Genomic DNA, 57,671 nt, shown 5'->3' with positions numbered 1-57,671 from the left:
GTGCGACGGCCCCGAGGACGGACTGCCGCAACCGGCTACGTACAGCGGTGACGAGGGTGGGGGCGACTCGCCGAACGAGCCGTAACCGATCGATCCGAATCAGCGCGCCCGGGAACCCCGTTCCGGGCGCGCTGATTCAGCTGCCGGAGGGTGGTTGGTGCAGACCGAATGCGGACCCCTGGTCGTCGTGGCACAGCTTGAATCGTCCGAATTTCGCCGCCGATTCCGGATCCTCGCCGAGATCCACCGCATCGATTGTGCCGCCGAGTGCCAGCACGTGCTCGACCGCGGCGTCCAGGTCCGGCACCCGGAAGAAGACGTAGGGGCCGGCGCCCTCGTCGCCGCCGTGGATCCCGCCCGGGACGTTCGGGGTGGTGATCGAATAACCCGATCCGCCGGGTCCGGATTCGAATTCCCAGCCGAACAACGCCGAGTAGAACTTTCGGCCCTGCTCCGTGTTGGCCACACCCAGTTCGAAGAACGACAGTTCGCCCGACATGAGCACTCCTCCGTCGACAATGTTTACGTGACGCTACGCCGACCTGCCGACACGTAGAAGCCTTGCAAGTTGGAGCGGTAATGATCTAACCTTGGAGCAAATTCGATTCAAGGGGGATTTGTGGAGCTGACCGAACGTCAGACCGACCGGGCCGCAGGCGTATTGATCGCCACTGCTGCGGGCGACGCACTCGGGGCGGGATACGAGTTCACCACCCCGGCGGTCGATGCGGTGATCGACATGGTCGGCGGCGGCATGTTCGACTGGGCGCCGGGGGAGTGGACCGACGACACGTCGATGGCCGTCGTCGTCGCGGAGGTGGCAGCGTCGGGAGTGGACATCGGCCGGGGTGATGGGCTGGATGCCGTTGCTGCGCAGTTCGTTCGGTGGATCGATTCGAATCCGCCCGACGTCGGCAATCAGACGCGCGCCGTGCTGTCGGCCCGCGACCGCTCGGCCGCGGCCATGCAGGAGCGGGCGCGCAGCATCACGGGGAGGAAGGGCGGTAACGGTTCGCTGATGCGGACGGCGCCGGTCGCGCTGGCGTATCTCGACGACGCCGAGGCGTGCGCCGAGGCCGCGTTCCAGATCGGCGCCCTCACTCACGACGATCAGCGCGCCGGAGAGGCGTGCCGGCTGTGGTCCCACGCGATCCGGCACGCGGTGCTGTTCGGGACGTTCGACGGGGTCCGGGGATACCTGCAGGTGGCGCCGGCCGAGGTCGGCGAGTACTGGGGACCGCTGCTCGACCGGGCGGAACGCGGCACACCCGCCGACTTCCCGAAGAACGGCTGGGTGGTCCACGCCCTGCAGACGGCGTGGTGGGCGATCAGCGGCGCCGACGATTCAGGGCCGCATCACCTTCGGCTGGCCCTCGAGCGGGCCGTCCGGGCGGGCAACGACACCGACACCACCGCGGCGATCGCGGGTGGGTTGCTCGGTGCCCGGTGGGGTGCGTCGGCGGTCCCGGACCGGTGGCGCCGGATCCTGCACGGCTGGCCGGGATACTCCGCGGACGATCTCGAGCGGCTGGCGATGGCTGCCGTGCGGAGGGGCGAACCGGCCGATCGGCGCTGAGCATGAACGCGATTCGTACGTGAGCGGCACGGTGTGCCGGGGAGCGCGGCGCCACTCACTTATCGGGGTACTGCGTCAGGCCGCCAACTCGTCGGCGATCTCGATGTCGATTTCCTGTTCGGTCATTCCGCCGAAGAGATGGTTGGTGAACATGTCAGCTCGGTTCTCGTCGTGTGTGGTCGTTCCCGGCACGATCGGATCGACTCGTCCGATCTATGGTGTGTATCGCCCCCGGCGGCGCTGCCGTTTCACTCCCACAGGTGAGTGGCAAAGTGTCCTCGGACGCGCATTCCCGCTCACGTAGCGCTTAGGCTCGACTCGACCCGTTCGTGTCCCGGAACAGGAGATGAGTCGAGATGCCCGCAACCTTCGTTCTGCTGCCCGGCGCCGGCTCCGACTCGTGGTACTGGCACCGCGTCGCGCCGATCCTGGAGGGGAGCGGGCACTCGGTGATCGCCGTCGACCTGCCGTACGGGGACGACGACGCGGGCCAGTACGAGTTCGCCGACGTCGTCGTCGATGCGGTCGAGGACGTCGAGGGGGCAATCGTGCTGGTCGCGCAGTCCATGTCCGCGTTCACCGCGGCGATCGTCTGTCAGCGCGGCGAGGTCGACGTCGACCTGCTCGTGCTGGTGGCGCCGATGCTGCCCGCGCCGGGGGAGGCGCCGGGGCGGTGGTGGGAGACCACCGGTCAGCCGGAGGCGAAGCGGGCGTTCGACCTCCTGGAGGGTCGCGACCCGGACGCGCCCGACGACCTGCGGGCGCTGTTCTTCCACGACGTGCCCGACGACGTCACGGAGGAGGCGTTCAGCCACGAAGAGCCGGTCATGTCCGATACTCCGTTCGGGACGGTGTGGCAGGCGGAGGCGTGGCCGTTCGTGAAGACGCGGGTCGTGGCAGGCAGCCGTGATCGGCTGTTCCCGCTCGACTTCATGCAGCGGATCGTCCGGGAGCGGCTGGGCATCGCACCGGAGGTCATCGACTCGGGACATCTCGCGGCACTCGCGCGCCCCGGGGAACTTGCTGCCATGCTGGAGCGCTACGCGTCCGAACTGTAGGTCAGGTGAGTGGCAAAGCGTGCTGGAGGACCCAATGCCACTCACGTAGGCGCACCCGGAAACGAGGAGACTAACTAGATGGCGTTGTCGGTATCAGGCGAGTTCGAGATCGCGGCGAGCCCCGAACAGGTCATGGCCGCGCTGGTGGATGTCGAACGCATCCCCGAGTGGTCGGCGGTGCACAAGAAGGTGGTCGTCGAGTCCCGGTTCGACGACGGACGCCCCCGCACCGTGCGGATGACGCTCGCCGTTCTCGGTGTCTCGGACACTCAGCTCGCCGAGCACAAGTGGATCGGCGACGAGCACATGTCGTGGACGCTTCTCGAGAGCGAGAAGCAGAAGTGCCAGGAAGGGGAGTACCGACTGGTCCCCACCCCGCGCGGGACGTCGGTTCAGCTCACGATGGCGGTGGAACCGAAGGTGTGGGTGCCGAAGTCCGTGCTGCGCCAGGGGCAGAAGCAGGCCGTGCGCCTGATCCGCAAGGGATTTACACAGTTCGTTCTCGAGAACTACGTCTGACTCGGTGTCCGCCCGTGATGCGCGGACACCGACTCGGATGCTCCCTTTACGCGAACAACGTCTCCAAGGCTCTGTTCACCCGGTCTCGATCGAACGATGTCGGATCGAGTTGCTGACCTGGGCGAAGGCCGAGCCACTCCCGGATCTCCGAGTGTTCCTCGTGACGCGGGTCAGCGCTGGCTTCGATCTTGTGAGCCCAGCCCCACGGCCCGCCGGAATCTTCGTAGGGCGCCATGTTGTGTCCATCGAGGCAGAGCGCGGCAGGGGAGTCGGGTGCAGGGTCGTCGACCGATTCGACCTCGATGTGGTGGATCCAGTCGTCACCGAAGTCGTACAGGTAGGTGAGACAGTCGCCGACCGAGCTGAGCAACAAACCGACCGCGACCTCCTCCTCCGGGACGGCAGTACCCACGACATCACGGTGCGCGATGTCGGCGGCGGGAATGAACACTTTGCCGCCCGAGTACGCCGGTCCGGCGGAGAACTCGTGGAGATGAGAGTTTTCCCACCCGAACGCCGACTGGACGATGTCATGGAGAGCGGCGAGCGGAAGTGTGGCGTCGAGTCGAATGCGACGCCAGATTGGAATGTGTGTGCCTTCCAATGAGATCCGCACGGTAACTTGTGAATCCACGACTTCGGAAGATGCAAACTCGGTTTCTGAACTCGCGAGTTGGACGGCATGAAGGACGGCAGGCCGCAGCGCGGCCGGAACTCGGTATGCGCCATCCTTGGTGAGCAACTTCTGTTCCACCAGCGTGTCCAAACGGTCGTAGACGAAGTCATCCATCAGCGATTGCTCGTCGTCGAACGGAACGTCTTCCGGGCTGGCAGTCGGCTCTGCTGTCATCGCCGCCAAGATCACCTGAATCACCACGATATCGGTGAGATGAGTGGGGTCGAGTGGATGACGTTGACCCGTGACGAGTTGCCTGCGGACGTATTCGGTGACAGCCGCCCGAACCAGCGGCAGCGCGCGGGTTGAGCGTTCGGTGATCAGCTCCGCGTTCGGTCCGGGGACCGCCCGCGTGGAGTTGACGGTGATCAGGCCGATCTCTTCCGCGGTTTCCCAATACTCCAGCATTTCGGGTACGTCGCGCATCGAACGGATTTTCCGCGCACGCGGAAACCCGTCGGAGTCGACGGCGAGATCGATACCCAATGCGTGAGCGAGATCCGGAAGTGAGACGGGTTTGGGCACCTTGGTGGAGGTGACGGGCGCGCCCGTGCCGACCCACCCGACCAGTGCGGCAAGGGTCGTGATCACCGGAAGCGAGGCGAGTGCGCGAAGCTCGTCATCTTCGTCCACGGCGGGAAGCGCGATGTCTTCGGGAAGGAGGATGGGTGGTTGCGGCTCGAGGAATTCGACGAGGTCCTCGATGCAATGGATGAGATTGTCCTCGGTGCCGGTCCACAGCTGGTTTTCGTCGAGATAGTTGAGGAAGGTCAGGGCCGAGGCGACGATCGCCATGGCGACGTCCTCGACGTCGTCAGTGGCTTCTGCCGCTACTTGATCGGCGACATCGAGCAGGGTGTGCGCGTCCGCGGGGAGCCAGCCGGTGGCGCGGAATCCGCGGCGGCCGCGTGCGAGGTTGGTGAGTGTCGACTCCACGAGGTGCCCGAAGAGATCCGTATCCACCGGAAGATCGCCCGTGTGCAGCCACTGGACGAAGTTGTCGATGAGCGCCGGGTCGACGGCGGGAGTGGGAAACATCGGCACAGGTGTCGAGCGGTTCCTCCGCTGGCGTGCCTGCTGTTTTGCCGCGCGCTTCTGGCCTGGATTCCTACCCCGCTTCGATCCCATGGCGGGATGATATCGCGGCCGGATCGGGGTTCTCCGGACAGCTGGGCGCCTCGAGCGTCACGGCATTAGGCTGGCCAGCGGTCGAGAAGGTGAGGGAGGACCAGATGACGGTCGAGCAGAGCAGCCCCACCACACTTCGCCGACTGTCGGCGCGGTTGGCCCTGATCCGCGACGACACCGACGACGACAAGTTGTCGGCCGGCTTCCTCCTCGTCGCCACGATCCTCGCGTTGGTGTGGGCCAACATCGGTGATTCGTACGAGTCGTTCTGGCACACCCCGGTGACCATCCAGATCGGCGACTACAGCATCGGTCTCGACCTGAAGCACTGGGTCAACGACGGGTTGATGACGCTGTTCTTCTTCGTCGTCGGGCTGGAGGTGAAACGCGAGCTGACGATCGGCGAGCTCACCGACCGCGCCCGCGCCGCCGTGCCGCTGCTCGCCGCGATCGCGGGGCTCGCGTTGCCCGCCGTCCTGTTCCTGCTCCTCAACCCCACCGGGGCCGAGGCCAGTGCGTGGGGCGTCGTCGTCTCCACCGACACGGCGTTCGTGCTCGGCGCACTCGCCCTCGTCGGACCCCGATGCCCCGCCCGGCTGCGCGTGTTCATCCTGACGCTGGCGGTGGCCGACGACATCGGCGCCCTGGCCATCATCGCCTTCTTCTACACCGACAACCTGCGGCTCGGACCGCTGCTCCTCGGGTGCGTCGGGCTGCTGCTGATCCTCAAGCTGCGCAAGCTCGAGGTGTGGCGGGGCGTGGTCTACTTCGTCGTCGCGGCCGGCACGTGGGTCGCGTTCTACGAGTCGGGCGTCCACCCCACCCTTGCCGGTGTGCTGATCGCGCTGATCCTGCCCGTGTATCCGCCGCGGCGCAGCGAGGTGGAGCGGGCAGGTGAGCTCACAAGGGCGTTCCGGCAGTCACCGAACTCCGACTACGCCCGCGCCGCACAGCTCGGGGTGCTGCGGGCGGTGTCCGTCAACGAACGGCTGCTGCGCTTCTACCAGCCCTACACCGCGTTCCTCGTCGTCCCGATCTTCGCGCTCGCCAATGCCGGCGTGGTCATCACCGGGCAGACATTGACGGACGCGGCCCGGTCTCCGCTGGCGTGGGGCATCGTGCTCGGCCTGGTGGTCGGCAAGCTCGTCGGCATCACCGCGGCCACCGCGTTGTTCTCGAAGCTGCGGCCCGGCAGTCTGCCGCCCGGGCTGAGTCTGTCGCAGATCGCCGGCGGCAGCGCGCTGGCCGGCATCGGTTTCACGATCTCGCTGTTCATCGTCGACCTGGCCATCGACTCGCCCGAACTGGCCAACGACGCCCGGGTAGGCGTCCTGACGGCGGCCGTCATCGCCACCGTCCTCGGGTGGGCGCTGTTCCGGATCTCGGATTGGGTGCACCCGCCGACGGAGGCGGCCGGACTCACCCTGCTCCGGTCCGTCGCCACCGGCCGCGATCACGTGCGCGGGCCGGTGGATGCGCCGCTCACCCTCGTCGAGTACGGCGATTTCGAATGCCCGTTCTGCAGCAAGGCCACCGGCAGCATCCGGGACGTGCGGGCCCATTTCGGGGACGAACTCCGCTACGTCTTCCGGCATCTCCCGCTCGACGCCGTCCATCCGCACGCCCGGTTCGCCGCCCAGGCAAGTGAGGCGGCGGCCGCCCAGGGCCGGTTCTGGGAGATGCACGACCACCTGTTCGCGAACAGCGACGCCCTCGCCGAGGACGAGATCTTCGGTTACGCGACCGAGTTGGGGCTCGACATGGACCGGTTCGAGGACGACATCCGCAAAGGCACGTACGGTCACCGCGTCGACGACGACGAACTCGACGCCGAGTCGAGCGATTTCCGGGGGACCCCCACGTTCTACCTCGGTTCGACGGGCGCCGACCTCACCCGGCACAGCGGGCCGTACGACGCCGCGACCCTCATCCGGCAGCTCGAGGAGGCGCGCGGCGCCGACGGCGCACCCTGATCAGCGCTGCCGGTGCCGCACCGCCTCGATCGCGTCCGGGGTGACCGGGTCGACGTCGACGGCGAAGTCGTCGTGCTTCTCGAGGTAGCGGGCGACGAACGGGCAGATCGGCACGATCCGCTTGCCGCCCCCGACGGTCTCCGTCAGCGCGCTGCGGATCAGGATGCTGGCCAGGCCACGGCCCGCGAACTGATCGCCGATCTCGGTGTGGAAGAAGATCCGCTGATTCTCGTGGTCCAGGTATTCGGTGAACCCGGCCAGCTCGTCACCGACACGGATTTCGAAGCGGTGGTGTTCGGGCGCGTCCCGGACGTCGGGTGCGGGAGCGTCTTTCGTGTCGTCTGTCATGAACCCACTATGCCGCGCGACGAACCGGATGTTCCCAGCGGCCACGGTGTTGGATGATCGAAGGGGAACACAGCGATCCGAGAAGGGACGCCACCATGACCGACTACGGCAGGACCCCGCAGTTCGGGGTGTTCGTCACCCCGACGGTGGAGTTGCTGGCCAACACGTTCGAACTCGCCGCGCTCGCCGACGACACCGGACTCGACCTGATCGGCGTTCAAGATCACCCGTACCAGGCGAGATTCCTCGACTGCTGGTCGCTGATGGGCATGCTGCTGGCGCGGACCGAGCGGGTGCGGGTGTTTCCCGACGTCGCGTGCCTGCCCCTTCGACCGCCGTCGGTGATGGCGAAGGCCGCGGCCAGCCTGGATGTCATGTCGGGAGGCCGGTTCGAACTGGCGTTGGGTGCGGGCGCGTTCTGGGAGGCGATCGGGGCGATGGGTGGTGACGTCCGCACGCCAGGGCAGGCCGCGACCGCACTGCGGGAGGCCGTGCAGGTCATCCGCCTGATGTGGTCGGGTGAGCGGGCCGTCCGATCGGAGGGCACGCACTACCGCCTCGACGGCGTGCATCCCGGGCCCGCCCCGGCACACCCGATGGGCATCTGGCTCGGCGTTGGCGGCCCACGGTTGCTGCATGCGCTGGGGCGCTCCGCCGACGGGTGGGTGCCGTCGAGTTCCTATTTCCCGCCGGAGGTTCTGCCGGGCATGCACGCGAAGATCGACGCGGGTGCCGCGGACGCCGGCCGCGACCCGGCGTCGATCGTGCGCGTCTACAACGTGTTCGGGCGGGTGAGCGACACACGGTCGGACACGCTGTTCCACGGCACCGCCGAGCAATGGGTGAGTCAACTGACGGACCTCGTGGTGGAGACGGGAATGGACACATTCGTCTTCGGCACCGACGGCGACGACCTCGACCAGGTCAGGAAGTTCGCGACCGGCGTCGCGCCCGCGGTCCGGGCCGCGGTGGACGAGCGTCGCGGCTCCTGATGGGCGCACGCCCCGACCGCGGCAACGCCGATCAGGTCAGTTGCCGTCCTTGTCTTTGTCCTTGTCCTTGGTCTTGCCGTTCCCGTTGTTGCCGTTGCTGTTTCCCGGGCCGGTCTTCGGGGCGTCGGCCGGAGGGGCCGGTGCGACGGGTTCGACGTCGACGGTTGTGCCGCTCGGGGGAGACACCGGCGCCGGGGGCGGGGCGACGGCGGTGGTGCTCGGGCCGGGACCGACGGTGCCGTTCTGATTCTGCGACGCGATGGCCAGTGCCGCCACGGCGGCGGCCACCAGCAGAGCGACGACGGCGGCGATGATCACGCCGGTCCTCCCGGGTCGCCGACGCTCGGGTGCCGGCGGAGGAACGGATGTGGTGGGCGTGTATGCCCTCGTCGGCGGCGGGTGTGCGACGGGCGTTCCGAGAACGGCGGCCCGCATCGACCGGGCGTCGGCGTGCCGCTGCCGCGGATCGCGGGACATCGCCCGTTCGATCGTGTGCACGAGGTTCGGATCGGCGTCCGGACGCACCACCTGGAGGGGTCGGGCCGCCCCGTCGGTGATGGCCCGGGCGAGCGACAGGATGTTGTCGCCGGCGAACGGCCGGTGCCCGGCGAGGGCCTCGTAGCCGACGACGCCGACCGCGTAGAGATCGTCGGCGGTCGTGGCGGGTGTGCCGAGGATGCGGTCCGGGCTGAGATAGGCCACGGTGCCCAGCACCTGTCCCGTCGCCGTGTGGTCGGACGCCGCGCTCTTCGCGATGCCGAAGTCGGTGACCTTCACCGTGCCCGACGCGGTGAACAGCACGTTCCCCGGTTTGATGTCGCGGTGCAGGATCCCGGCACCGTGCGCGGCGCCGACGGCGGCGAGCACGTCGGCGAGGATCGACCGCACCCGCGCGTCGGGTACGGGTCCGGCGGCGATCTCGTCGGCGAGGGTTCGCCCGGGCAGGCGTTCCATCACGATGTAGGCCACTCCCGCGTCCTCGCCGCAGTCGTGCACCGCGACCACGTTCGGGTGGTTCAACGTCGCGGCCAGCCGGGCCTCGGCCTCGAACCGCCGGCGGGTGTCGGGGACGGACGCGAGTTCGGGGCGCAGCACCTTGATCGCGACCGGGCGCTTGAGGCGCAGGTCCCACCCGTCGTGGACGTCGGCCATCCCGCCCCGGCCCAGCACTCCCCGCAGTTGGTATCGACCTGCGAGAAGTGGGGACACGGACATGCCTTCACGCTATCGTCACCACTTGTGCCGGACACTTCTGCCTCCCGCCTACCATGACGCCATGACCGCTTCGGGTAAACGCCGACACCTGTCCGTCGTTCCTGACGTGCCGGTGATCGTCCGGCCGTCCGAACGGCGGGGCCGACACCGTGTCGCGGGCTACCACCTGCGTATCGAACTCGACGAGGTGTCGCCGCCGATCTGGCGCCAGTTCGTGGTGCCGTCGAACCTGCGCCTGCACGAGTTGCATCCGATCGTGCAGACGATCATGGGCTGGCAGGACAGCCACCTGCATTCGTGGGTCGGCGGTGAGCCGCCCGCGTCGGAGCGCTACGACATGCGCGAGAGCATCGACGAGGGTTTCGCCGACGAAGACGACGAGTTGTGCGAGGACGCGGTGCGGCTCGATCAGGTGCTCGCCGAACCGGGGGAGCAGCTGTCCTATCTGTACGACTTCGGCGACGGCTGGGAGCACACGATCGTGCTCGAACGGATCGACGCCGACGCCTCGGAGCCGACCGTCACCTGCCTCGCCGGCGCCCGCGCCTGCCCGCCCGAGGATTGCGGCGGGCCGGGCGGATACGACGACCTGCTGAAGGTCCTGGCGACGCCGTCGCACCCCGGTCATCACGACGCCGGGGCGTGGGTGGGGCCGGGTTTCGCACCCGAATCGTTCGGCGTCGACACCGTGAACCGGGGCCTGCGGCTCGAAGCCGTCATTCGTGATCACCCGCCGGTGTCGGATTCGAAGTTCGCCGCACTGCTGCGCCGGATCCCCCATCAGGCTGCCCCGCACGTCTTTTCGCTTCTCGAGCGCGCGCACCTCACCGACCGGCTGGGCGACATCCGTGAAGCGCAGGAAGCGGCGACGTTCCACCTGCGGTGGTTCCTGAACCGCATCGGTCCCGACGGCATCACCCTGACCCAGGCGGGGTACCTGCCACCGGCCGTCGTGGCGGAGATGCGGCAGGAACTACCGGGCTTCGACGACTGGCCCGCCACCAGCAACCGCGAGTCGGATCAGCGGCCGGTCCACCTGCTCCGTGAATACGCCAAAGCCCTCGGACTGGCGCGAAAGTACAAGGGCAAACTGATTCGGACCAAACTCGGCTCCGCGACGGCGAGCGATGCGGGCCGGCTGTGGGCACACCTACTCGACCGGCTGCCCCTGGCGGACGAGCCCATCGAGCGGGAGGCCGGATACCTCGTGCTCCTCACCCTCGCCGCCGGCACCACGTCGGTCGAACGCCGCGACGTGATCGCCGAAGGACTCGCCGCCCTCGGCTGGCAGACGAGCGACGGCACGGTCGTCGGCCGGGAAGAAGTGTTCTGGCTCGCCCGCCCCACGATCTCGTTCCTCGAACTCACCGGCGCCATGGTCAAGGGCTGGGTCCAGCGCGACCAGCCGATGGACCCCGTCTGGGGCCGCCTCTTCGCCCAGATGGTGCTGTCGATGTAGGTGGGTGACGGGCCCGATTGTTGTCCCGAGAGTCGAACATGCAGCGGGGCAGTCGCATTCGACCCATGTTTCTTGCGGTGAGTCGGTTGCGTGAGCGACACCCGCCGAAGCGGAGCGCGTTCAGGCCACACGTGTCGTGACCTTCTGCTTTGATACGACGCAAGGGAGGCTTCCGAAGAGCCCCTGTCGTGGTTGGTCGCGAGCAAGGGAAGGTGATGGGGATGGTCGATTCCACCGAGTTGCCCGAGGTTTCGTGGGCGGGGATGGTCGAGTGGTTGACGGGTTCGCTGGTCGATCAACCCGTCGCGCTCATCGTCGAGATCGGCCCGAACAGTTACGTCAGTGAGGACGACGACCAGGAAGTCGTCTGCGCGCAGATTCAGGTTCTGGCCGGCGGTGTGTTGATGCTCCGTCGATCACGCGTCGAACTCGGGCACCTGCTGCTCGCCGACTATTCCACCGAGAACCTGCCACTCGACATCTGGCAGTTCGACGGCCACTTCGAAGACTGTACCGACGGCTATCTCTTCAGCCGCGACGTCAACCTGATCGCGAACACCTGCGTGGCCTGGTTCCGGGACAATTGGGGCACCCGGTCCACCAGTGAACTCGGATGCTCCTATCGGTTCCCCGACGAATTGCTACCGCCCACCGACGGCACCGATGTATTCTGAACTCTTCGCTTCGCGCGGAGTCACCATCGGAGGCGGCATGCCTACCCACCACCCCTCACGTACCTATCGCGGTTGCGCGCTCTGCTCTCCGCGCAAGCGGCGCGGCATCGGTGTCGCAGCCCGCGAGACCATCCCGACGCTCCGCAAGCTCGGCAAGTCACGCAGGCTCAACCGCCGCGACCTCGGTGATCACGCCGACGACCTGCAGGAACGCAACGAACGGTGACCGTGGCCCCGTCCGGGAACTCCGCAGATTCCGGGGTTCCCGGACGAATGGGTCGGGCACACTGGTCTCATGAGCACTCCGCCGCGTCGCCGGTGGGTGCTGCATGTCGATCTTGACCAGTTCATCGCCGCGGTCGAGGTGCTGCGGCACCCCGAGCTGCGGGGACGTCCCGTCGTCGTGGGAGGTCGTGGGGATCCGACCGAGCGCGCGGTGGTGTCGACGGCGTCGTACGAGGCACGGGAATTCGGTGTCGGGTCCGGGATGCCGATGCGGATCGCGGCACGGAAGATTCCCGACGCCGTATTCCTCCCTGTCGATGCCGAGGCGTACATGGAGGTATCGGGCGTCGTGATGGACACCCTGCGGAAGCTGGACGCAGTCGTCGAGGTGATGGGCTGGGACGAAGCGTTTCTCGGTGTCGAGACCGATGATCCGGAGGCGTTCGCCCGAACCATCCACGACGCCGTCCTCGAAGCAACAGGGCTGCACTGTTCAGTCGGTATCGGCGACAACAAGTTACGGGCCAAGATCGCGACGGACTTCGGCAAACCGCAGGGCATCTACCGGCTCACCGAGGAGAACTGGTTCGCCGTCATGGGGGAGCGCCCCACCGATGCGCTGTGGGGGATCGGTAAGAAGACCTCGAAAAAGCTTGCCGCGCTCGGTATCAATACGGTGCGCGAACTCGCCGACGCCTCGGATCAGGAGTTGGCCGCGACGCTCGGTCCGACCATGGGCCCGTGGTACGCGAGGATCGGTCGCGGAATCGATCTCTCCCCGGTGTCCGCGGAACCGTGGGTGGCGCGGTCGCACAGCCGGGAGACGACGTTTCAGCAGAACCTCGCCGGCCGAGAGGCCGTCACCGAGGAGATCCGACGCCTCGCCGCCCGGGTCCGGGAGGACATCCTCGCGGAGAACCGCAAGGCGGTGCGAGTGGCGTTGAAGGTGCGCTACGCCCCGTTCGACACCCACACGACGAGCAAGCCGCTACCCGAGCCGACGTTCGATCCGGACGTGATCGCCGACGCGGCAGCAGCATTGGTCGATCGGCTCGACCACGAGCGCGAAGTCCGTCTCCTCGGCGTGCGATTGGAGATGACCCCACCCACGTGAGTGGCAAAGCGTCCTCGCGCACGCTTTGCCACTCACGTGTCAGCGGCGGGCGAAGACGGCGGGTTCGCTGTCGGGAACCTGGGCGACGAGGTCGCGGGCGACGAGGTGCCGAAGGTGAGCCGCTGCCTCGGACAGCGCCATGCCCTTGCCCATGGGGGAGATGTCGGCCCACGGCTTGTACCACTTCATGCGCTCGGCTACCTGCCACACGGTGATTCTGTCGTCGCCGAAAGCCTTGTACAGGTGGTCGAGTCGCTCTTCGTGGTGCTCGATGAGTTCGCCGGCGCGGCCCGCGACGTCGTCGATGGGGATGCCGTGCGCGCCGAGACCCCGAGTGATGTTCATGGTCTGGACGCGGCGCAGCGAGTCCATGAACTCGGCGAGGGCGTCGCGTTCCTCGAGCGGATAGACGAAGTTGCCGACGTGCGGCGTCGTCTTCTGCAGGACGTGGTCGCCGGTGAACATCACGTCGGCGTCTTCCAGATAGAAGCAGATGTGGCCAGGAGTGTGGCCCGGGGTGTAGACGGCGCGCAGGCCGCGACCGGTGAGCGCGATGAGTTCGTCGTCGACCAGGACACGGTCGGGTGCCGAATCGGGACCCGTCGGCGGCTTCCCCGCCGCGGACTTCTCGAACGCCTCGAGGTCCGCCGGGGCGGCGCCGGCCCGTGTCATGTTGGCCTTCTGATACTCCAGCCACTGCGGATCGTGGCTCGTCGACATGTGCGCGAACATCTCGTGATCGGATTCGTGCATCGCAATCCACGCCCCGGAGGCCTCCCGGACGCGACCGCACAGACCTGTGTGGTCGGGGTGGAAGTGAGTGAGGACGACGCCTTCCACGTCCTTCACCGAGTGCCCGATGGCCTCGAGTCCGGAGGTGAGGCCTGCCCACGCGTTGTCGTCGTCCCAGCCGGCGTCGACGAGGATCAGGCCGCCGGGGGATTCCATCGCATACACCAGGGTGTGTCCGAGGGGGTTGTCGGTGATCGGCACCGGAATCTGGAAGATCCCGTCACCGATGGGCGCTGCGTCGCTCATGTGCATACCTCGTTGCCTAGAGGAACAAATTAGTTCTACTTACCTTCATAGTGACCTTTCGACGCGGATTGCGATACCGCGGGTCCCGATTAGCGGTATGCCATGCCCGTGAACTGGTGCTTTTGTGCGAAAGCCGACCCGGAGACCGTAATACCCACTGGAAGCCGGACGCTGTGGAATGCTCCACTCGGACCAGCTTTCACATGCTCGCGTTGCGACAGGAGACTGCTTTGACCGCAAATCTCGTTCGATCACGCCGCCGGTGGTACACAACCGGAATGTGTGGACTCGCCGTAGTCGGTGCCTCGGGGCTGCTCGCCCCCAGCCTGGCGGTTGCCGCGCCGACCGCGCTGCCTGCCGGTTGTGTGCAAGGCACCGGAACCCAGGTGACCTGCACGTTCACCTCGACCGGCAGTGCGCAGTCGTTCACGGTCCCCGAAGGCATTACCAGTCTGGCGGTGACGGCAACGGGCGGACGTGGTGGAAACGGTGGTCAGAACCTCGGCGGCGCCGCGGCGGTCGTAACCGGGCGGCTGACGGTCGCCGCCGGTGACGCGCTGTATATCCAGGTCGGCGGGAACGGCGGTGACGGCACCGGGCAGGCCGGATACAACGGCGGCGGAGCCGGTGGTGCCGGTGCCGGCGGGGGAGGCGGGGCGTCCGACGTTCGCACCGGCTCAGGTGAGCTGACGGATCGCCAGATCGTCGCGGCAGGCGGCGGCGGTGCGGGCGACACGTACATCGGTGGCGCAGGGAACCTGACCCCGAGTGGACCCGACGGCCAAGCGGGCGGCGGCGGAGGAGGCGGCGGCGGTGCGACCGGGGTCGCGGGTGGCGTCGGAGGCAACGGTGGCAGTGACCCGCACGGTTCGCCGGGTGAAGCCGGAATCGGAGGCGTCGCTGCAGGCGCGAGCGGCGGCGGTGGCGGCGGCTGGTTCGGAGGCGGTGGCGGCGCCGACAACTACGGCGGTGGCGGAGGTGGTGGTGGCTCGTCCTACGCGCCGGGCGGGACCTTCGCCGCCGCTGCGGCGGACGCGGCACCCACCGTCATCATCACCTACGGGCAGGGCTCGGGAACCGGCTCGCTCGGAAATCTGTTCGGCAGCAGCTGATCTCAGGATCTGTGCTGGAGATGTGGTAGGTCGCAAGTCGACTCGACGACATCGGCGGCAGCCCGGAACTCTCGTCCGGGCTGCCGCCGATTTTCGTGTCGTCAGACTGCAGCGACCGCCGCGGGAGAGTCGGCGGATTCGTAGATCGCTTCGATGCGGCGCCGAGTCTCGTCCGGGTCGGACTTCATCGCGAGGACGAGTTCGGAAATGACGAGCTGCATCGCGTGCTCGAGCTGCCGCTTCTCGCCGGCCGACAGGGGCTTTTCCTGTGAACGGGTCATCAGGTCGCGGATGACTTCGCTCACCGTGAAGATTCCGCCCACGGTCAGTTTTTCCTGATTGGCCTTGAACCGACGAGACCAGTTGGACGGGTCGTCGACCGTCGGCCCGCGCAGGATGTCGAAGACTCGACCGACTTCATCGTTGTTGATCGCGTTCCGAACGCCGATGGCCTCGGCTTTCGCGACAGGGATCTCGATGGACAGCCCGGTCTGTGCGACTTCGAACTGCACGTAATCAGTGGGTAGATCGTTGAACATCCGGGTCGTGAGCTTTGTGACTGTCACGGACCCATGGTGCGGGTACAGGAAAATGTCACCGATATTGAGATTCATTGATTACCTACCCTTCGCATACATTGTGACACACGCTGCCATGTTGACAACGGATGTCCGGATGTGAACGATCAGCCCCGTGGGGTTCTCCTACCGATAGCGAAGGCCGTTGATGACCAGATCTGAAGTGTTCCCCGTGCCGTCTGACCTGCCCGGCGGCCCGTTGGGGCTGCGGGAGCGGCGACGTGAGCAGACGAACGTGGAGATCAGTGAGACATCCCTCACACTGTTCGAGCGCAAGGGTGTCGAGGCCACCACCGTCGGGGAGATCGCGAACGCAGCGGGCGTGTCTCAGCGCACGTTCTTCCGATACTTCGCCACGAAGGAAGAGGCCGCGCTCCGCGACCACTGGGCCTTCGAGTCGGTCGTGGCATCACGGCTCGACCAACTCGACGCGACCCTCTCTCCGAGGCGCGCGTTGGAGACGTCCTTCGCGGACGCATTGGCGATGTACGCGGACAGCTCGTCCCCACGTTGCCGGCGACTGCTGCGGGTGAACAGGCTCATCAAGAAGGAACCGGCGCTGCGTGCTGTGCTGGCGCGCGAGAGTGTGCGGCGGACGGCGGCCCTGGTCGATGCGGTGTCGAAGAGATTCGACTGCTCCGACCTACAGATTCGCCTGGCGGTCGACGTGTCGGTCGCCGTGCTCCGGGCGGCGTTGGAAACGTGGGTGGATCGGTCATCCAGCGATGAAACGGCGAGCCTCCCCGAGATCTATTCCTCGGCACTGGAACTCGCGCGCGCGTGATCGGACGCGTCCCGCCGGTGCCGACTCAGCCGGCGAGGAAGCTGAACCGGACGTGCCGCACCGGGTTGTCGACATTGGTGTCGACGAGGCACACGGACTGCCAGGTGCCCGTCGCGAGCGAGCCGTCGAAGACGGGCACGGACGCGTAGGGCGGCAAAAATGCCGGCAGCACGTGGTCGCGGCCGTGTCCGTGGCTGCCGTGGCGGTGAATCCACCGGTCGTCGCGGGGGAGCACGTCGTCGATCGCGCGCAGGAGGTCGTCGTCGCTCCCGGCTCCGGTCTCGATGACGACGAGTCCTGCCGTGGCGTGCGGCACCCAGACATGCAGCAAGCCATCGCCGGCGCCGGCCGACGCGAGGAACTTCTCGATCTCGCGGGTCAGGTCGTACACCACTGGCTCAGCGCCGGTGCGCACCTCGATCTCGGTACTGAACATGGTCCCGACGGTAGCGCGATCGCGCGTGACAATCGATCGATGCGTATGCGGCCTGGTGTGTGTCGGTGCTACCCGAAGACTGCACCGACAATGTGACCTATCCCTGCCACGATCGGAACCGCCAGCAACGCGCAGAGCGGCGTCAACAACCCGATGAGCACTCCACACGCGATGCGCCGATAGACCTGTCCGACAATGAAGAACGCAACCATTGTGACAAGGGCGAGCATGAGAGCGACCCATGCCCAGGCCGGGGTGCCCGACTCGGTCGAGGGATTCACGATTCCGATGACAACGAGCACGACGGTAGTCGCCATGGAAAGGTAGGTGGCGGCACCGAACCAACTGTCAGTCTTCTCGGTCACGGAGCCACCGCGTACTTCGCATCGATGTTGATCGCGAAGTGGATTGCGGCGAATTCCACGCTCACTAACGCAGCAGTGACAATTCCCAGTGCAAGTCCACGCCGGGCCGCCGATCCGCTCGCGAACAGCGCGACCGCAACCAGAATGCTGATGACGGCTTCGGTCCCGACGGCGGCCAACTCGACAGAAACGTCGGCGGGGTCGCCGGGGAGTAGTGCATCCACCAGTGGAGCGACAACAAAGAATCCCGCGACGACCAATGAGAGCCATGCTGGAGTGCCAAGCGTTGCCGCTTTCCAATAGCCGGGGCCGGTTGTCGCGGCTCTTCTCGGCACATTTGTCATCTTTTGACCCGTCTCCTGGGCACTTCACGCACGGCGGCCAGTTGGCTGGTACGGCACGTCGCGTCGATAGCGCCGACTTCCCCTCACTCCAATGCTATTTGGATCCCCCCGATCTGAATCCGCACGGCCGCGAGAAGTGTATTTCAAACCCCTCGCAGTGTCGGCAGCGGCATACAAAGTCCAGGACGCGGGGATGCGTGACGGTGTGTGAGGGCGCGCGTGGCTGCGGTCTCAGGATGGAAATCGTTCGTGGCGGAACGGGTTATGCTGTGTGCGCACTGTGGTTCCTTTCGGTGTAGGGCCCGGTCCCGGTGTTCCCGTTGGCGGAGGGGGGACCGGGTATTCCGAAAAGTCTGCGCTCTACCCCAGAATGGCTTCTGGCCGTGTGCAGGAGTGCACGGACGCCCGGCGGTCACGTGCTTGGCCGCGCCATGACGTTTGGCTTAGCGCTTCTGTCAGCCGACACGTCAAGACACCCGCGATCGCAGGACGCTGCTACTTGCGGCCGGCGGCCCATTTCATGCCCCAGCTGTAGGTCTTGTCGAGATCGGCCTGACTGCCTTCGACGTACTTCACTTCGCGGGTGACAGTGATGCCCTGTCCGGTGTTCTGCAGCATCGCGATGGCGCAGATGCGAGCGGAGCTGTTCGCCGAGTCCAGTCGCACCTCCACCTCGGGGCCGCTGGTGGGGTAGAGGGTGACGACGCCGTCGACGGCTGCCCAGTTGGGTGCGCCGTCGTAGATCATCGCGAAGATGAGGATGCGCTTGAACATTTCCGTCCGGTCGAGATTGATATGCATGTTCTCGCCGCCGGTCACGGTGCCGGTGCGGTCGTCGGCGTCGAGCTGGATGAACGGCGCAGTCTGCAGCGATCCGAAGCTGTTGCCGAGTGCCTGGACGACACCCTTCGATCCGTCGGCAAGTTCGTAGAGACAGCCGAGGTCCAGGTCGACGCCGTTATTGCCGCCCGCGGCGGCCGCAAGTTTCGCGAAGAAGCCGGCCTTTTTCGGTTGCGGCGCTGCGCCCGACGACCAGTTGAGATTCACTCGCATCGCACCCTGCTGCTCACCCGACTTCGTGAGGCTGACCGACGGCGCGGCCTTCGACAAGGTGACTTTGCTCAGACTCACTCCGCTCTGCGGGGCGGCAGGGGCGGACGGGCGTCGGGTGTAGTCGATGGCCACAGGTGGGAACCTTCCGATTGACTGAGCGCGTCAGACCGTTGTCCGATTTGCACGATTCCGGTCCAGAGTAGCCGTAGCCGCGTGGTCGGACTGCAGCCCGGCCACGGTCACGCTGATTCCCGCGCACTCCACTCGATCGCCGGGCAGGTGTCCATCACCATCGCGACGCCCTTCGCGGTCGTCCGCTGGAAAGCAGCCTCGTCGATGACGCCCAACTGGAACCAGACGCCTTTCGCGCCCACCGCGACGGCCCGGTCCGCGAACTCGCCGGCGGCCTCGGACTGCCGGAAGACGTCGACGACGTCGATCGGAAACGGAACGTCCGCGAGTGTGGCGTACCCCTGCTCGCCGAGCACGGTCGGTGCGGTGGGATGGATGGGGACGATTCGTTTTCCTCGGCGCTGCAGCAACTCCGCAATGCGGTACGCCGTTCGGTCGGGATTGCCGGAGAGCCCGACGATCGCCCACGTCTCCCAATCGTCGAGCATCGACGAGACGGCACCGGGGTCCTGCCACGAAGTGTCCACACCGCAAAACTACTACTCACGGAAAACTCCAGCCGGGATCGCAGAGCTGAATTGAACCGTCCGTGCGAAAGTATCCGCATGGTGATCCGCATCCCCGAGAATCCGCGCCTGGTGAATGGTTCCGAGGAATCGGTGTGGAATGCGCTGTTGGGTCAGCTCGGTGATGGTGACCTGGTGGTGGCAAACCAGCGGGTCACCGACCGACTCAAGGACCACGAGATCGATTTCGTCGTGGCGCTCGAGGGGTACGGGATCGTCTGCCTGGAGGTGAAGGGCGGGCAGATCTGGCACGACGGCAGCGATTGGTACCAAGAGCAGCGAAAAGGGCCGACGGTCATTCACCCGGTTCGGCAGGCACGGGACGCGCTGTATGCCCTGCGGAGCTATGTGGAAGCCGACCCGCGCTGGAGTCAGGGGCGGCTGCGATGGGACCACGTGGTGGTCTTCCCCAACACGGAACTCACCGACGACTTCGGACTGCCGGAATGCCCACGGTGGAAGGTGATCGACCGCGGTGACCTGGACGACGTGGTGTCGCGACTGCAGAAGGTGCTGTCCGGCCAGCAGTTGGATCGGCCGGCGCTGTCCGAGGGCGCGGTCGATCAACTCACAACGGTCCTCTCCGGACGCGGACTGCCGCAACGCGACGTGGTCGCGCGGGCGATCGCGCACGAAGACGCGGCCGATGCGCTCACCGCCCAGCAGTCGGCGATACTCGACGCGATCCGGCTGTTGCACCGGGTCGAGGTGCGCGGCGGCGCCGGAAGCGGCAAGACGTTCCTCGCGGTCGAGAAGGCGCGGCGATTGGCGAAGCAGGGGCAGCGCGTCGCACTCATCTGCTACTCGCACGGGTTGGCGTCGTATCTCGAGCGATTGACCGCCACCTGGTCCTACAAGGAGCGTCCCGCGTACGTGGGTGAGTTCCACGCGCTGGGTCAACTGTGGGGAGCGCCCGAGGGTCCGGACGAGAGCATCCGCAACACCGACACCGTGCAGTTCTGGGAACACGACCTGCCGCGGCACATGGCCGAGCTGGCGTCGGCACTGCCGTTGCGCGATCGGTTCGACGCGGTGGTCGTGGACGAGGCACAAGACTTCGCCGATGACTGGTGGGGTCCGCTGCTGGCAGCGCTGCGTGACGACGAAGCCGGAGGCATCTACGTATTCAGCGACGAGGGGCAGCGGGTATTCGACAGGCAGGGCGTTCCGCCGATTCAATTGGTCCCGCTGGTGCTCGATCACAATCTGCGAAACACCCGTCAGATTGCTGACTCGTTCACACCGCTGGTGGGACAGCGGATGCGCCTGCTCGGCGGGGAAGGCCCCGACGTACTTTTCGTGCCCTGCGCGGCGGAGGACGCGCTGAAGATTGCCGACGACCGGATCGATTCCTTGATGGACGAGGGTTGGCGTCCCGAGGATCTGGCCTTGCTTGCCACGGGCAGCCGTCACCCGGAACAGGTGAGCCGGCAGACGGAGGGCAACGCGGCGTATTGGGACAGCTTCTGGGATACCGAGCAGGTGTTCTACGGGCACGTCCTGGGGTTCAAGGGACTCGAACGGCGTGCCGTCGTGCTGGCGCTCAACGAGAAGGTGGTGCAAGAGCGTTCGCGGGAGCGGCTGTACGTCGGATTGTCGCGGGCGCGCGATCAGCTCGTGGTGTGTGGGGACCCGGACTTCATCCGCGACGTCGGGGGAGTGGAGTTGGCCAGACGCATGGGGATCTGATGTCGCCCCGTTAATTCGCCCAACGGTGCCCGCATGTGCCGCACAACCTGACGCGAAGGTCGTGTCGGCCGACGTCGACGGGCATCCGGCTGTTGTGAGTGGCGGCCGGGAGGAAGAAGAAGCGACAGGTGGGCGGAAGCTCAATCCGAACCTGCTTCGGTCGAACGAATTCGAAGCGTTCATGGTTGATCGGCAGCGTCAGCTTGTGTCCCTCATTGAGGAAGCGACGGTAAGTCGATACCTGTCGATGACGTAGTCAGTGACGATCTTTCACGCCCTGACTTCGACGCAGAACTCAAAGCCGAGTTCGGGCAGGACGACGACGAGGCGCTTAGCAATGGCGAAGAGGCCCGGCTTACTTTGTCGACCAGCTGAGCGACATTGCCCGACCGGCAAGATGCGAGAATCGCATGGAACCGAATGTGCTCGAGACGTAACGTCCCAGCGAGTCAGGTGCTAAGTTGTTTAACCTTCTCGCTGGGGCCGTTCGGGCGTGATGAACCCGGCGCTCTACGGAGTTGTCAGATGTTGACGCCGTAGTCGCGTGCAATGCCGGCGAGCCCGGAGGCGTAGCCCTGTCCGATGGCGCGGAACTTCCATTCCCCGTTGTGGCGGTAGACCTCGCCGAAGAGCATTGCGGTTTCGCTGGAAGCGTCCTCGGTGAGGTCGTAGCGAGCGAGTTCTATGCCGGTGGTGCTGTCGACGACGCGGATGAAGGCGTTGGTGACCTGCCCGAAGGACTGGCCGCGGGTGTCGGCGTCGTGGATGGAGACCGGGAAGAAGATGTTGGTGACGTTCGGTGGAACGGCGGACAGGTCGACGTTGATCGATTCGTCGTCGCCCTCTCCCTCGCCGGTGAGGTTGTCGCCAGTGTGCTCGATCGAACCGTCGGGGGAGCGGAGGTTGTTGTAGAACACGAAGTGAAGGTCGGAGAGCACCTTGCGGTCCTGGCCGGTGGCAAGGGCGCTTGCGTCGAGGTCGAAGGGTGCGCCGGTGGTGCTACGCGCATCCCACCCGAGTCCCACAGACACCGTTGTCAGGTTCGGTGCCGCCTTCGACAGGGAAACATTGCCGCCTTTGGCCAGGGTGACGCCCATAGTGGATCCTTTCGAGACTGCGGACGACGACCAGATCGGCGTCCCCGTGTTCGCTGTTCGACCTCACAATAGCCAGAGCACCCGACCATGTCGTCGAAGTGGACTACTCGGAGGTTGGCGGTGCTCGTTCGACGCGCTCGATCCGAACGTCGGAGTTATACGTGTCCATGACCGCAAAGACTTATGAACAGACCGTAACGCACTATGCCACCAGGGCGACTACCCATTGAGCGTCCCGGCATAGGCCTGAGTGGGAGGGAGACGCGGTGGAGCGGTACGACGGCATCAATGGCCAGATCCTTATCGACCACCCGTATGTGTGGATTACCCGGGAGGAGTTGGCCGCGGAGGCAGACTTTCCGTTTCCCACTCATCCGCGGCGAGCGTTGCTATCCGCTGTGCAGAGATGCCGCTTCGTTCCAGGGTCGGAGGACGGGCCCGGATTCGTCCACATACACGTGCAGGGTGCTGGAACTCCCGACGACGGAGTCGTCACACATCCCGACGTCGTACTGTGCGACGCTTCGGCTACACCCGCCATTCTCGAGCTCACCAGAAGCCTGGCTCGATACTGCGAGGTAGTGGTTCACACGGAGGAGTCACCGCAGGAGTCGGCTGACAAGTTCCTGACTGCGCTCGATGCGCTTGAAGGGCTGGCGTCGGTCGACGAGATCATCATGAAGGCCGGCCTGCTGGACGAGTCCCAGCTGCACGGCGAGGCGTTCAGCCGACTCGCTGACGAGCTGGACGCACTCGACGACGATGCACGAATGACGTGGGGCTGGGTGTGCGACGGCTGGTTCGTAGCAGGCGGCCACATCTCGGTGCCCGTGGAAGATCGCGAACTGGGACTCCGCGAACTCGCACGGCTGGCCTCGACTCTCGGAGGAGACGCAGGCACCAAACAGCTGGCCGCTGCAGTCGCGGGCACGCCGTTAGCTGCCCTGTCTACGATGCGCCTGGCGCAGCTCTGGGAGATCGTTGCTCCAGAAGTGCCGGAGACGCCACCGCCTGCCGTGAAGGCATCACCACTGGTGAGCCCGAAGCCGCTTGTCACGCCCGTGCAGTCACGGGCCGCGGGAGCCGCACCGCCCCGAAGCGTGAAACCGGCGCCGAGGCCGGTCTCGAAGGCGACACCGGTGCCGACTGCTCCCGCGTCCCCAGCGGTGCAGGAGCCGGTCGGATCAGCCGCGGTCGGACGTCGATGGCGGGTGTACCTCGACTGTGCGGGATTTCGCACGCTCGCTGTGTGCGACCCGACGGGAGAAACCAACATCACGAAGGGCGAGCTGAAGGGGCGCCGCTTTCCGGATCCGTCGTCGGCGGCAGCCGCTGTGATCAATCGGCACGATCCCGGCGAGGCAGGCGACCCTGATGGTTGGGAGCTGTGGGTTCTCCACGACAGGTCGGGGCGTCCACTCGGCTCGAAGCGTCAGAGTGAGACGCCGGCCGAGTGCGCACCGGTCGGACACGTCCATACCGCCTTTCCGGGTGTTCAGCAATCAGGCTCATCGAAGCAAGCCGGCACCGCGGACTTGGGCATCGACTGGTTCCTGAAGGCCGTCCGCGCGAAGGGCGCGCATGGCGAACGCGTGACGATGTCAAGACGTACAGCTGTGCGGATCATTCGCCCGGGTGCTTCGCCCCTGATCGTCAGAGTCAAGACGCGCACCGCGGGCACCTGGCAGGCGCAGAAGAACGACGAAAGCCTGGCGAACGACGACACCGGCGCGGAATTCTGGGCATTCGTCGATCTGTCGACATCGTCCAAGTCGATCTACATTCTCGCTGCGAAAGACGTAGCAGACGGCATCAGGCGAGCGACCGATGCATGGGTGGCACGCGATCCTCGTCGCGAGCGGAAAGGGCATCACGCGATCGAACTCGATCGGGTGGCTCACGGAAGGAATCGCTGGGACCTTCTAGGACTTCCACGGTAGGACTCGTGTCATTCGCGTAGCGGATACCGCGGATGGAATTGAGGACTCCGTCGCGCGCGTGTCTTACCTGGTCATTACCCTGTTACACGGTACGGGTGCGCAGTAGGCGCACAGGCACGAAGGGGGCGATTCGGTGGAGGTTCGGGAAGACGACCCCCAGCTCAAAGATCGGGTTCAGCGGCTCATGCAGTTCCTGCAGGAACTGGTCAAAGCGAGGACCAAGCCGGTCCGAAACCTCCGCCTCCACGACGACATCATCTGGCTGAACGAGAGCCGCCTGTCGGTGTCTGTGGATTTCGAAGTTACTGCGGGTGAAGTAGTCATTCGGTCGCGGCGGGTCGCGTTGGAAGAGCCGCCCGAGGTGCCTCGAAACCTTCGTGAATGGATCCAGGGTGATCCCACAGACTCGCGTGCCTCGTTGTCAATTGCGCCCAACGCACCGGCCGTCGAGGGCGAATTCACACGGTGGCTGTCCGAGTGGCGAATGTGGGCTCAGCTCGACCAGGAGCGACGGCCGTACTGGGAGCTCTACCAGGCACTGCAGCACGCCTTGCAGGAAATGGTGTCGCGCCCCGAGTCCGTCGAGCTGGTATTGGCGTCCGGGTTGCTGGAGCTGTCGGCAAAGGTTGCCGGCGAGGACATTCGCACGCACATCGTTACGCAGCCGGTCACTGTGGAACGCGACGAAACCACCGGCGACCTACTGGTACGACTCAACGCGGACACTGCGCCCAGGCTCGAGGACACCCAGCTGCTCACCGGTCTCGACGTGTTCGACGTATCGGGATCACGGGCTCTCCAGGAGCGGCTGCACGAATCAGCGTCTCCCGTCGACGCGAACATTCTCGTTTTCCTCAAGGAATGGGCCACGCGTGCGCTCACCACCAACGTAGAGGTCGAAGAGAGCGGGACAGACTCGCCCTCCGGTCGACTTCTTACGCCGTCGCCGGCGCTGGTATTGCGGAAGCGAGGGGCGTTCGCGCTCGTCGAGTACTACGAGACGATGATCGCTGCTGCAGAACGCGACGACAGCACGGTTCCTCTCGGGCTTGCACAGCTCGTGACGGCCATCGAGCCGAATGAGCGAGTCGCGTGGCTCGAGCGGACAGGCTCCGCGCCGTCAGCAGCTCTCGCTGAAGATCCGTTGTTTCCCTTGCCCGCCAACCGTGAACAGAGCGAGATCATCGAACGACTCGCGGACGATAGCGGCGTCGTAGTGGAAGGTCCACCCGGAACAGGCAAGACCCACACCATCGCCAACCTCGTCTCAGCGTTGCTCGCGAACGGGCAGCGTGTCCTCGTCACCAGTGAGAAGTCGCAGGCGCTCCGGGTACTACGAGATAAGTTGCCGGAGGAGATGCAGGAGCTATGTGTCTCCATCACGGATATCGCACGGGGTGGCTCCGATGAGCTCAACAAGAGCGTTGCCGAGATTGCTACCCGGAAAGCATCATTCAGTAAGAACGATGCCGAGTCTCGGATCGCCGATCTCACCGACAAACGTCGTCAGGCACTGAGTCGCCGCGCGAAGATTACCGAAGACATCCGAGCCTTGCGTGAGTCCGAAACGTTCCAGCACCCGGAAGTGTCACCGGGGTACTCGGGGACTGCCGCAGCAATCGTTCGAGAGGTCACCAACCAGGCGGAGCTGTTCGACTGGCTCCCAGGGCCGGTCAACGCGGACACACCCCCGCTCACCGGTGACCAGTTCCGAACCCTGATCGCACTAACCCTCCGATCGAGCCCAACCCGCGCGGGGCGGCTCGACCAGTCCTTGCCCACCGTCGACCACCTTCTTCCCCCACTACCCGAGCTGCAGCAGCTGTGCACGCGGGCGTCCATCCGGCCCGCAGACATCAATCCTGGCGCCGCGCAGGTTCTTCAGTTGCTCGGCGGGGCACCGGCAGCGACGTTGATGGATGTGCAACACCGGTGCGAGCGGCTCCAGGCCAAGGTTGCCGAAGTGCGAGCCTTCGAGCCGGCGTTTCAGAACGCGGCCGAGGGTGTGCTGTCGGGTCACACCTCACATCTGTGGTCGAGGACCGCGGAGGTCCCTGCCCTGCTCGACACAGCCAAGCGCGCCGACGCCTTCGTCGGCCCGCGACTCGTCGACACTCCGTTGGTCGGTCGTCGCGCCCTGAATGCCTACGGCGCGTTGGCCGTCGCAATGGAAAAGGGTGTGGAGTGGCGAGCACGTTTCCGCAAGAGTGACGAACAGAAGACCGTCGAGGAGCTCGGTGCGCTCGCCACCGTGGACGGCGAAGACGCCGCCACCGCAGAATCGGCGCGCACAGTCACTGAACACCTTCGGGCGCTCGACTGCGTGCAGAGTGCAGCAACACTCCTCGGGGACCTCGGCATCGTCGTCCACGTCAACGGTTCACGCACCGTCCAGATCAATGAACTCCACCGGACGGTCGTGCAGATCGGGCACGTCAATGCGCTTGCCGCGGAGGCAAACGGTCTGGTCGAGGTGTTGCAGGGAATCAGTCCCGCTGCACCTCGGATCCGAAGCGTCTCGGATGCGCAAGCACTCGCAGCCTCGGCCGGCGCTGTCGCGGCGGCTCATGACGCCGACGAGGCCCGCAACCGAATGAGTCAACTCAGTGCCGAGGTGTCGGCGGTGTTCGGCGGGACACTCGCGCCCGAGTGCATCGACTTGATCGAAGGGCTGGGCTCGGCCGACTGCGACGAAATCACCCGTGCATTGTCCGATCTCGCTGGGGCTCGACAGGAGCAAGAAGAAGAGCGATACCTGAACACCCTGCGTCGGCAGGTCGAGGCAAGCGCTCCCGCACTGGCGACACTGATCGCTGAAACCGCGAATGAGGAGAGCTGGTCGACGCGCCTCGACGGTCTCGAGCAGGCGTGGGCCTGGCGTCGCGCTCACACATGGGTGCAGCGTCAGCACGAGGTGGGTCGAGACAAGCAGCAGGAATCGGACCTGGCGACGGCCGAAGCTGATATTGCCCAGCTGACCGCGCGGCTGGCGGCGGAACGTGCCTGGTTGGGTTGTCTTCATCGGATGACGGCAACCGAAGTGCAGGCCCTGCAGGCGTACCGGGGGCACGTGTCGGCTATCGGCAAGGGCACCGGCAAGTATGCCGAGACCTATCGTGCTTCGGCTCGTGAGGCGATGCAGATTGCGCAGCGTGCGGTGCCCGCATGGGTGATGCCGCTCCAGCAGGTACTTGCGTCGATTCCGCCGGAACCTAACACCTTCGACGTCGTGATCGTCGATGAAGCCAGCCAGGCCGACATCAGCAGTTTGTTCCTGCTGTGGCTTGCACCGCGAGTGATCGTTGTCGGCGACGACAAGCAGTGCGCTCCCAGCGAGGTATCGTCCGGTGCGCTGGACGGAATCTTCGACCGCCTCGACATGTATCTGCACGACGTGCCGGGCTACCTCCGCAACAGCTTCACCCCCCGCGACAGTCTGTTCTCCCTGCTACGGACCAGGTTTGGTCAGGTGATCCGGCTGCGCGAGCATTTCCGCTGTATGCCCGAGATCATCAATTGGTCCAGCAACCAGTTCTACCGCGACGCGCCGCTGGTGCCCGTACGCCAGTTCGGCGCAGACCGGTTGCCGCCGCTGCGCACGACCTATGTGGAGGGCGGGGTCGTTTCCGGGCGAAACGCCACACTGTCGAACAGGCCCGAAGCACTCGCCATCGTCGATGCGATCGAGGCATGCCTGTCCGACAAGGCATACGACGGCAAGACCTTTGGTGTCGTGGTGCTTCAGGGGCAGTCGCAGGTGGACGTCATCCAGAACGAGCTTCTGAAGCGCCTGGACATCGACGTGTGGGACGAGCGGCGGCTCCGTATCGGAACACCACCCGACTTCCAGGGCGACGAGCGGCACGTCATCTTCCTCTCGATGGTGGTCGCACCCGAACAGCAAATTTCGGCGATGACGAAGAACGACTACCAACGCCGGTACAACGTGGCCGCCTCACGTGCGCAGGACCAGCTGTGGCTGTTCCATTCGAGGACGGCAGATTCGTTGCGCTCGAACGACCTACGGCATTCGTTGCTGACCTACATGCAGTCGACCTCGCCGGCACCGGCAAATCCGATGCCGGAGGGGGTAACGCGAGACGAGCGCCACCGAGACTTCGACAGCCTCTTCGAACAGCGCATCTACCTCGAACTCATGGCACGCGGATATCATGTGAACCCACAGGTGGAGGTGAATAATCGCCGCATCGATCTGGTGGTCACCGGTGCCGCCGGTCGGCTAGCGGTCGAGTGTGACGGCGACGCCTTCCACACATCACCGGAACAGGTGCGCGCCGACATGGAGCGCGAACGAGAACTTCAGCGTTGCGGTTGGGAGTTCTGGAGGATCCGCGAGTCGGAGTACTACTTGGATCCCGTCGGTTCGCTGAGCGGGCTGTGGGCTCAGCTCGACAAGCGAGGAATCTCGCCTGGGTCGGTCTCTACCGCGGAGCCTGCCTCGACCTCGACGTGGACGCCACCTGTACTGCCCGACGACGAGTCACTCGCCGAGGACGTGGCTGAGGCGGAGCTGGCGAACGTGCTCCCCTCGGAGTCACTGCCCATCCCGTTGCCAGCTGAGCCGACGGTGGACGTCGATCTGGTCGAGCGGGTGGTGCCCCTGGCCGAGCCGGCGGTGACGACGCCGAAACCGGCAGTGACCGCGCCACCGGCGCCGATTGTCGCCGAAGTGGACGCGCCGGCACTCGAGGTACTTCACGAACCACAATCGGCGGATTCGAGTTCTGCATGGGAAGTGATGCCCGAGAGCGCAATTCCACGGCCTGACGACTATCTCTTCGATCGGCTACTCGCCGCAGCGAAGTCCGGTCCGGTGTCGACCGTCGAGCTCGCTGAGCTGTGGCGACTCGACCGTGTACAGATCTGGTCGGCACTCCGAAAGCTGGCGCATAAGAACCTCATGGACAAGGTGGGGCGTAAGCCGGACATCCGCTACGCACTCGCCGAACCGCTGGAGACGGAAGCCGACACACCCGTCGAACCTTCCCGTTCGCGTCCCGAGCCCGGTCCCCAGGAGTTCTCGCCGCGTCTGCTGCGCACCCTCATCGTCGCCGAGGTGAAGAAGGGGCCGGTGACTCGGACCGATTTACACCGACGACTGCCGACTGACGACGTGTTGATGCGGGAGACACTGGACGCGTTGGTGTCCGAGGAAACACTCGCCATCGCCCAAGGGAAGTACGTCCTTTCCGAGGACTGCATGGCGCCCGGCGCGGTGGGGGCGGGCCTGCCGTCGGCGAAACGTGCTTCTGCAAAGAGTGTGCTCACCGCAGCCGCGTGGACGAGCCCGGTGACGATGGAACGCGGCTGTCGCCTCACTCGGCTCCCGGACGACGAGCTCTCGGCCATTCTTGCCGAGCTGGAGCGGGAAGGCTTGCTGCGTAAGCGTGCCGGTGCCGACGGTCCGGAATGGGCCAGGCCGTGACGGCGTTCACGGTTGCCACCGAACGCCTCGAGCTGCGCGAGTGGCAGCAGGAAGCGCTCGATGCGTGGAATGCGGCGGGTCGCCGTGCGGTGGTCGAAGCGGTGACCGGCACGGGTAAAACCACGCTCGGTATTGTCGCCGCCGCAGAGGCGCTATCTCGCGGACTGTCGGTGCTGGTGGTTGTTCCCGGCATAGACCTCCTCGACCAGTGGCATCGAGCAATTCAAAAGGCGTTGCCAGACCGTCGCGTCGGTCGTCGTGGTGCCGGGTCGTCGGACAGTTTTGCGAGCAGCGACATCCTCGTGAGCACTGTGCAATCCGCGATCCAGCACAGTGCGCCCACCCCGACTCGTCCGGCATTGTTGGTCGCGGACGAGGTGCACCGGTACGGCGCCCTGACTTTCTCACGTCTACTTACCGATGAGTTCACCGAACGGTTGGGACTCACCGCCACATTCGAACGCACCGATGACGGCGTCGAACAACATCTTCTGCCCTACTTCGAGGCTGTCATCTCGGGATGCGACTACGACCGAGGGCACCGCGATGGCATTCTCGCCCCGGTCCGGGTGATGTTGGTTGCCGTACCGTTCTCGGAGGTGGAACAGGGTGCCTACTCCGAGCTCGACGAAACGGCGAAGCGTGAGCGCGGCAACCTGATCCACAAGTACGGCTGCACGGGGGAGCCTTTCGGCGAATTCATGCGCGAGGTACAGCAACTCAGCGAAGGCAGCGGCGATCGTGCCACGTGGGCGGCCAGGAATTACCTACGTGCGTTCTCGCAGCGGCGTGCACTACTCGCGGCAGCAACAGGAAAACTCGAGACCGTTCGAGAGCTCGGGGGAGTGCTGGCACAGACCGGACGTAGCATCCTGTTCTCCGAGACCAAGGAATCGTCGCGTGCGGCTGCGGAGGTGCTCCTCGAGGAGGGCGTTCTCGCGGCGCCGTATACGAGTGACCTGTCCCGAACCGACCGCACCACGCTACTGGGTGCGTTCAAGAGCGGGGCAATGAAGGCCTTGGTTGCCCCAAAGATGTTGGACGAAGGTGTCGACGTTCCGGAAGCTGATGTGGGCGTCATCCTCGCCAGCAGCAAGAGTCGGCGGCAGATGATCCAGCGGATGGGTCGCATCATTCGTCCGAAGCAGGATGGCCGACACGCGTCCTTCCTCGTACTCTTCGCCAAGGGGAGTGCGGAGGACCCGGAATTGGGTGCTCACGGCACGTTTCTCGAACAGCTGACGGGTATCGCGTCCGAGCTGATCACCGTCGATGCGGATCAGGCGGCGGACGTTCTTCGTGATTGGCTCGGTGGGGTCGAGTCGCTCGACGGATTACCGGCGGATTCGGCCGACGACGTTTATCGGGAAACTGCCGAGCGACTGGTGGGAGAGACAGACTCTGTGGAGTCCGCGGCGGTCACTCTCGGTTCTGCCGGCTCTGAGCTGCGGGCTGTCCTGAACCGAGTCGCGGAGAACCCGCGTGCCGACGACCTCGACATTGTGTTGACAGGATTGTCGGTGCTCGAACCTGACCAAGTTGGTGTCGTGATCTTGCGGTTCGGGCTAGGTGGTCACCCGCCGATGAGTCGGACGGAGGTAGCCGCGACGCTCGCGCTGACGGCGGTCGACGTCGGCCGGATCGAGTCCGCCGCGCTGAGTCGGCTCGAGAAGCCCGACGTTGCCGACGTGCTGGCGAACCTGCTGTAGCCGCGGTGCCAGTCCGTGTCGGATCCACACGCTAGTTTGTGCATTGTTGAAAGTTACAGCAGGGAAGGGCCGTCATGACGCACGTGGTCGCGACCATCAACCTCAAGGGTGGGGTGGGGAAGACTACGACTACGGCTGCCCTCGGCGAGATGCTGTCCGGTGAGTTCGGGCAACGGGTACTGCTCATCGACCTCGACCCCCAGACCAACCTGACGATGATGATGATTGGGGAGAGTCGCTGGGGTGAGCTCGACTCACAGAGCCTCACCTTGGCGGCGTTGTTCGAGCGGGCGATGTCAGCTGGCGGCAGCGCCTTCGAGTTCGACGTATCGAGCATCATCCAGCATTCTGTGTCGCCGTTGCGCAAGGTGCGGACGGTGGATCTCCTTCCGTCTTCGCTGAAAATGATTGGTCTGCACGAAAGGGTCGCGGGAGCAGGGTTCGCGTCGGGTGACGCGACGGGCATCCTCCTGCGCGCCTTGAAGCCCGTCATCGATCAGTACGACTACGTGCTGATCGACTGCCCACCGAACCTCGAGACCATCACGCTGAACGGTCTACGTTGCGCGGATGCGTACATCATTCCCACCATTCCCGATGTGATGTCGACCTACGGGATCGGTCCGGTTCAGAAACGGATCGCGCAATTCGGTGAGCGTTGGGGACGGCCAATCGTGGAGTTGGGTGTAGTGATCACCAAGTACCGGAAGGCGTCGACGGTCCACCGAAACACGATTGATGACCTGAACCGGAGAAGGGACATCACGATGGTGTTCCCATCCCTGATCCCGGAGGCGAATCAGATTGCGGCGGCTGCAGAGTATGCGGACTTCGGCACTCTCCGACAGAAGTACGGAGCGGACGGTCAGTTCATCGCCCTGCGGGATCTGGCACAGGATTTCATGGCTACGGCAAAGGTGAGGTTGGGATGGGCGTAGAAGTGACAGGCGGGAGAGACCTGACGGTCGACGAGCTGCGACTGCGGCGGGTCACTTCCGATGCGGAGACGTCGTTGGTGACGCTCGGCAAGGCCAATCCTGAGGTGGCGGTGGCCCTGGCTCGAATGGTCCGGGCGGTCGCAGACGAAGCAAGGCGCACGCCACGGTTTGCGAAGGCGCTGGGTGAGGCACTCACCGTGGGTGGCATTCACGCGACCCCAGCCCCACCCCAGCCTGCCGCCCCGCGTAACACGACTACTACGCGGTCCAAGGGTGTCCTTGATCCGTTCGCTGTGTTCGAGGTATCCGGCGAAGCCGGCCTGCGGGCACGATTGAAGACGCTGAACGCGGAGCAATTGAAGGACATCGTCACCGAGCACTCTATGAACTATGACAAAGCCGCGATGCGATGGAAGACACCGCCGCGCTTGATCGATCGGATAGTGGAGCGGGTGCAGACCCGCGCCACCAAGGGCGATGTGCTGCGGTAAGCATGGTGACAGTCGATCGGTACGACGGCTTTGACGGGCAGGTAGTTCTGCACGACGGGTACGTCTGGATAACACGGGAAGATCTCGCGCCGTCAGTAGCGTTGTCATTTGCCACCGCGCCGCGGCGATTGCCGATTTCGGAGATCGGTGAAGTACGGCTCACGGTCGGAACAACTTCCGAGTTTGGAATCGTCCGCATCATCGAGCGAAGTTTGGACCGCGAAGTGTGGTCGGACAGGCGAGTCAAGATTGGTCATCCCGACGCCGTGCGCTACTACGCCGGCTCGAATCGAGCGTTCGAGCAGCTGGCTCGTTCACTCAGGGCGCTCGATGTCACCGTCGTCGTTCGGGCTTCCCATGTCGAGCCGGTGGTCGAAGGACTCGATGGAATCTCCGCCGAGCCGGCGTGTCGTCCTCCGACGCCACGGTCGCCCAGGCTCGTGCTACCCCCGCAACAGAAGCGTCCTGCCAAAAAGAACAGTGCAGCACAGCCCAAGCGACCTTCGAAGAAGGCGGGTCCGCGTCCAAAACCGGGTGTCGTCGACAACGCGAGCAACAGCAAGACTGCCCTTCCTCCCGAATTGGACGACAGCGGTCCAGGTGCAGATGCGACCACTGATGTCGACGAGTATGAGACTGTCGATTCGATTCGCGCGTATTTGAAGTCGATCAAGAAGCGCTCCCTACTCGGGTCGGGAGACGAATCCGAGCTCGCGCAGCGGATCGAGGCCGGACTCTATGCGGCCTTTCTCCTGGAGGAGGCCGAGGAGGCCGGCGAAAAGTTGCCCGACCAGCGACACCGCGACCTGCATCGGATGTGTCGCGACGGACAGCGTGCCAAGAGGCGGTTCCTCGAGGCGAACTTGCGGTTGGTTGTATCGATCGCTCGTCGGTACCAGGGCAGGGGGCTCGAGCTTCTCGATCTCGTTCAAGAAGGCAACCTTGGATTGATCAGGGCCGTCGAGAAGTTCGACTACAAGACCGGATTCAAGTTCTCGACCTACGCGACGTGGTGGATTCGGCAGGCGATCACTCGTGCCTTGGCCGACCAGTCCAGGGTCATTCGAATTCCGGTGCACATGGTCGAGCAGATCGACCAGCTGGGCAAGGAGCGTACGCGCCTGACGAAGGAGACCGGGCGGGAGCCGACGCCGAGCGAGCTCGCGAGTGCGCTGGACACCACAATTGAACACATCAGTGATCTGGAAAAGTACAACCAACGGGTGCTGAGTCTTGATGTGCTCACCGACAATGCAGAACACGACGGGCTCGATTTCGAGGACGACCTGGCCGTCGTTGCCGAGGAAGTCGCTGAGCGGAGGCGTTTCTACGAAACGCTGGAATCGGTGCTCTCGCCGCTGTCCGAGCGGGACGCCCAGGTCATCCGACTCCGGTACGGGTTGAAAGGATCGGATCCTTACACGCTCGATGAAATCGGGAAGAACTATGGCGTTACGCGGGAACGAATCCGGCAGATCGAGTCCAAGTTGTTGAAAGCAATGAAAGAGGAGCCAGTCGCAGACATCCTGCGACCTTTCTACGACTCAATGTGAATAGCGGCGGGATAGCGAAATATGTGGAGGAACAGTTGATTGCGGATATCTCTCAGGGTGCCGACGGCGCACCGGATTTTGATACGCGTCTGCGTAGCGAGGCGATGAGATTTCTGGCAGTCCGCACAAATGACGGTCTTGATTCGATCAGTAGACAGGAACTGCTCGACTTCTCTATCGACGGCGAGATGTTCCGTTTGATGGATCCCACTCGCGGAATTCGCAAGCCACGTCAGCTCGCGTCCGCATTGTCGATCAGCACCACGTACCGTCGTGCGGGTGAAGAACGACCGTATGAGGATACGGTCGGTGCAGATGGGCTCCTTCGCTACAAGTGGTCGGGGAAGGATCCCGAGAACATGGACAACCGGGGTCTTCGTGCCGCGATGGAGCTGAAGGTTCCGCTCATCTGGTTCTATGGCGTAGGTCCGAGCCGCTTTCAGCCGATCTACCCTGTATTCATTGTCGCTGAAGAGGCTGAGCAGCATCAGTTCGTTGTCGCAACGGAAGTCGCGCGTGATCTGCATCGGACCGAATCGCCTGTGGAGGAGCATCTCCGTCGATACATCGTGGCGGAGACCAAGCGGCGATTGCATCAGCCTGTCTTCCGTTCCACTGTAATGCGCGCGTACGACACCCGTTGCACGGTTTGCGCGCTCGGGCACAGCCAACTTCTGGACGCGGCGCACATCGTTCCAGACTCTGACGATGCGGGCATCGCTTCTGTTCGAAATGGTTTAGCAATGTGCAAGATTCACCATGCGGCTTTCGACGCGCACATTCTGGGTATCCGACCGGACCTTGTGGTCGAAATTCGACAGGACCTTCTCATCGAGATTGACGGACCGATGCTCGAATACGGGTTGAAAGAACGACACGGTCAGAAGCTCATGGTCGTTCCATCAGTTCGGGCTGAGCGGCCAGATCGCGAACTGTTGGAGGCAAGTTACGAAATGTTCCGATCGGCGGGGTGACTGGTTGTCGGTGAGCCGTGGACTACGCCTGGCTCGCGAACGAAGCCGCTCCCCCGGCAAACGGCTCACCGCGTGACCAACTACTCAATGCTGCCCGCCTGCTGCTGTTCACCGTCGGCCAGGTCGATGCGGCGCCGCTGGTGTCGGGTCGATGCCGGCTCCTGGACCGCCCGTCTCGCCCCGGCCCCGGCTCCACCACGGATGCGGGCGGTCATCGAGCGCTACCTTCGCCTGCATCTGGAGGCGAAGCTCGGGCGAGAGCAGTTCATGCGTCACGTCCGCGACACGTTGCGTCGGCTGGTGGGAGGGGGGCTGGCGCACCCAGTGTTCCGAACCAACTTGGACCACTCGCGGCGGATCGGCGCGTACGCAGAGCTTACCTTCGCTGCGTTGAGTACCAGCGATGTTCCATCACAAAGCTCGGTCGCCCGGTGTCACCGAGCCAGAAGGGACTCCCTGCAATCATGGCATCGGCGGGACCACACGAACTTGATGTCGTCGATATCAGGCTACCCGGCCCGCACAGCTCGTTCGACGCCGCGAGTACGTGAGTGTTTGGACTAATTGGCTATAGCGGGATCCGGCGTCCAGCGGTGGCGGGTGATGCCTTGGTCGTCCTCGGTCGCGCGTTCGCCAAGTTCAATGGTGATGAGCTCGTCGCCCTCGTAGGCAGGGCTGAGCTCAAGAGCTAGATAGTCGAACAGTTCGCGTTCATGGACGGCGATGATGACTTGCCGGTCGTTCTGTTTCGTGAGGAGGCGGATGAGGCCAGCGAACTGTGCGACGTGCACTTCATCCATAGCTTGTACGGGGTCGTCGAAGACAAGGCACGGGACGATGGGTTCGACGACGAGGTGGAGCGCGAGGAACAGTGACAGTGCTGCCGTGTTCAGGTTGCCCGCAGACAGCATCATTTGAGGCGGGCCGCTGGCTTCGCCGTTGCGGTGGGTGGTCTCCAACGTGATGTCGAACGTCTTCTTGGTGGCGCTGGGGATGCCGAAGCTTGGGACGAACCCTTCGTTTGGGGCGAGCCTGGTGAATACGGACTTCCAGACCTCGTTGAGGGATTCAGTGAAGACGCGGTGGACGATGGCGGTGCGTGCCTGTGTAGCGGCTTCGTGGACTTCCTTCGCTACCCTTTGGCGGCGCTTCGCTTCAGCGACGCGGTCGTCCCATAGCTTCTTGTGTTCGGCGATGTCGGCGAGGCGTTGAACAACGACGGATTCATGTTCGAGGGCGGCTGTGAGGCGATCGGCTTCGTCGCTTGCTTTTCGGCCTTGGTTGGCGTGGTAGGTGAGGCGGGCGACTTGGGCTTCGGCTCGTTCGAGCAGTTCGGCCGATGTTATCTGGAACGAATCGAACGCCGGAGTTACGTTGACCTGTAGAAGGGCCGCGTATCTAGCGAGTTCATTGCTGACGTGGCGCTCTTCTGAAGAAGCCGCTTCAAGGTTGTCGAGCGATTGCTGAAGGTCGCGCACGCGTCGGGTGAGGTCTGCGCCGTTGGATTTGGCAGCTTCGATTCCGCCGACTTGGGCGGTGAGTTCGACGAGGGTTGCGTGACGCCGTGACAGGGCCTCCTGCTGGTCGACAGGTAGGAGCCGGGCCGTAAGCTGGGCATATTCGACTTCGGCCCGCGTGACCTGGGCTGCAAGTTGGTCGCGCTCGTTCCGAAGATCGACGAGTTGCTGTCCGTGAGTGGTGAGTTCAGCCAGTTTCGTGTCGATGTGCGCTAGGAGGCTGCGATGACCGGTTTCAGTAAAGTCACGGTCGCAGACCGGGCACCGGTTGCTGTTGTCGATGACGGTGCGGAGTGCAGCTAGGCTCTCAACGAGGGCACTTGAATGCTCGTGAGCATTTTCGAGCCTGGTCTGAAGCATGTCCAACTCAGCTCGGTCGGTCTCCATTTGCGTGTTGACCGATTCGGCCTGCGCGCGAACGTTGGAGGCGTTGTCCAAGTCTTGGAGGGCCAGGCTCGTGGCGTGCTCGACAGCGATGCGCGGTTCGCTTCGCGGGTTGGCGCCTGCAGTCTGGGCTGCCGCTTCCCACGCCTGGACTCTCGCCCTGTCGGTGGCCTCCCACGCCTCTTTGTCGGCGGTCGCGGCCGCCAACGCGGTACGGGTCTCCTGGATTCGTTGCGTGGTCGGGCGTTCGACCAGTGCTGAGATGCGACCCCCTAAGGCGATGAGTTCCTGTTGGAGTGTCGCGGCAGCCGCAGATTCGGCATGGGTGGTGTCGTCGTTGAGCGCCGACCGAACGAACTGAAGGAGGTCCACGTCAGTCATGCCATCAGTCGTTCCGGGGTGGAGTCCAGCGATGGCGTCGAATGTCGCTGCGCGCGCGTTGGCGACCTCCGTCCGGATCTCGGTGCGCAGAGCGCTCTGTTCCTTGAGTTGGGCCGCTGTTGCCTTCGCTGCGCGGTCGGCTTCGTCGACGCCGACCGCTAGCTTCTTGAGGAGCCTGAGGTCGTTTGCGTCGCTTAGCCCTCCGCGAAGGGCGTCCAGTTTCTCAAGGCCGAGAAGTTCGTTCACAAACTTCTCGAGCGCTGTCTGTTCGTTGTCCTCGCGGGCTTGGTACAAGTCGAGGAGACGACCTAGCGATGCCTGGTCCAGGTAGCACCGTTCGGCGTAGAACTTCGCCGCGGCGTCATCGAACGCCGGAGTGCCCTCCAATCGCGCGCCGTTCACGGTTAGCGGGGCATCAGGTGTTCCCGCCTGCAGGTACTCGGCGACGTCGGCTCGAACGGTTGCGTATGACTGCCCGAAGAACGGGAGGTGCGCTCGGTAGCGGTCAGATTGTCGTTCCATGCTCCGAATGCCGCCAGTCAAGGCGAGCTCAAGCGCGGACAGGACGCTGGTCTTACCTGTGCCGTTCGGACCGTGGATTAGGACGACTGGTGCATCGAAGGGCAGTTCACGTGTGCCTTCGATACGGCGGAAGTCGGAGACCATCAAGCGACGGATAGGGATCTTACTCATCGTCGTCCTCCACTTCGTCGGTCCAGCTTGCTCCTTCGTTCGCGTATCGACGAAGGGCTTCCCGCACTGCGTCAGGTCCGTCGGCAGCAGCCCTGATGAGCGCGATGTGCTCCCGCGTCGTATTCAGAGGGCCGAGCGCCTCCATCACTTCGTCGACCGGGTCACTTCCGTTGACCAGCTCTGTGTCCGGCAGATTGAGCGGCAGAAGGACAGCGACAGCTTTCTCGATTTCGGCGATATCGGGTGTGGTGGACGCGATGGGAAGGACACGAGCATAGCGCTCCAACTCCATCCGGTCAGAGGCGGCGACCCCACCGATAAGTACGAGACTCACAGGTCGACGCGACGCGGCCAGGTCAAGGGAACGAGCCAGACCCGCAACAAGACGTCGCAGACGCTGGCGGGGAACTTGATCGGTCGCAACCAGAACTAGATCATGTGAAGTGTGCGTCCCACTGGCCGCGGCCTCGAAGTCGAACTCTGTGCCGACAACTGTCAGCGGCCTCGGAAGACGTTCAAAACCGGCTTGCTCCAGGACGGAGAGGACTTCTTGAACGCTTGCCATCAGAACCCCCCTTCCATTTTGAACGCCTCGAATAGGTCATCTACTGAGGCCGTGTCAGCGATGTTCGACGCGACGTTGAACCGTCCGGTGCTGATTTTGCCGTCACGACCGAATCGGGATTTCGGCGACCGGGTCAAGACAGGAGGCTCCTCATCAGCGACGACGATCAGCACATCCCCATCGCTGTCTTCGAACGAATCGTCCAACTCAAGCTTCGTCGACGTCGTGGCGTCCTTTACGAAGAACACCCGGGCGCCCCGCTGGCCAGTGACCAGACGAACCACACCGCCATCGGGTGACTTGCTATCGCCAGGGACGGCAGACCAATGCCCCGAGGCAAGTCCGCGGCCAATCAGCGCCAGCGCGACGCCGAGCCGCCCGAACTGTTCCGCAGGGAAATCCGCTCCGTGAATCGCCTGGGTGACAGGACGGTCCGAAAGTGGCTTATAGCTACGTTCTCCCGGATTTGGCATGCTGCCTGTGCGAAAAATGTTCAGCGCCAAGCTCACTGTGCCAATGAGACGCATAACGAACTCTCGCTGACTCTCCGCAATCGCCGAGTAGTCAAGCGTCTCATGATTGTCGGGGTGGGCATGCTGCGCCGCCGAGTCACGGATGCTGAGGAGGTCTGTCTGCAACTGTTTCACAGCAGCTGAATCCCATCCAGTCCCGACTCCGTGCTCAACCAAGAAGCTCAACTTCTCGGTGAGGGACGACAGGACCAGCGCCAGCAACGTTGGCTTCCCGTACGCGCCCAGAAGTGCAGACTGCGCGATCGCGCCGGCGTGCCCCTGGTGATTCGAACCGTACGTAAGCCTGAGAAGGTTCCGATGGTACGACTCCAGGCGCTCTTCGCTGAGAACAACCGCGGGCGGCGACGCCGGCCACGGCCGAGCCAAATCCTGGATGGCCCTCGCGAACACCGTGTGGAGGTCCGCGTCCTGCGCCGACAGACCAACCATCAACGTCAACCGGTTCGTATACAGTGCCTCAAGACGCTTCCGCATCGACATATTCTCTGGTTGCTCAGTCCACCCTGAAATCTGTGATTCACGTGCGATGAGCAACTTCCGGTACTCGGCCTCCCCATCTCGAGCACGCACCGCACACCCATGGAACTTGATGACTTCGATACGCGGCCCGACAATACGGAAATCGTCCGGCCTCACGGCAACCCGAACCAGCGAATCGAACGCTGGCGTCAGTTTGTTCAATGCTTTCTCAAGGAGGCCGTCCCAGTTCGCGGTGACCGCCGATTCGACCAGCCCCTCCAGCATGAGGACAGCGATACAGTAGTGCTCCACATCGGGCTCAAGATCCGGTGACCCGTACGTGTTCGGGACGTCGAGACCCGTCCAGACTATATAGTCATCGGGGTTGTCATCGCCCACCAGCACATCAAGAACGCGCGCGTAGTTCGTGACCAGTGTTGAGACGATACGATTCTGCAGCGGCCAGTTCTCGACCGCAATCGAGAAGTCGATGCTCTCCAGTTCTTCGGGCGTCAGGCCAGCGAGCCGCAACACCTCGTGAAGCGCGGTGCGATACGCACAATCCATGTCGTCATGCACGATGTTCGAACGGAGGTGCTCCATGACACGCTTGAGAAGTACATATACATTCGGAGCCCTGTCGCGAGAGATGCCCGAACCAAGCCACAGGACGTATTGGCCTTCATTGAAAGCGGCGGTGAACTCTGAAAAGGTCGAGCCGAACCGTTCCAATACAGCCGGCACTGTCCGTGCAGGTTCAACCGTTGTCACCCTATGCACCCCGTCCAAATTCGATTAGCCTCCGCAATCGCGGATGATCTGCACGCCAGCGTTCCTCGGTCATCCTGCCACGCACCGACCTTGCGCGCGCGTCTGGAAGTCGGACAACGGGCGACCTGGGTGCGTCTCGACATGCGGGTTTGTCAGTCGCTGTCCATGGAATCGACGATCTTCATGGTCTCGATGCTGACGGTGGCCACACGCTGGATCAGTTCTACAATGTAGCGGGGGTTGTCGTGCTCGTCGCACCAGTCGTTGGGGTCGTTGATGATGCCCGACGGTTTGTCTGTCTTGACCTGGTAGCGGTCGATGATCCACGCCAATGCCGACCGAGACCCGACCATGTAACGTTCGGCGTCCTCCGGGATTCCGGTGATTGTCACCTTCGGGTTGTAGACGATGGTTGTACGGTCGTCGACGTTCTTCCCGGTCGCGGGGTCCTTCTTCTTGCCCCACTTCATCTTCGACACCCGCCATGTCTCGCGGTCGTCCGGGTCGGCTCCGGGCTTGAGTTGCACCCCGAGGTTGTATGGGGTGGCATTTTCGTAGTTCAGGTGCAGGTCGGACAGACGGCTACCTGCGGTAGCGAATTGTTGGAATTTCTCTCGCGTTTCGGGATCTGGGATGTGCGGCAGCATCTTCCTTAGATCGGCCGCGTACGTCTCTCGGTAGGAAGGGTTGTGGAGTAGGCCGTATACGTAATTGAAGATGTCGTCCGTGCTCACCTGGGTGCCGACCGCTTCGCGATAACAAGCGAGGATGCTGTCGGTGATGTTGTCTATCCTGCGGTAGCCGTACTCGTCGACGTTCCCAGTATCCTTGGATGCGAAGTCCAGTTCGCCATCCTGCGTCTCGAGCTCTTCATATGTCCAGCGGGGAAAGAACTGCCCTCCGCTGCCCGCTCCCGTGACATGCAGGTTAGGAATTCGATCCAGCATGATCACAGCAAAGGGAACATCCGATCCAGCCCCCACACAGTAGAAGCCCATATTCGCATGTCGCTCAGTCGGAAAGATCGCGGTGATCTTTGCTCGCCTCTCGTTGAGGCTGGGCGCCGTGTATGAGATCTGTGCGTTGAATGGGCGGTAAATGGAGTCGCTAACCAGGCGGGGTTCGAAGACGATGCGCAGGCCACGCAGGAGCCGCTGCTTCAACCCCGCCGACCACTTAATGGCTGCTGAGTCCGCCGCTGCGGGATTGCTCGCAAGGAACTCGGATACCGTGGCGTCGGAGGGCTTGTTGTCGCCACGACTGACGCAGAACGCCTTGAAGTCGTCGAGCGCACGGTTGTAGTTGTCGATCATTCTTTGAACATTGAGCACCACGCGTTCGCGGGAGTACCCATATACCCACGCGTCTCTGGCGGTGCTGATACCGAGTGAATAGGTCGTGAACACAGCTGTCGTCTTGGCCGTCGCATCTTTGTTGCCGATCGCAGGCCAGGTCTCGAACTCGTCGTCGCGCTGGTTGGCCCAGTCGCCGTGCTTATTGGGGATGATTGATTGCCAGTTGACGGTTGTCAGGTTGCTGTCGTCGATGATGCGGAGTTTGTCATCGCGGGGGAGGTAGTCCCCAATGTCTCGGTAGAGAATCTGGCACGGGCCGGTGTGGGCGGGGTTTTTGACGCCGATGAGGATGGCGACGGTGTTGCGGCTGCCGGAACCGAAAATCTTGCCGCCTTCTCTACGCGAGAGGTCGCCAGCGGTACGTTGGTTTCCGCGTAGGTTGTAAACATAGATGCGGGAGTATTCGTCGGCGAGCGACAGGCGGATGCCGTCGCCACTGTTGGATTCGATCCAGCCGCCGTTGGAGACGAACGCGACGATGCCACAGTCGCCGATGCGGTCAGTTGCCCAACGAAAGGCTCGCACGTATGAGTCGTATAGGTTGCGCTTCAGTCCGGCCTTCGAGCGATTGGCGAAGGTTTGTTCGATCCGCCTGTCGAGTGTGGGGTAGGAAATGTTGGCATTGTCGTCGTTTGCTGAGGACTGGCCGACCGAATACGGCGGGTTTCCTATGACGACATTGATGGGGGTGGCGTTCTGACGGACGATGCGGTCGTTGTTCTGTGGAAACATGACGGCATCGAGGCTGTCACCGTCCTCGGTGATTTGGAAGGTGTCGGCGAGGACGATGCCCTCGAAAGGACGATAGGCCTGTTCGCTTTCGCTTCCGAGTAGGGCGTGGTAGGTAGATTCGATGTTGACTGCGGCGATGTAGTACGCGAGCAGCATGATTTCGTTGGCGTGCAACTCATTGGAGTATTTGCGTGCGAGATCGCTAGGGGCGATCAGGCCCGATTGGAGCAGTCGGGTGATGAAGGTGCCGGTGCCGGTGAAGGGGTCGAGGACGTGGACGCCTTCGTCGGTGAGACCGCGTCCGAAGGCATCACGGGAGGCGCCGTCGGCGGCGCGGAGGATGAAGTCGACGATCTCGACGGGGGTGTAGACGATGCCGAGGGCATCGGCCTGCTTGCGGAACCCGATGCGGAAGAACCTCTCGTAGAGTTCCGCAATCACCTTCTGTTTGCCATCTGCGGTGGTAACCTCGGCGGCCCGCACCCGCACCGAGTCGTAGAAGCTGTCGAGTCTCGCGGTCTCCGCCTCGAGACCGGAGTCGCCGAGACGGTCGATCATCGTCTGCATCACTCGGGAGACAGGGTTGTGGGAGGCGAAGTCGTGTTCGGAAAACAGGGCGTCGAACACCGGTTTGGTGATCAGGTGCTGGCTAAGCATGCTGATCGCATCGTCGCTGGTGATGGAGTCGTTGAGGTTGTCTCGAAGACCTTGGAGGAACTGCTCGAACGCCGTGGCCACCTGGCGGGAGGCGCCGGCGAGGAGGGCGCGGATGCGGGTGATCTGGGCGGCGGCGATGTCGGCGACATCGGATGCCCAGTCTTCCCAGTAGGCGCGGGTGCCAACCTTGTCGACGATTTTCGCGACGATCGCTTCCTGCCACTCCGAGAGCGAGAACAGCGCCATTTGCTGGGCCATCTGCCCACCTTCGCCACTGGTGTCCGGTGCAGAATCGGTCGTTGTGTCGGTACCTTCTTTGCCAGTGCCGCTGACGGATTCGTTGCTGTCGCGGGTGGGGCCGATATGACCGCCCAGCAGCCGGTCGTTGCCCTTGCCGGTCTTGGTGTCGGCCTTCGCGTTCAGGGCGATGGAGTTGACCATTGCGTTGAATCGGTCGTCGTGGGCGCGCAGGGCGTTGAGGACCTGCCACACCACCTTGAAGCGGCGGTTGTCCGACAGCGCCTGTGCCGGTGAGACACCGGCCGGGACTGCGACAGGGAGGATGATGTAGCCGTAGTCCTTGTTGTCGGCCCTGCGCATCACCCGCCCGACGGACTGCACGACGTCGACCACCGAGTTGCGCGGGTTGAGGAACATCACCGCGTCCAGGGCGGGCACGTCCACGCCCTCGGACAGGCAGCGGGCGTTGGTGAGGATCCGGCATTCACCCTCGGGAACAGGTGCTTTGAGCCAGGCCAGTTCGGCGTTGCGCTGGAGTGCGTTGAAGGTGCCGTCAACGTGCCGCACCGCGCAGCTCAGGTCGAGGTTGGTACCGTCGACACGCTGGCCGTCGTTCTCAGTGTCTTCGAGCAGGTCCCGGTAAGCGTCGACCACGGCGGGGAACACCTCAGCGACCTGCTTGGAGGCGGCGATGTCCTTCGCGAACGCGACCGCCCGGCGCATCGGTGCCTCACCCGGTGCGAAGCCGGTGCCGTCAGGGGTGCGGCCAGCGCGTTTGGCGAGGCCGTTCCAGCAGCCGACGATCTTGGAGGCGTCGTCGAGGCGCAACTCGCTGAAATCGCCGGCGAGCTGAGTTTGCATCGGGGAGGCGATCAGCTCTTCGTCGACGGTCAGCACAATCACCTTGTAATCGGTGAGCAACCCGCGGGCGACCGCGTCGCCGAACGAGAGCCGGTGGAACTCCGGACCGTAGATAGTCTCGTCATCCATCGAGGTCAGTTCGGCGGAGTGCTCCTCGGCCTGATCTTTGACCTTGTCGTCGAAAAGTCGTGGGGTCGCGGTCATGTACAGCCGGCGGTCCGCGCGGAGGTAGTCGGCATCATGGACTCGGACGAAGTTCGACTCCTCCTCCCCGAACAGCTTTACGCCGGTGGTGCGGTGCGCTTCGTCGCAAATCACCAAGTCGAACCGGTCCACTCCGTCCTTCTGCGCTGCAGCGACCACCGGGAGGGACTGGTAGGTGGTGAACACGACCGTCAGGCCCTTGGCCCGCTTACGGTGCGCCATCTCGGCGGCGAGTTTGACCGGGTCGGTGGTGACCGGGATCGCGACATCGTGGATGCCCATGTCTTCGGCGGAGCGCGAGACCTTGGTGTCCGAGCACACCGCGAACGCCCGCAGGTCCAGTCGCGTCTGTGCGGTCCATTCCCGCAGCGTTTGCGACAGCAGCGAGATAGACGGGACCGCAAACAGGATCCGGGCACTCCCGCCGTTCTCCGTGGCGGTGCGTTCGGCGATCTTCAGCGCGGTGAAGGTCTTGCCGGTACCGCAGGCCATGATCAGTTTCCCGCGGTCGTCGCCGGCCTCGAACCCGGCGAAGACGGCGTGAATGGCGTCCTGCTGATGGGGTCGCGCGTCGTGCCGCTTCGCCTCGGCTAGATCGACATGGAGCTCGCCCTGCGGCCAGGCGATGTTCCAGTCGATCGGGGATTCGGCGATCTCGGCCAGCCCGATCCGCTGCACCGGCGTGGTCTGGTCCTCGAGCGCGTCCTCGGCGTTGCGGCCCCACCGGTCCGTGGTGGAGATGATCACCCGGTTGGTGAACGGCTTCTTCCCCGAGGCGGTGAAGAAGGAGTCAATGTCCGCCTTGGCGAGGGTGTGGGTCGGTTCGTAGAACTTGCACTGAATGGCAGTGAACTCGCCGGTGTCACGTTCGCGGGCCACCAGGTCTATGCCAGTGTCGGCTTTGCCGTCGCGGCCCGGCCAGTCGATCCACCGGCAGACGGCGTCGTACTGCTGCGACAGCATCGGGTCGAGCTCGAAGTAGCGGACCATCAACTGTTCGAACTTGGTGCCTCGCTCGGAGTTGGACGGCGCAGCGCGGAACGCCTCGATCACCTCATGAACCGATACCATGGTCACTCCCTTCGCTACCGCCAGCACACACGCAAAACCGTCGTGCCCAGGCGACTATCTTGCCTGGCGGGTGAACGCGATCAGTTGCCGGCCCTTTATAGGACTGCTACCGATCCGACCACATCCCGCAACGAGTGCAGCGCAGACGCGCCCATACTTGCTACCGGACGAATTCGCAGGTAGGGCCCGGCCATTATTCTCACGACTCCGGTCTCTTTCGTTCAATCGCCACTAGAATCCGGTCGAGCAGGAGTGGAATCGCCATACGGTCAGCCTGGTGATGGGACGTTTGGAGTGGTCCGAGGAGAATTCGGCGATCGCGTTTCGCCCAAGCGTGCGAGCGGCCGCGGTGATTCTCCACCCGCGCGCCCGGTTGTTGGTGAGCTGCCCGATATAGCGTCCACCCAGTGTCGGGCGGGCTCGCCGGCTCCGTGCCGCCGGCATCGGGTAGACGGTGCTGGACACGTTCGATCGGTTCCGGAGTAAGTCAGCCCGTGTACGGCTCGTAGTCGCGTACCCCACGCCAGAGAAGTGAGCCGACGGGCAAGGATGCGAACACGCCTTCGGCCGCGGATGAGGTCCGTCGATACAGCAGTGGGAGCCGCGTAGTGCGTGCAATCTCAGTGAGGTGTGGTCGCTCGAGTGCTCGGTCGACATGGGCGCGAACCGGGATGCTCGCCGACTTGTCGAGGTTGCATCGGCTGTCGGCCACGACCAGATTGGCGACACCGTCGATCGGGACCATCGACCACGCCACCACGTGATCGATATGGACCTCGCCTGCCATCCGCCTGTCGCAGTAGAAGCAGAGGTCGTTCTGGAGGTCACGCAATGGTTCCACTAGGGACCGCAGCGCTGTGCGATCCGTGCCGAACAAAAATCCGTCCAGGTCTTCCGCGTCGAGTTCAGCGCGGTTGAAGGCGACGACGTCATGGGTCCATGCGGTGCGGATGAAGGCGCGAAGTAGCGAGGAGGTGCGGCGCAGGCCCTCCGGTATGCCGGGCCGCAGTGTGATCGTGGCGATGCGGTCGACGTCGCCCACCGTCATCTTCTTGTGGAAACCTGATGCGTCGAAGAGAAAGTCGTCACGCGTGTCACGATCGCGCACGTGGGGGACCGTTTGCAGATGCGTGAGCGGTTGCTGCGCGACGGTAAGTCGCAGTGACCGGATGAGTCGTACGTAGTCTGGGTGCTCCGCTTCGCGTGCGGCCTCGGCGGTTCTCAAACTTTCGGCGGCAAGCTGGATGCGAACGTCGGCGATCCGGTCCGGTATCGATCGGCCGCTCTTGTTCTGAGACAGTCGGCCACGATCGTTGAAGACGCGAACCTGAGGCCAGTAGTACGCCACGATTCGATGCGTGATCTCGTCGACAGGCACCGTGAGACTGCCGTCCGGGGCGGCGGTGTTTTCCACGCAAATATCGACCAGCGCGAGCAACGTCGCCAACTTGTAGGTCGATTCACGACGCCCGGACTCGAGAAGCTGTACTACGCGACCGGCGACGTCGACGGGGTCGAGTTGTGTCACTCGCGCAACGTTACGTCAGCGATCGGAGTGATTGGATGGCGGCCGAATTCCACGAGGTTGTTCGTGTGCTCGAGAGACACGGTCAGACAACCGATACCGCGGCCGCGGTATCGGTGTTATCAAGTGAGCGGTGAACAAATTGCGATGAATTCGGGTCGCAGTGGGGGATGTCGGTTCGGTCGGCTAAGCCCCTTCGCTCGCCACACGTTCGGATTCACACCCACCTCGCCGAAGGAACGACTTCCATGACTAACCCCAGTACCCGTACGGCGACCAACCTCAACAGCCGTATGGGCAGCAGCCCTCGGCGCATCCCGGTCAGAACTTCGGGCAGGGGTCGGCGATGCAACAACCGGCGGCGTACGGCTACCACCCCGTGACGGGATTGCCGGGCTGCTCAGTATCTTCTTCGGGTACTTCGGTGCCTGGCGCTTCTACGCAGACCACACGGGGCTGGGGTTCGCGATGCTGATCGTGAACATCGTGCTCACGGTCGTCAGCCTGGGAATGTGGCTCTTCGTCGCGTGGATTTGGCCCGTCATCGACGGCATCGTCCTGGCAGGGGAACCGAAGGACAAGAAGGGACTTCTCCTGAGGTAGCCCGTTCCATCCGACGACCTCAGCGGGCGGCGGTCAGCGTCGTGCAGGTGAGGCTGTGGCCGAGTCGATCCCGCTTGGTCGCGAGGTAGTGAATGTTGTGGTCGTTCGGTGCAATTTCGAGGGGCGTCGTGCCGGCGATCGTGATGCCGGCCGCGGTGAGGCCGGCGGCTTTGGCGGGATTGTTGCTGAGCAGGTAGATGCGGTCGATACCGAGTTCGCGGAGGATGGCTGCGGCGTCGGTTTGGTCGCGGGCATCGATGGGCAGGCCCAGGTGCAGGTTCGCGTCGACGGTGTCGACGCCCAGCTGGTCCTGGAGTTGGTAGGCGGCGATCTTCGCAGCCAGTCCGATGCCGCGACCCTCGTGCCCGCGGAGGTGGAGAACGACGCCGGCGCCGGCGTGCGCGATCCTCTCCAGCGCGTCGGACACTTGGTCACCACAATCGCAGCGCCGCGAGCCCATGGTGTCGCCGGTGAGGCATTCACTGTGGACGCGGGTGAGGGCGGTGGATCCGGCCGGGTCGCCGAAGACCATGGCCAGGTGTTCGATTCCGTTGGCGGAGCGCTAGACGATGGCGGTGAAGGTGCCGTGGTCGGTGGGGACAGCAGCCTCGGCGCAGCGTTCGATCCTCAGGGTGTGGCGCCGGTAGTTCACGAGTTCTTCGATCGTGACGACGGGCAGGTTCTGACTTGCGGCGAAGGCGCGGACGTTTTCGCCGCGGAGCATGTCGCGTTTGTCTGCGGTGGTGACCGCGCAGATCAGCCCGACGGGGGACAGACCGGCGAGGGTGCACAGGTCGACGGCGGCTTCGGTGTGGCCGGGCCGGACGAGGACTCCACCGTCGCGGGCGCGCAGCGGGAGGACGTGGCCGGGCCGGGTGAGGTCGGTGGGCGCGGTCGACTGGTCGGCGAGCAGCCGGATGGTGCGGGCCCGGTCGGCGGCACTGATGCCGGTGGAGGTGCCGGTGGCGGCGTCGACGCTGACGGTGAACGCGGTGCCCAGCGGGTTCGGGGGATCCCCGACCATCAGGGGCAGACCGAGCGCGCGCGTTCGTTCGGCGGGCATCGCCACGCCGAAGAAGCCGGACGTGTGCCGGAGGAAGTACGCGGCGTCCTGGGTGGTGACGAACTGCGCGGCCATCACGAGATCGGCCTCGTTCTGACGATTTTCGTCGTCGAGGACGAGGATCGGTCTCCCGGCGCGCAGCTGCTCGAGGCACTGTTCGACGGTGTTCATGCGGGGCTCGCGGGTGTGAGCTGGTGGAAGGTGGAGGTGTAGAACAGCAGCGGGTCGGGGGTGTCGGTGGCGCCGAGTTCGACGACGCGGCCGACGACGAGGTCGTGGTCGCCGACGGGTTGGACGAGGTCGATGTGGCAGTCGATCCACGCGTGCGCGCCGGCGAGGCGGGGAGAACCGGTGGTGGCGGGGGTCCAGTCGATTCCGCGGAACTTGTCAGTGCCGCTGCGGGCGAAGGCGCGGCCGAGTTCGTGCTGGTCGGCGGCGAGGATGTTGGCGCAGAAGCGCCCGGAGGCGGCAACCTTGGGGAAGGTGGTCGAGCCCCGGCCGACGAAGAATGCGACGAGGGCGGGGTCGAGCGAGACGGAGCTGAAGGAGCCGACGGTCAGTCCGATGGGGTTGCCGGTGTCGCCCCGTGCGGTGACGGCGACGACGCCGGTGCAGAACTTCCCGAGCACGGTGCGGTAGGCGACCGCGATGTCTTCGGGGGTGGTGGCGGTGATGTGCGGTTCGGTGGTGGTTCGCATCGGTACCTACTTCAGGTGGTCGAAGTGAAGGGTGTGGGGGAGAGCTGCCAGCCGCCGCGCTGCCACGGCGGCTGGAACGCAGAGCTACACCGAGAGCCCAGTCTTGGCCCAGAACTCCTCGAACGTCGCCGAGCACATGTCGGTGCCGCGGGTGACCTTGCCGTCCTCGAAGCGGTGCGTCATCACGATTGTGGTGTCGAGTTCGAGGTCCCCGAGGCGGCGGTACGCCCGGACGTTGGCGGTCACCAGGTCGTCACCGACGACGTCGACGGAGACGACCTCGTTGCGGGATTCGTCGAGCTTGGCCAGGACGCCGAAGGCCTCGAGGAACTCGGCCTTGGTGTAGAGGCGGAGGGTTCCTTCGAGCGTGAAACCGGCCCACGTCATCTCGTCCGAGTACAGCTCCACGAGCGGAACCGGGTTCCCCTCGTCTGCGGCGGCGAAAGCTGCCTTCAGGGCGGCGGCATTGCTGTTGGTCATGCGGACTCCATCGTCGCTTCGGATATGTCGGCACCACGTGTCGTTCCTGTGGTGTGCATCACCCTGCCCGTGCGGGGAGCGCGGCGGAACCGTCCAGCTACGTGGTTCGCTACGGTCACACCAATCCGAAACCGGTGCTCCGAATTTGTGCAGGTAAACGCTACTTTCTCGGCCCGAATCCGGGTGCGAGTGCGTACGGCGCACGGTCGCTATGACACATCTTGACCCCCGAAAGTTGACAGGAGGTGCGACCAGCGACCAAGGTGATCCAGATCTCAATCACCGGGAGGTCGACCGACCGGTTACGAGTCCAGAAGGGGCCTTGTGAACGCTGACGAGTGGGATGAGATTCGCCGACTCCACCGGCAAGGATCCCCCATCAAGCACATCGCGGTGCAGCTCGGAATGTCGCGCAACACGGTGCGCCGCGCGCTGGCTCTCGACCACCCTCCCACCGACCACCGCAGCCGGCGCGGCTCCGTCGCCGACCCCGTCGATTCGGCCATCCGGGAGCTGATCGCCGACGACCCCGGCATCGCGATCGCGGAGATCGCGCGCCGGATCCAATGGACCAAGTCGAGGACCACGCTTGCCCGCAGGGTCACGAGCATCCGAGAGGAACGGTCGACCGGCGAACCCCACGACGGCCCTGCCGACACGGTGCCCGCGGCTCCGTCAGTCCCGGTTTACGGATCGAGTTTCGTGGGCCGTCGCACCGAACTGCTCGAACTGCGAAAACTGCTCGGTGACCACCGGCTCGTGACCATCACCGGCCCGGGCGGAATGGGCAAGACGCGCTTCGCGATCCATGCCGCCGGTGAGTACCGCCGCGCGTTTCCGGACGGTGTGCGCGTGATCGAACTCGCCGCGCTGCGCAGCCCCGAACTCCTGACCCAGACCGTCGTGGACGGGCTCGCCCTTGCCAACCGCGACATGCATGCCAGTCCGACGGAGAACACCATCATCGAGTATCTCCGGACGCGGCGGATGCTCCTGATCCTCGACAACTGCGAGCACCTCCTGGACGAATGCGCGCAACTGGTGTCGGTGCTGCTGCGCTCCACGACGGAACTGCGCATCATCACCACCAGCCGCGAGATACTGTCGGTTCCGGACGAATTCGTCTTCCCGCTCGCCCCGCTGCCCACGGTCAACGGAACGGCATCGGCCTCGCCGGCCCGCGGCACGGGAAGCGCGGTGGAGCTGTTCGTGAACCGCGCCGCCGCCGTGCTGTCGAAATTCGAGCTGACCGAGGACAACCGCGACGCGGTGATGCGCGTCTGCGACCGCCTCGACGGCCTTCCTCTCGCCATCGAATTGGCCTGCGCGCGACTACCGGTGCTGTCGGTGTACGAACTGGCGGATCGACTCGATCACCGGCTCAATCTCCTCACCACCGGCAACCGCACCGGGCCGCAGCGGCATCGCAGCCTCCAGGCGACGATGGACTGGAGCTACGAACTCTGCACCCGCGAACAACAACTCCTCTGGTCCCGCGCCTCGGTGTTCGCGGGCGGATTCGACCTCGGCATGGCCGAAGAGGTGTGCAGCGACGACGACGTCCCGGCAGACACCGTGCTCGACGGCATCTCGGCGCTGGTCGGCAAATCGATCCTGCACCGCGAAGAAGGCGGCACCCACGTGCGGTTCCGGATGCTCGAGTCGATCCGCGAATACGGGAACAGTAAGCTGACCGCCTCGGAGATGGACACCCTGACACTGCGGCACCTGCGCTGGTGTACGCGGTTGGTGACCACGACGGCCGACAATTGGTTCAGTGCCGACCAACGCGCCGGAAGCGAGAAACTGCGCCGCAACCATGCCAATATCCGGTCGGCGCTGCACGCGGCACTGCTGGATTCGTCCGACGACGACGAAGTGCGGATGGCCGCGGACATGGTCTCGCGCGCCTGGTTCCTCTGGTCGTGCGGATGCTCGGTGCGCGAACACCGGATGTGGCTGAACCGCATCCTCGAACGGGAGACGGCGCCGACGGCCACCAGGGGGCGGATGCTCGTCAACCTCGGCCTCGTCCAGACCCTGCAGGGTGACCGCGAGTCCGCCGACTCGGCGCTGACCGAGGCCTCCGCCGTCAACCTGACCGCGGACGACGCCATCACCGGCGCGTTCACCGCGGACGTCATGGGGCTGAAGGCCTTCTTCGCCGGCGATTTCGACGAGGCGGAACGTCGGCTCACGGCGGCGCTGAAGATGTACGAGGGAATCCCGGACCGTGAGGATCTCGCCCACACGCTGCGCGTCCACCTCGGGATGCTCTACTGCTTCACCGACGAGACGGCACGTGCCACCGACCTCTTCGGGATGGTGAACGAGCGTGCCATCGCGGTCGGGGAGTCGTGGCTGCGTTCCTACGCCGTTTACGGGCTCGGGTTGGTCGCATTGATGAACGAGGAGTTCGAGGACGCACTCCGGCTCGGCTCCGAAAGCCTGCGCCTGCGGCGTGACTTCGACGACGTCGTCGGAACCACCCTGGTCACCGACCTTCTGGGATGGGCCGAAGCCGAGGCGGGTTCGGCGGAACGGTCGGCAGTACTCCTCGGCGCCGCCTCCTCGATGTGGGAGTCGTTCGGCATGCAGCTGTACGGTTCGAGCCACTGGGTCGAGCAACGCGCACGCTTCGAGAAAAAAGCGCGAAAGGTTCTGGGAGACTATCAGTTCGAGAAGTGCCACACCGGCGGGGCAGCGATGTCGGTCTCCGAGATCACCGGATTCGTCCTGGGGGAGTCGGTACAGTCCGGGGACCCGGCTCCCGCGGGTGGCACGCGCCCGGAGGACGTTCTCTCCCCGAGGGAGCAGGAGGTGGCGGCGCACGTCGCCGCGGGCATGACCAACAAGGAGATCGCTGCCAAACTGGTTCTGTCGCCGCGCACGGTGGAAGGGCACGTCGAGCACATTCTGGAAAAGCTGGGGATGAGCAGGCGTCACGAGATCGCTGCAGCGTTCGCGCATGCGGGGCGGGGCACGCCGGGGTAGTTCCGCGTGCCCCGCACTCGCAGGGATGTGCTGGTCAGACCTTGTTGAGGGCACCCGCGTCGACGGGCATCGCGATGCCGGTGACGTAGCGTGCCGCATCCGACGCCAGCCACACCACGGCGTTGCTGACATCCACGGGCTCGATCCACGGAGTCGGCAGCACGTTCATCGCCGTTTCACACGCCTCACGGAAGTCCTCGTGCGTCGGTGTCTCCAGGTCCGGGCGGAACAGGCGGTACATGTCCTCGTTGTCGATCATGTCCGTCAGCACCGACGTGGGATGGATCGAGTTGCATCGAATCCGATGGGCGCCCAGCTCATTGGCCGCGGTCCGCGCGAGTCCGGTGACCCCGTGCTTCGCGGCGACGTAATGCGCGAAGTTCGGGAAGCCCTGCAAACCGCCGGTGGAGCTGATCAGGACGATCGACCCGCCCTCGCCCTGCTCGATCAGGAAGGGAACGGTCGCCCGCATGGTCTTCCACACGCCCGACAGGTTGATGTCGACCATTTCGTCCCACTGCTCTTCGGTGAGCTCGTGCAGCGGAGCGGACGAGAAGATGCCGGCGTTCGCGACCACGGTGTCGAGCCGTCCGAGCTTCGAGACGCCCTCGGCGACCACATCCTGGAGCTGACCGAGCGACCGCACGTCGGCGACCGCGACATGGGCACGCTGCCCGAACTTCTCGATGTGCCGGGCCGTTTCCTGAAGCTCGTCCTCCGTCGCACCGCGGTACTTCGTCGTGGCCGGCTTTGCGCAGATGTCGACGATGATGACGTCGGCGCCCTCTTCCGCGAGCCGGATGGCATGCGAGCGCCCCTGCCCGCGTGCGGCTCCCGTGACCAGCGCGACCTTGCCTTCAAGCTGTCCCATCAGGGGTCCTTCCGTTGTAGATGAACTGGGGTCTTCAGACGGCGTATGCGCGCATGATCGGTGTGGCGGCGTCCACGAGGGTGATCTGATCGACCAGCATGTGCTGCGTCGCGACGGCGGCGTCGCGCACGCACCGTCCGAGCGCGCTGGGGTTACGGATCGACTGGCTGCCCGCCCAGCGGTGCGCGAAGCCGACGATCTCACCGGCCACCTCCTGCGACCAGGTGATGACCTGACGCAACCGGGCGCGCTGCTCCTCGGTGATCTCCGCACCGGCACGCGCACTGGCCTCGGCGTCCTCGTGGGCGGCGTACACGTACAGGCGGGTCGCCTGGTAGAGAGCCTCGTATTTGCTGAATTCGCGGCGGAACAGTTCCGACTCGCCGACCACCGTGGCGTAGCCGGGACGCGCCTTGTTCGCGACGATCCGGACGATCTCCTCGAGCGCCCGCCTCGCCAGCCCGAGTGCCACCGGAGCGTGCCCACCGACGCCGATACCGAGCAGTCCCAGGCGGTACACGGGCTCGGAGCGGACGGGGGTGGTCGAGAACGTCTCCATCGTGAACTTGTCGGGGATGAAGCGGTCCTGGACGGCGTAGTCGTAGCTGCCGGTGCCGACCAGCCCCATCACGTTCCAGTTGCCGAGGAACTCGACGTCGGCCCGCGGGAGGAAGCCGACGCGGCAGTCGGGGGTACCGGCCTCGTCCACGATGGGGTTCCCGTTGTCGTCGTGGACGACGAATCCCGCGCCGATCCATGTGGCGTGCGCCGATCCGCTCGCGAACTGGTAGCGGCCGGTGACGCGGTAGCCGCCCTCGACGCGGACGGCCTTGCCGGTGGGCATGATCATGCCTGCGGTGATTCCCCGGTCCGGACCGCCGAACATCTCGCGGGCGCCCTCGTCGTTCATGAATCCGGCGGCGATGCCGGTGCTGAAGGAGTTGGCCATCAGTGCCCAGCCCGTCGACGCGTCGGCCCGGGAGATCTCCTCGATCACCTCGAGTGCCTGCACGATGCCCAGTCCACCGCCACCGAACTCCGTCGGGACGAGGGTCCAGAACAACTCCGCCTCGGCGAGGGCCTCGTATACCGGCCGGGTGATCGTCGCGTCACGCTCGATCGCATCCGCCTCCTGCTCGACGACGCGAGCGACGGCCTTCGCCCGGGCGAGATAGTCGACAGGCTCTGAACCGGCGAGAACGGACACGGCTCGATCAACGGTTTGCGTCATGGAAATGACCTTCCTGGTATGCAACTCGGCTCGTCGTCACCGCGCTCTTCGGTGGGACGAGATCGCGGTATGACCTGAATCACAATGGTCTGTTCGCGCGCTGCACACAGGCGGGTGGCCACGTGGTCCGCTACGTGGTCACCCGGTCGGGTAATGCGGCGAGCGTGAAGCTCGCCCTCTCACCCTGGCGAGTTGGGGCCAATGCGGTCGACAGACCCGCCGCCGATGGATTCGCTGAAGGCCGGGTCGCCGGGTCGTCGGCGTGGGGGCGGGAGCTGTCGTGCGAAGACGGCCAGATGCTTCAGGCTGGATAAGCGAACCGATGGGCATCTCTTCCCGCCGCGCCGAACCGCTACTCGCCTCCCATCTGATATTCATAGGCCTGCCGCACCAATCCCATGACATAGGCGAAATCGGACTGTTCGTTCAGCTCGACTTCCGTGGGCCCATTGCCCCAGTGGCCTTTGCCGCTCACGTCGTAGGCGAGTTCCCGCTCGTCGTGGAGTGTTTCGAGCGGGATGTTCAGGCTTAGGCGGAGTCGGACCTTCTGGGGGATGACGTCGAGAAAGTTCGTTTCGGCCTTGAAGGCGACGTAGAGCTTGAGGAAGTGTTGGGTGATCGCCGGATCAAGTGCCAGCGTCTCGTTGCTGAGGTGTTCGAACAGTTCGCGTCTGGCGGGCCTGAGGAGATTCGGGTGGTCTTCGATGGTGAATCCGGATTCTGTGCGCGATTGACGAAGTTCGGAGATAACGTCGTCGGGCAGTTCTGGGCGAGTCCAGATCTTGAGGGCTTCTTGGGCGAGTCGTTCGGCACGGGTCTCGATCTCCGTGTCGTTCCATGTATCGAGCTGTCCGAGGCCCTTGTTGAGGCGCAGAGGGCTGTCTTTGAAGCCTCCGTCCATGTCGCGCTTCTTCGCGAACGGATGGTCGGAGTATTCGGAGTTGTATCCCGTGAGGGTGAGGTTGCCGAGGGTGTGGAGATACCTTTGCTGTATCTCCTGCCAGTCCTCGCCGAGAGCTGCTTTCCAGTCATTCGAGAGGTTCTCGTTCTGCGGGAGGATGTGTTCGATCGTGTAGTCCTCGATGGTCACGTGTTCTTTGCGGCCATGGTTCTCGAGTACGCGGAGGAAGTAGGAGCGACGTCGAAAGTTGTACAGATCGGTGGTCAGGAGTGCTGAGCGGAATTCTGCGTCGGATGGGAATGCTCGGTAACTCTTCATGCTCAGAAAGTGGGCTTTGACGCTGTCGAGGTACTGGCCCTTGCGCACGGCGTCGCTGAACCCAGCGAATGTCTTGTTGAGGGAGTTGGTGGGTGTGCGGCAGACTGCGCGCCGGAAGATGTAGGACGTGACCATTTGTACGATCTCGAGGAGTTCGTCGCGCGAGATTGTTCCCAGTTCGTAGTCGGTGTATGCCTCGAGGAGGAACGGGTAGACAACATCGGCTTTGATCTGGTCAAGGTCTTTGAAGGCTTGGCGGAGTTTGTGGTCGATCTCCTTACCCAATGCGATCGCGCAGTAGCGTCGGGCGTACTGCGCGAGTTCAACTACGAGCGTTTGGATGGTCTCATCACCCGCGGTGAAGTCGGCCGCGTGGTCCTTGAACGCATCGTAGATATCGCCCAGTCGAGGTAGGTCGCCGGTCTTGATGGTCAGGTAGTGACGGGCGAACTGGTCGAACTGGCTCTCGTCTGAGCCCGCGAAGTCGAGTTCCATCGGGCGCCAGTAGGCGGTGTAGAGCTTCTCCTGTTGCTTGGGCGATAGATCCATCAGTACGTAGTTTCGGATGAGGTCGGCCTGCGAGAGCTTCTTGCCGGTTGAGTTCATTGCTTCGAAAACCAGTTGCGGGTTGTCCACGTTTCTCGTGAGGGTCACGTCGACGACGACGAGTTTGTCGAGGCCTTGGCACACGATGGCAAGGTCCAACTGTGGATCCGCAAGCTGTGTCCGGAAGAAATTGAAGTTGTCGACGACCCGGGTGGAGGCATTCGTCTTCGGCTCGACGCCCTGGAGGATCGAGATGAGAGCGTCCTTATCGCCCTGCGAGAGGATGAGCTTGTACTGCCGATCTCCATCCTCGTCCTCATCCAAGAGATAGCGGCTACGAATTTTTTTCGGGGAGAACCCATTCCAGGGCTCTCGCTGATCCTCGGGGAGCCCTCCCAGTCGCTCTGCAAGGGCGGCGAGAAGCAAAATGACCGTCGTGACTCGCTGCTGCCCGTCGATGATGAGGTCGGGCTCGGACGAGGTGTTTGTGGACTGGTCTTTCGCGACGTAGACAATCGAGCCGGTGAAATGTGCGCCCAACTTGTCGTTTTTGCCAGCCCTGAGGATGTCCGACCAGAGCTGGGCGCACTCAGATTCCTGCCACGAGTAGACCCGCTGATAGATCGGGACGACGAATTGGCTGCTCTTCTTGAGCAGCGTCAGCAGATGCGAGTCAACGGCCTTCACGACATTCCCCTCAGCTATGGACAGTGATCTGAGACTAGTGTGCCGGTCCGGAAATCTTCGCCATATATTTGGTGAGGGAGTCGAGGATCTCCTCCGCGGTCTTGCGCCAGACGAAGGGTTTGGGGTCTT

Annotated in this window: 47 protein-coding genes (1 of these 47 running past the window's edge); 23 read left to right on the top strand and 24 right to left on the bottom strand. The window is 64.4% G+C overall.

Translation table 11 applies throughout. From position 1 onward, the window contains the following. Positions 1–85 carry the 3' end of a hypothetical protein gene (locus ACFU5V_RS36255; RefSeq protein ID WP_378430383.1) on the top strand. 248 nt of this gene lie to the left of the window's left edge, so 85 of the gene's 333 nt are visible here — the last part of the coding sequence; the start codon falls outside the window, past its left edge; its stop codon occupies positions 83–85. Positions 86–136: 51 nt separating this feature from the next. Here ACFU5V_RS36255 and ACFU5V_RS36250 read toward each other — a convergent pair whose 3' ends face one another. Beyond that, a complete protein-coding gene (locus tag ACFU5V_RS36250) occupies positions 137–499 on the bottom strand; it encodes a VOC family protein (protein ID WP_378705435.1) in 363 nt (120 codons plus the stop codon). A 120-nt stretch (positions 500–619) separates the two neighbouring features. On the opposite strand from ACFU5V_RS36250, the gene ACFU5V_RS36245 reads away from it, so the two are divergent. The 3 genes from ACFU5V_RS36245 (at position 620) to ACFU5V_RS36235 (ending at position 3,153) form a co-directional block, all read left to right on the top strand. After that, on the top strand, positions 620–1,576 hold the full coding sequence (locus ACFU5V_RS36245; protein WP_378705433.1) for an ADP-ribosylglycohydrolase family protein: 957 nt from the start codon (positions 620–622) through the stop codon (positions 1,574–1,576). 356 nt (positions 1,577–1,932) lie between these two features. Beyond that, positions 1,933–2,634 (top strand): alpha/beta fold hydrolase, encoded by a 702-nt coding sequence (locus ACFU5V_RS36240; protein ID WP_378430386.1) that lies wholly within the window; start codon positions 1,933–1,935, stop codon positions 2,632–2,634. 78 nt (positions 2,635–2,712) lie between these two features. Continuing rightward, positions 2,713–3,153: an SRPBCC family protein gene (locus tag ACFU5V_RS36235; protein ID WP_378705430.1), complete on the top strand. Its 441-nt coding sequence runs from the start codon at positions 2,713–2,715 to the stop codon at positions 3,151–3,153. A 46-nt stretch (positions 3,154–3,199) separates the two neighbouring features. On the opposite strand, the gene ACFU5V_RS36230 is transcribed toward ACFU5V_RS36235, so the two are convergent. Beyond that, positions 3,200–4,867: a plasmid pRiA4b ORF-3 family protein gene (locus ACFU5V_RS36230; RefSeq protein ID WP_378705427.1), complete on the bottom strand. Its 1,668-nt coding sequence runs from the start codon at positions 4,865–4,867 to the stop codon at positions 3,200–3,202. 194 nt (positions 4,868–5,061) lie between these two features. Here ACFU5V_RS36230 and nhaA point away from each other — a divergent pair, with 194 nt between their 5' ends. Continuing rightward, positions 5,062–6,930 carry a Na+/H+ antiporter NhaA gene (gene nhaA / locus ACFU5V_RS36225; protein ID WP_378705424.1) on the top strand — a complete coding sequence of 623 codons (1,869 nt, stop codon included), beginning with the start codon at positions 5,062–5,064 and terminating at the stop codon, positions 6,928–6,930. On the opposite strand, the gene ACFU5V_RS36220 is transcribed toward nhaA, so the two are convergent. Then, a complete protein-coding gene (locus ACFU5V_RS36220) occupies positions 6,931–7,278 on the bottom strand; it encodes a GNAT family N-acetyltransferase (protein ID WP_378705421.1) in 348 nt (115 codons plus the stop codon). Positions 7,279–7,373: 95 nt separating this feature from the next. Between ACFU5V_RS36220 and ACFU5V_RS36215 the strand changes: the two genes are divergently transcribed. Beyond that, positions 7,374–8,270, top strand: a complete 897-nt coding sequence (locus tag ACFU5V_RS36215; protein ID WP_378705544.1) for an LLM class flavin-dependent oxidoreductase — start codon at positions 7,374–7,376, stop codon at positions 8,268–8,270. Positions 8,271–8,306: 36 nt separating this feature from the next. On the opposite strand, the gene ACFU5V_RS36210 is transcribed toward ACFU5V_RS36215, so the two are convergent. Further along, positions 8,307–9,485, bottom strand: coding sequence for a serine/threonine-protein kinase (locus ACFU5V_RS36210; RefSeq protein ID WP_378705420.1), 1,179 nt, complete (start codon positions 9,483–9,485; stop codon positions 8,307–8,309). A gap of 61 nt (positions 9,486–9,546) precedes the next feature. On the opposite strand from ACFU5V_RS36210, the gene ACFU5V_RS36205 reads away from it, so the two are divergent. The 4 genes from ACFU5V_RS36205 to ACFU5V_RS36190 all read left to right on the top strand — a co-directional run bounded on the left by ACFU5V_RS36205 (position 9,547) and on the right by ACFU5V_RS36190 (position 12,957). Continuing rightward, on the top strand, positions 9,547–10,944 hold the full coding sequence (locus ACFU5V_RS36205; protein ID WP_378705417.1) for a plasmid pRiA4b ORF-3 family protein: 1,398 nt from the start codon (positions 9,547–9,549) through the stop codon (positions 10,942–10,944). A gap of 221 nt (positions 10,945–11,165) precedes the next feature. Then, positions 11,166–11,618, top strand: coding sequence for a hypothetical protein (locus ACFU5V_RS36200; protein WP_378705414.1), 453 nt, complete (start codon positions 11,166–11,168; stop codon positions 11,616–11,618). Positions 11,619–11,655: 37 nt separating this feature from the next. Next, positions 11,656–11,844 (top strand): hypothetical protein, encoded by a 189-nt coding sequence (locus ACFU5V_RS36195; RefSeq protein ID WP_378705412.1) that lies wholly within the window; start codon positions 11,656–11,658, stop codon positions 11,842–11,844. Between the two features lie 69 nt (positions 11,845–11,913). Continuing rightward, the gene (locus ACFU5V_RS36190; protein WP_378705409.1) at positions 11,914–12,957 is read left to right on the top strand and encodes a DNA polymerase IV; all 1,044 of its coding nucleotides are present in this window, start codon (positions 11,914–11,916) and stop codon (positions 12,955–12,957) included. Positions 12,958–12,996: 39 nt separating this feature from the next. On the opposite strand, the gene ACFU5V_RS36185 is transcribed toward ACFU5V_RS36190, so the two are convergent. After that, on the bottom strand, positions 12,997–13,995 hold the full coding sequence (locus tag ACFU5V_RS36185) for an MBL fold metallo-hydrolase (protein WP_378705406.1): 999 nt from the start codon (positions 13,993–13,995) through the stop codon (positions 12,997–12,999). Between the two features lie 278 nt (positions 13,996–14,273). Here ACFU5V_RS36185 and ACFU5V_RS36180 point away from each other — a divergent pair, with 278 nt between their 5' ends. After that, positions 14,274–15,107: a hypothetical protein gene (locus tag ACFU5V_RS36180; protein ID WP_378705403.1), complete on the top strand. Its 834-nt coding sequence runs from the start codon at positions 14,274–14,276 to the stop codon at positions 15,105–15,107. A gap of 101 nt (positions 15,108–15,208) precedes the next feature. On the opposite strand, the gene ACFU5V_RS36175 is transcribed toward ACFU5V_RS36180, so the two are convergent. Then, a complete protein-coding gene (locus ACFU5V_RS36175; RefSeq protein ID WP_378705400.1) occupies positions 15,209–15,721 on the bottom strand; it encodes a CarD family transcriptional regulator in 513 nt (170 codons plus the stop codon). Positions 15,722–15,833: 112 nt separating this feature from the next. On the opposite strand from ACFU5V_RS36175, the gene ACFU5V_RS36170 reads away from it, so the two are divergent. Beyond that, positions 15,834–16,469 carry a TetR family transcriptional regulator gene (locus ACFU5V_RS36170; protein WP_378705397.1) on the top strand — a complete coding sequence of 212 codons (636 nt, stop codon included), beginning with the start codon at positions 15,834–15,836 and terminating at the stop codon, positions 16,467–16,469. 25 nt (positions 16,470–16,494) lie between these two features. On the opposite strand, the gene ACFU5V_RS36165 is transcribed toward ACFU5V_RS36170, so the two are convergent. The 5 genes from ACFU5V_RS36165 to ACFU5V_RS36145 all read right to left on the bottom strand — a co-directional run bounded on the left by ACFU5V_RS36165 (position 16,495) and on the right by ACFU5V_RS36145 (position 19,326). Continuing rightward, positions 16,495–16,905: a YjbQ family protein gene (locus ACFU5V_RS36165; protein WP_378705394.1), complete on the bottom strand. Its 411-nt coding sequence runs from the start codon at positions 16,903–16,905 to the stop codon at positions 16,495–16,497. A 68-nt stretch (positions 16,906–16,973) separates the two neighbouring features. Continuing rightward, a complete protein-coding gene (locus ACFU5V_RS36160) occupies positions 16,974–17,270 on the bottom strand; it encodes a hypothetical protein (RefSeq protein WP_378705391.1) in 297 nt (98 codons plus the stop codon). Beyond that, positions 17,267–17,614, bottom strand: coding sequence for a hypothetical protein (locus ACFU5V_RS36155; protein WP_378705389.1), 348 nt, complete (start codon positions 17,612–17,614; stop codon positions 17,267–17,269). The genes ACFU5V_RS36160 and ACFU5V_RS36155 overlap by 4 nt, the downstream gene beginning before the upstream one ends. Before the next feature lie 495 nt (positions 17,615–18,109). Beyond that, entirely contained in the window at positions 18,110–18,799 is a 690-nt protein-coding gene (locus ACFU5V_RS36150) for a tellurium resistance protein (protein ID WP_378705388.1), read from the bottom strand. 107 nt (positions 18,800–18,906) lie between these two features. Further along, on the bottom strand, positions 18,907–19,326 hold the full coding sequence (locus ACFU5V_RS36145; protein WP_378705385.1) for a CoA-binding protein: 420 nt from the start codon (positions 19,324–19,326) through the stop codon (positions 18,907–18,909). A gap of 78 nt (positions 19,327–19,404) precedes the next feature. Between ACFU5V_RS36145 and ACFU5V_RS36140 the strand changes: the two genes are divergently transcribed. Both ACFU5V_RS36140 and ACFU5V_RS36135 read left to right on the top strand, forming a co-directional pair. Continuing rightward, positions 19,405–21,054 (top strand): NERD domain-containing protein, encoded by a 1,650-nt coding sequence (locus ACFU5V_RS36140; protein WP_378705382.1) that lies wholly within the window; start codon positions 19,405–19,407, stop codon positions 21,052–21,054. 61 nt (positions 21,055–21,115) lie between these two features. Then, the gene (locus ACFU5V_RS36135; RefSeq protein ID WP_378705379.1) at positions 21,116–21,310 is read left to right on the top strand and encodes a hypothetical protein; all 195 of its coding nucleotides are present in this window, start codon (positions 21,116–21,118) and stop codon (positions 21,308–21,310) included. 265 nt (positions 21,311–21,575) lie between these two features. Here ACFU5V_RS36135 and ACFU5V_RS36130 read toward each other — a convergent pair whose 3' ends face one another. Beyond that, entirely contained in the window at positions 21,576–22,151 is a 576-nt protein-coding gene (locus ACFU5V_RS36130) for a TerD family protein (RefSeq protein WP_378705376.1), read from the bottom strand. A gap of 677 nt (positions 22,152–22,828) precedes the next feature. Here ACFU5V_RS36130 and ACFU5V_RS36125 point away from each other — a divergent pair. The 7 genes from ACFU5V_RS36125 (at position 22,829) to ACFU5V_RS36095 (ending at position 35,202) form a co-directional block, all read left to right on the top strand. Continuing rightward, entirely contained in the window at positions 22,829–24,091 is a 1,263-nt protein-coding gene (locus ACFU5V_RS36125; protein ID WP_378705374.1) for a hypothetical protein, read from the top strand. A gap of 133 nt (positions 24,092–24,224) precedes the next feature. Continuing rightward, the gene (locus ACFU5V_RS36120; RefSeq protein WP_378705371.1) at positions 24,225–29,537 is read left to right on the top strand and encodes an AAA domain-containing protein; all 5,313 of its coding nucleotides are present in this window, start codon (positions 24,225–24,227) and stop codon (positions 29,535–29,537) included. Continuing rightward, positions 29,534–31,246 carry a DEAD/DEAH box helicase family protein gene (locus ACFU5V_RS36115; protein WP_378705368.1) on the top strand — a complete coding sequence of 571 codons (1,713 nt, stop codon included), beginning with the start codon at positions 29,534–29,536 and terminating at the stop codon, positions 31,244–31,246. Before ACFU5V_RS36120 ends, ACFU5V_RS36115 begins: the two co-directional genes overlap by 4 nt. A gap of 74 nt (positions 31,247–31,320) precedes the next feature. Continuing rightward, positions 31,321–32,184: a ParA family protein gene (locus ACFU5V_RS36110; protein WP_378705365.1), complete on the top strand. Its 864-nt coding sequence runs from the start codon at positions 31,321–31,323 to the stop codon at positions 32,182–32,184. Continuing rightward, the gene (locus tag ACFU5V_RS36105) at positions 32,175–32,675 is read left to right on the top strand and encodes a hypothetical protein (RefSeq protein WP_378705363.1); all 501 of its coding nucleotides are present in this window, start codon (positions 32,175–32,177) and stop codon (positions 32,673–32,675) included. Before ACFU5V_RS36110 ends, ACFU5V_RS36105 begins: the two co-directional genes overlap by 10 nt. Before the next feature lie 2 nt (positions 32,676–32,677). Beyond that, positions 32,678–34,228 carry a sigma-70 family RNA polymerase sigma factor gene (locus ACFU5V_RS36100; protein ID WP_378705360.1) on the top strand — a complete coding sequence of 517 codons (1,551 nt, stop codon included), beginning with the start codon at positions 32,678–32,680 and terminating at the stop codon, positions 34,226–34,228. A 23-nt stretch (positions 34,229–34,251) separates the two neighbouring features. Then, complete coding sequence (locus ACFU5V_RS36095) at positions 34,252–35,202, top strand: HNH endonuclease (RefSeq protein ID WP_378705357.1); 951 nt, start codon at positions 34,252–34,254, stop codon at positions 35,200–35,202. Positions 35,203–35,762: 560 nt separating this feature from the next. Here ACFU5V_RS36095 and ACFU5V_RS36090 read toward each other — a convergent pair. From ACFU5V_RS36090 to ACFU5V_RS36070, 5 genes are all read right to left on the bottom strand, one after another. Next, positions 35,763–38,177 (bottom strand): AAA family ATPase, encoded by a 2,415-nt coding sequence (locus tag ACFU5V_RS36090; RefSeq protein ID WP_378705355.1) that lies wholly within the window; start codon positions 38,175–38,177, stop codon positions 35,763–35,765. Continuing rightward, positions 38,170–38,742 carry a hypothetical protein gene (locus ACFU5V_RS36085; RefSeq protein WP_378705353.1) on the bottom strand — a complete coding sequence of 191 codons (573 nt, stop codon included), beginning with the start codon at positions 38,740–38,742 and terminating at the stop codon, positions 38,170–38,172. The genes ACFU5V_RS36090 and ACFU5V_RS36085 overlap by 8 nt, the downstream gene beginning before the upstream one ends. After that, complete coding sequence (locus ACFU5V_RS36080) at positions 38,742–40,505, bottom strand: SIR2 family protein (RefSeq protein ID WP_378705350.1); 1,764 nt, start codon at positions 40,503–40,505, stop codon at positions 38,742–38,744. The genes ACFU5V_RS36085 and ACFU5V_RS36080 overlap by 1 nt, the downstream gene beginning before the upstream one ends. 152 nt (positions 40,506–40,657) lie before the next feature. Then, the gene (locus tag ACFU5V_RS36075) at positions 40,658–45,625 is read right to left on the bottom strand and encodes a DEAD/DEAH box helicase (RefSeq protein WP_378705347.1); all 4,968 of its coding nucleotides are present in this window, start codon (positions 45,623–45,625) and stop codon (positions 40,658–40,660) included. Between the two features lie 487 nt (positions 45,626–46,112). Beyond that, positions 46,113–47,153, bottom strand: a complete 1,041-nt coding sequence (locus ACFU5V_RS36070) for an HNH endonuclease domain-containing protein (RefSeq protein WP_378705344.1) — start codon at positions 47,151–47,153, stop codon at positions 46,113–46,115. Positions 47,154–47,618: 465 nt separating this feature from the next. Between ACFU5V_RS36070 and ACFU5V_RS36065 the strand changes: the two genes are divergently transcribed. After that, the gene (locus tag ACFU5V_RS36065) at positions 47,619–47,753 is read left to right on the top strand and encodes a hypothetical protein (RefSeq protein ID WP_378705342.1); all 135 of its coding nucleotides are present in this window, start codon (positions 47,619–47,621) and stop codon (positions 47,751–47,753) included. A gap of 19 nt (positions 47,754–47,772) precedes the next feature. Here the strand turns inward: ACFU5V_RS36065 and ACFU5V_RS36060 are convergent, their stop codons facing one another. From ACFU5V_RS36060 to ACFU5V_RS36045, 4 genes are all read right to left on the bottom strand, one after another. Next, a complete protein-coding gene (locus ACFU5V_RS36060) occupies positions 47,773–48,300 on the bottom strand; it encodes a GTP cyclohydrolase II (protein WP_378705542.1) in 528 nt (175 codons plus the stop codon). 15 nt (positions 48,301–48,315) lie between these two features. Then, positions 48,316–48,987 carry a 3,4-dihydroxy-2-butanone-4-phosphate synthase gene (ribB, locus tag ACFU5V_RS36055; RefSeq protein ID WP_378705339.1) on the bottom strand — a complete coding sequence of 224 codons (672 nt, stop codon included), beginning with the start codon at positions 48,985–48,987 and terminating at the stop codon, positions 48,316–48,318. Beyond that, positions 48,984–49,514: a flavin reductase family protein gene (locus ACFU5V_RS36050; protein ID WP_378705336.1), complete on the bottom strand. Its 531-nt coding sequence runs from the start codon at positions 49,512–49,514 to the stop codon at positions 48,984–48,986. The genes ribB and ACFU5V_RS36050 overlap by 4 nt, the downstream gene beginning before the upstream one ends. A gap of 84 nt (positions 49,515–49,598) precedes the next feature. Continuing rightward, positions 49,599–49,994: a nuclear transport factor 2 family protein gene (locus ACFU5V_RS36045; protein ID WP_378705333.1), complete on the bottom strand. Its 396-nt coding sequence runs from the start codon at positions 49,992–49,994 to the stop codon at positions 49,599–49,601. Positions 49,995–50,318: 324 nt separating this feature from the next. On the opposite strand from ACFU5V_RS36045, the gene ACFU5V_RS36040 reads away from it, so the two are divergent. Next, complete coding sequence (locus ACFU5V_RS36040) at positions 50,319–52,988, top strand: LuxR C-terminal-related transcriptional regulator (RefSeq protein WP_378705330.1); 2,670 nt, start codon at positions 50,319–50,321, stop codon at positions 52,986–52,988. A 34-nt stretch (positions 52,989–53,022) separates the two neighbouring features. Here ACFU5V_RS36040 and ACFU5V_RS36035 read toward each other — a convergent pair whose 3' ends face one another. From ACFU5V_RS36035 to ACFU5V_RS36025, 3 genes are all read right to left on the bottom strand, one after another. Further along, the gene (locus ACFU5V_RS36035; protein ID WP_378705327.1) at positions 53,023–53,859 is read right to left on the bottom strand and encodes a mycofactocin-coupled SDR family oxidoreductase; all 837 of its coding nucleotides are present in this window, start codon (positions 53,857–53,859) and stop codon (positions 53,023–53,025) included. A 34-nt stretch (positions 53,860–53,893) separates the two neighbouring features. Further along, positions 53,894–55,090: an acyl-CoA dehydrogenase family protein gene (locus tag ACFU5V_RS36030; RefSeq protein WP_378705324.1), complete on the bottom strand. Its 1,197-nt coding sequence runs from the start codon at positions 55,088–55,090 to the stop codon at positions 53,894–53,896. A 352-nt stretch (positions 55,091–55,442) separates the two neighbouring features. Then, entirely contained in the window at positions 55,443–57,542 is a 2,100-nt protein-coding gene (locus tag ACFU5V_RS36025) for a DUF262 domain-containing protein (protein ID WP_378705321.1), read from the bottom strand. Between the last annotated feature and the right edge of the window lie 129 nt (positions 57,543–57,671).

This window comes from Rhodococcus sp. NPDC057529 (assembly GCF_042802055.1).
In the GTDB taxonomy this organism is placed as follows: domain Bacteria; phylum Actinomycetota; class Actinomycetes; order Mycobacteriales; family Mycobacteriaceae; genus Rhodococcus_F.
Note: the sequence above shows the minus strand (reverse complement) of the source record. Positions and strands in the feature narration are given on the sequence as shown.

Bases quoted from the DNA above. Each gene is read 5' to 3' on its own strand.
- ACFU5V_RS36100 (WP_378705360.1), top strand. From the start codon at position 32,678: ATGGTGACAGTCGATCGGTACGACGGCTTTGACGGGCAGGTAGTTCTG.
- ACFU5V_RS36065 (WP_378705342.1), top strand. From the start codon at position 47,619: ATGCTGATCGTGAACATCGTGCTCACGGTCGTCAGCCTGGGAATGTGG.
- ACFU5V_RS36195 (WP_378705412.1), top strand. From the start codon at position 11,656: ATGCCTACCCACCACCCCTCACGTACCTATCGCGGTTGCGCGCTCTGC.
- ACFU5V_RS36215 (WP_378705544.1), top strand. From the start codon at position 7,374: ATGACCGACTACGGCAGGACCCCGCAGTTCGGGGTGTTCGTCACCCCG.
- ACFU5V_RS36125 (WP_378705374.1), top strand. From the start codon at position 22,829: ATGAAGGCCGGCCTGCTGGACGAGTCCCAGCTGCACGGCGAGGCGTTC.
- ACFU5V_RS36090 (WP_378705355.1), bottom strand. From the start codon at position 38,177: ATGAGTAAGATCCCTATCCGTCGCTTGATGGTCTCCGACTTCCGCCGT.
- ACFU5V_RS36130 (WP_378705376.1), bottom strand. From the start codon at position 22,151: ATGGGCGTCACCCTGGCCAAAGGCGGCAATGTTTCCCTGTCGAAGGCG.
- ACFU5V_RS36110 (WP_378705365.1), top strand. From the start codon at position 31,321: ATGACGCACGTGGTCGCGACCATCAACCTCAAGGGTGGGGTGGGGAAG.
- ACFU5V_RS36230 (WP_378705427.1), bottom strand. From the start codon at position 4,867: ATGTTTCCCACTCCCGCCGTCGACCCGGCGCTCATCGACAACTTCGTC.
- ACFU5V_RS36050 (WP_378705336.1), bottom strand. From the start codon at position 49,514: ATGCGAACCACCACCGAACCGCACATCACCGCCACCACCCCCGAAGAC.
- ACFU5V_RS36185 (WP_378705406.1), bottom strand. From the start codon at position 13,995: ATGAGCGACGCAGCGCCCATCGGTGACGGGATCTTCCAGATTCCGGTG.
- ACFU5V_RS36250 (WP_378705435.1), bottom strand. From the start codon at position 499: ATGTCGGGCGAACTGTCGTTCTTCGAACTGGGTGTGGCCAACACGGAG.
- ACFU5V_RS36235 (WP_378705430.1), top strand. From the start codon at position 2,713: ATGGCGTTGTCGGTATCAGGCGAGTTCGAGATCGCGGCGAGCCCCGAA.
- ACFU5V_RS36165 (WP_378705394.1), bottom strand. From the start codon at position 16,905: ATGTTCAGTACCGAGATCGAGGTGCGCACCGGCGCTGAGCCAGTGGTG.
- ACFU5V_RS36200 (WP_378705414.1), top strand. From the start codon at position 11,166: ATGGTCGATTCCACCGAGTTGCCCGAGGTTTCGTGGGCGGGGATGGTC.
- ACFU5V_RS36205 (WP_378705417.1), top strand. From the start codon at position 9,547: ATGACCGCTTCGGGTAAACGCCGACACCTGTCCGTCGTTCCTGACGTG.
- ACFU5V_RS36175 (WP_378705400.1), bottom strand. From the start codon at position 15,721: ATGAATCTCAATATCGGTGACATTTTCCTGTACCCGCACCATGGGTCC.
- nhaA (WP_378705424.1), top strand. From the start codon at position 5,062: ATGACGGTCGAGCAGAGCAGCCCCACCACACTTCGCCGACTGTCGGCG.
- ACFU5V_RS36035 (WP_378705327.1), bottom strand. From the start codon at position 53,859: ATGGGACAGCTTGAAGGCAAGGTCGCGCTGGTCACGGGAGCCGCACGC.
- ACFU5V_RS36045 (WP_378705333.1), bottom strand. From the start codon at position 49,994: ATGACCAACAGCAATGCCGCCGCCCTGAAGGCAGCTTTCGCCGCCGCA.
- ACFU5V_RS36240 (WP_378430386.1), top strand. From the start codon at position 1,933: ATGCCCGCAACCTTCGTTCTGCTGCCCGGCGCCGGCTCCGACTCGTGG.
- ribB (WP_378705339.1), bottom strand. From the start codon at position 48,987: ATGAACACCGTCGAACAGTGCCTCGAGCAGCTGCGCGCCGGGAGACCG.
- ACFU5V_RS36075 (WP_378705347.1), bottom strand. From the start codon at position 45,625: ATGGTATCGGTTCATGAGGTGATCGAGGCGTTCCGCGCTGCGCCGTCC.
- ACFU5V_RS36170 (WP_378705397.1), top strand. From the start codon at position 15,834: ATGACCAGATCTGAAGTGTTCCCCGTGCCGTCTGACCTGCCCGGCGGC.
- ACFU5V_RS36220 (WP_378705421.1), bottom strand. From the start codon at position 7,278: ATGACAGACGACACGAAAGACGCTCCCGCACCCGACGTCCGGGACGCG.
- ACFU5V_RS36030 (WP_378705324.1), bottom strand. From the start codon at position 55,090: ATGACGCAAACCGTTGATCGAGCCGTGTCCGTTCTCGCCGGTTCAGAG.
- ACFU5V_RS36085 (WP_378705353.1), bottom strand. From the start codon at position 38,742: ATGGCAAGCGTTCAAGAAGTCCTCTCCGTCCTGGAGCAAGCCGGTTTT.
- ACFU5V_RS36210 (WP_378705420.1), bottom strand. From the start codon at position 9,485: ATGTCCGTGTCCCCACTTCTCGCAGGTCGATACCAACTGCGGGGAGTG.
- ACFU5V_RS36140 (WP_378705382.1), top strand. From the start codon at position 19,405: ATGGTGATCCGCATCCCCGAGAATCCGCGCCTGGTGAATGGTTCCGAG.
- ACFU5V_RS36155 (WP_378705389.1), bottom strand. From the start codon at position 17,614: ATGACAAATGTGCCGAGAAGAGCCGCGACAACCGGCCCCGGCTATTGG.
- ACFU5V_RS36105 (WP_378705363.1), top strand. From the start codon at position 32,175: ATGGGCGTAGAAGTGACAGGCGGGAGAGACCTGACGGTCGACGAGCTG.
- ACFU5V_RS36180 (WP_378705403.1), top strand. From the start codon at position 14,274: ATGTGTGGACTCGCCGTAGTCGGTGCCTCGGGGCTGCTCGCCCCCAGC.
- ACFU5V_RS36190 (WP_378705409.1), top strand. From the start codon at position 11,914: ATGAGCACTCCGCCGCGTCGCCGGTGGGTGCTGCATGTCGATCTTGAC.